The organism is Kitasatospora sp. LaBMicrA B282, assembly GCF_050325825.1.
In the GTDB taxonomy this organism is placed as follows: domain Bacteria; phylum Actinomycetota; class Actinomycetes; order Streptomycetales; family Streptomycetaceae; genus Kitasatospora.
Map to the genome: position 1 here is coordinate 56,032 of NZ_JBNQTI010000010.1, position 42,938 is coordinate 98,969.

The 42,938-nt window shown below is 72.2% G+C and carries 35 protein-coding genes and 1 tRNA gene (1 of these 36 running past the window's edge); 11 read left to right on the forward strand and 25 right to left on the reverse strand.

What is annotated here, in order from left to right:
• The 3 genes from ACQRUO_RS05365 to ACQRUO_RS05375 form a co-directional block, all read right to left on the reverse strand.
• Positions 1 to 619 carry the 5' portion of a glycosyltransferase family 2 protein gene (locus ACQRUO_RS05365; protein ID WP_428314585.1) on the reverse strand. Its footprint begins 227 nt before the window's first position, so the window shows 619 of its 846 coding nt (coding positions 1-619); its start codon is at positions 617 to 619; its stop codon lies beyond the left edge, outside the window.
• A gap of 67 nt (positions 620 to 686) precedes the next feature.
• On the reverse strand, positions 687 to 1,748 hold the full coding sequence (locus ACQRUO_RS05370) for an iron-containing alcohol dehydrogenase family protein (protein WP_428314548.1): 1,062 nt from the start codon (positions 1,746 to 1,748) through the stop codon (positions 687 to 689).
• Positions 1,736 to 2,491, reverse strand: coding sequence for a sugar phosphate nucleotidyltransferase (locus tag ACQRUO_RS05375; RefSeq protein ID WP_428314549.1), 756 nt, complete (start codon positions 2,489 to 2,491; stop codon positions 1,736 to 1,738). The genes ACQRUO_RS05370 and ACQRUO_RS05375 overlap by 13 nt, the downstream gene beginning before the upstream one ends.
• Before the next feature lie 704 nt (positions 2,492 to 3,195).
• Between ACQRUO_RS05375 and idi the strand changes: the two genes are divergently transcribed.
• Positions 3,196 to 3,789 carry an isopentenyl-diphosphate Delta-isomerase gene (gene idi / locus ACQRUO_RS05380; protein ID WP_428314550.1) on the forward strand — a complete coding sequence of 198 codons (594 nt, stop codon included), beginning with the start codon at positions 3,196 to 3,198 and terminating at the stop codon, positions 3,787 to 3,789.
• Here idi and ACQRUO_RS05385 read toward each other — a convergent pair.
• Positions 3,728 to 4,429 (reverse strand): ATP-binding protein, encoded by a 702-nt coding sequence (locus ACQRUO_RS05385; protein WP_428314551.1) that lies wholly within the window; start codon positions 4,427 to 4,429, stop codon positions 3,728 to 3,730. The genes idi and ACQRUO_RS05385 overlap by 62 nt on opposite strands.
• 429 nt (positions 4,430 to 4,858) lie before the next feature.
• On the opposite strand from ACQRUO_RS05385, the gene ACQRUO_RS05390 reads away from it, so the two are divergent.
• Positions 4,859 to 4,943: transfer RNA gene (locus ACQRUO_RS05390), tRNA-Leu, on the forward strand.
• A gap of 115 nt (positions 4,944 to 5,058) precedes the next feature.
• On the opposite strand, the gene ACQRUO_RS05395 is transcribed toward ACQRUO_RS05390, so the two are convergent.
• The gene (locus tag ACQRUO_RS05395; protein ID WP_428314552.1) at positions 5,059 to 5,190 is read right to left on the reverse strand and encodes a hypothetical protein; all 132 of its coding nucleotides are present in this window, start codon (positions 5,188 to 5,190) and stop codon (positions 5,059 to 5,061) included.
• A gap of 266 nt (positions 5,191 to 5,456) precedes the next feature.
• Between ACQRUO_RS05395 and ACQRUO_RS05400 the strand changes: the two genes are divergently transcribed.
• Positions 5,457 to 6,299, forward strand: coding sequence for a phosphatase PAP2 family protein (locus ACQRUO_RS05400; protein ID WP_428314553.1), 843 nt, complete (start codon positions 5,457 to 5,459; stop codon positions 6,297 to 6,299).
• Between the two features lie 87 nt (positions 6,300 to 6,386).
• Positions 6,387 to 7,565: an MFS transporter gene (locus tag ACQRUO_RS05405; protein WP_428314554.1), complete on the forward strand. Its 1,179-nt coding sequence runs from the start codon at positions 6,387 to 6,389 to the stop codon at positions 7,563 to 7,565.
• On the opposite strand, the gene ACQRUO_RS05410 is transcribed toward ACQRUO_RS05405, so the two are convergent.
• Genes ACQRUO_RS05410 through ACQRUO_RS05425 form a run of 4 tightly spaced genes read right to left on the reverse strand, consistent with a single transcriptional unit; the run spans position 7,538 to position 13,841 of the window.
• Complete coding sequence (locus ACQRUO_RS05410; RefSeq protein ID WP_428314555.1) at positions 7,538 to 8,026, reverse strand: hypothetical protein; 489 nt, start codon at positions 8,024 to 8,026, stop codon at positions 7,538 to 7,540. The genes ACQRUO_RS05405 and ACQRUO_RS05410 overlap by 28 nt on opposite strands.
• On the reverse strand, positions 8,013 to 8,522 hold the full coding sequence (locus ACQRUO_RS05415) for an Imm50 family immunity protein (protein WP_428314556.1): 510 nt from the start codon (positions 8,520 to 8,522) through the stop codon (positions 8,013 to 8,015). Before ACQRUO_RS05415 ends, ACQRUO_RS05410 begins: the two co-directional genes overlap by 14 nt.
• Positions 8,503 to 13,464 (reverse strand): putative T7SS-secreted protein, encoded by a 4,962-nt coding sequence (locus tag ACQRUO_RS05420; protein ID WP_428314557.1) that lies wholly within the window; start codon positions 13,462 to 13,464, stop codon positions 8,503 to 8,505. The genes ACQRUO_RS05415 and ACQRUO_RS05420 overlap by 20 nt, the downstream gene beginning before the upstream one ends.
• The gene (locus ACQRUO_RS05425; protein WP_428314558.1) at positions 13,464 to 13,841 is read right to left on the reverse strand and encodes an SseB family protein; all 378 of its coding nucleotides are present in this window, start codon (positions 13,839 to 13,841) and stop codon (positions 13,464 to 13,466) included. The genes ACQRUO_RS05420 and ACQRUO_RS05425 overlap by 1 nt, the downstream gene beginning before the upstream one ends.
• A gap of 144 nt (positions 13,842 to 13,985) precedes the next feature.
• On the opposite strand from ACQRUO_RS05425, the gene gcvH reads away from it, so the two are divergent.
• Complete coding sequence (gene gcvH / locus ACQRUO_RS05430; protein ID WP_428314559.1) at positions 13,986 to 14,366, forward strand: glycine cleavage system protein GcvH; 381 nt, start codon at positions 13,986 to 13,988, stop codon at positions 14,364 to 14,366.
• Here the strand turns inward: gcvH and ACQRUO_RS05435 are convergent.
• Positions 14,345 to 15,031: a class I SAM-dependent DNA methyltransferase gene (locus tag ACQRUO_RS05435; RefSeq protein WP_428314560.1), complete on the reverse strand. Its 687-nt coding sequence runs from the start codon at positions 15,029 to 15,031 to the stop codon at positions 14,345 to 14,347. The two genes, gcvH and ACQRUO_RS05435, sit on opposite strands and share 22 nt — an antisense overlap.
• 103 nt (positions 15,032 to 15,134) lie before the next feature.
• Here ACQRUO_RS05435 and ACQRUO_RS05440 point away from each other — a divergent pair, with 103 nt between their 5' ends.
• The 4 genes from ACQRUO_RS05440 to ACQRUO_RS05455 all read left to right on the forward strand — a co-directional run bounded on the left by ACQRUO_RS05440 (position 15,135) and on the right by ACQRUO_RS05455 (position 18,147).
• Complete coding sequence (locus tag ACQRUO_RS05440; RefSeq protein WP_428314561.1) at positions 15,135 to 15,905, forward strand: hypothetical protein; 771 nt, start codon at positions 15,135 to 15,137, stop codon at positions 15,903 to 15,905.
• Between the two features lie 686 nt (positions 15,906 to 16,591).
• Positions 16,592 to 16,879, forward strand: coding sequence for a hypothetical protein (locus ACQRUO_RS05445; protein ID WP_428314562.1), 288 nt, complete (start codon positions 16,592 to 16,594; stop codon positions 16,877 to 16,879).
• A gap of 273 nt (positions 16,880 to 17,152) precedes the next feature.
• Entirely contained in the window at positions 17,153 to 17,989 is an 837-nt protein-coding gene (locus ACQRUO_RS05450; RefSeq protein ID WP_428314563.1) for a hypothetical protein, read from the forward strand.
• Positions 17,938 to 18,147: an ArsR/SmtB family transcription factor gene (locus tag ACQRUO_RS05455; protein WP_428314586.1), complete on the forward strand. Its 210-nt coding sequence runs from the start codon at positions 17,938 to 17,940 to the stop codon at positions 18,145 to 18,147. Before ACQRUO_RS05450 ends, ACQRUO_RS05455 begins: the two co-directional genes overlap by 52 nt.
• Before the next feature lie 359 nt (positions 18,148 to 18,506).
• On the opposite strand, the gene ACQRUO_RS05460 is transcribed toward ACQRUO_RS05455, so the two are convergent.
• From ACQRUO_RS05460 to wrbA, 9 genes are all read right to left on the reverse strand, one after another.
• Positions 18,507 to 18,875 (reverse strand): hypothetical protein, encoded by a 369-nt coding sequence (locus ACQRUO_RS05460; protein ID WP_428314564.1) that lies wholly within the window; start codon positions 18,873 to 18,875, stop codon positions 18,507 to 18,509.
• 356 nt (positions 18,876 to 19,231) lie between these two features.
• On the reverse strand, positions 19,232 to 20,206 hold the full coding sequence (locus tag ACQRUO_RS05465; RefSeq protein ID WP_428314565.1) for a 2-dehydropantoate 2-reductase: 975 nt from the start codon (positions 20,204 to 20,206) through the stop codon (positions 19,232 to 19,234).
• A complete protein-coding gene (locus ACQRUO_RS05470; RefSeq protein ID WP_428314566.1) occupies positions 20,206 to 21,420 on the reverse strand; it encodes a cytochrome P450 family protein in 1,215 nt (404 codons plus the stop codon). Before ACQRUO_RS05470 ends, ACQRUO_RS05465 begins: the two co-directional genes overlap by 1 nt.
• Positions 21,420 to 21,764: a MoaD/ThiS family protein gene (locus ACQRUO_RS05475; protein ID WP_428314567.1), complete on the reverse strand. Its 345-nt coding sequence runs from the start codon at positions 21,762 to 21,764 to the stop codon at positions 21,420 to 21,422. Before ACQRUO_RS05475 ends, ACQRUO_RS05470 begins: the two co-directional genes overlap by 1 nt.
• 128 nt (positions 21,765 to 21,892) lie before the next feature.
• Positions 21,893 to 22,582: a hypothetical protein gene (locus ACQRUO_RS05480; protein ID WP_428314568.1), complete on the reverse strand. Its 690-nt coding sequence runs from the start codon at positions 22,580 to 22,582 to the stop codon at positions 21,893 to 21,895.
• Positions 22,579 to 23,307, reverse strand: coding sequence for a DUF5825 family protein (locus ACQRUO_RS05485; RefSeq protein ID WP_428314569.1), 729 nt, complete (start codon positions 23,305 to 23,307; stop codon positions 22,579 to 22,581). Before ACQRUO_RS05485 ends, ACQRUO_RS05480 begins: the two co-directional genes overlap by 4 nt.
• Positions 23,304 to 25,172 carry a RiPP maturation radical SAM C-methyltransferase gene (locus ACQRUO_RS05490; RefSeq protein ID WP_428314570.1) on the reverse strand — a complete coding sequence of 623 codons (1,869 nt, stop codon included), beginning with the start codon at positions 25,170 to 25,172 and terminating at the stop codon, positions 23,304 to 23,306. Before ACQRUO_RS05490 ends, ACQRUO_RS05485 begins: the two co-directional genes overlap by 4 nt.
• A gap of 200 nt (positions 25,173 to 25,372) precedes the next feature.
• Positions 25,373 to 26,464, reverse strand: coding sequence for a tryptophan--tRNA ligase (gene trpS, locus ACQRUO_RS05495; RefSeq protein ID WP_428314571.1), 1,092 nt, complete (start codon positions 26,462 to 26,464; stop codon positions 25,373 to 25,375).
• Between the two features lie 204 nt (positions 26,465 to 26,668).
• On the reverse strand, positions 26,669 to 27,268 hold the full coding sequence (gene wrbA / locus ACQRUO_RS05500) for an NAD(P)H:quinone oxidoreductase (protein WP_428314572.1): 600 nt from the start codon (positions 27,266 to 27,268) through the stop codon (positions 26,669 to 26,671).
• 142 nt (positions 27,269 to 27,410) lie between these two features.
• Between wrbA and ACQRUO_RS05505 the strand changes: the two genes are divergently transcribed.
• Both ACQRUO_RS05505 and ACQRUO_RS05510 read left to right on the forward strand, forming a co-directional pair.
• Entirely contained in the window at positions 27,411 to 28,001 is a 591-nt protein-coding gene (locus ACQRUO_RS05505; protein WP_428314573.1) for a TetR/AcrR family transcriptional regulator, read from the forward strand.
• 209 nt (positions 28,002 to 28,210) lie between these two features.
• Entirely contained in the window at positions 28,211 to 29,476 is a 1,266-nt protein-coding gene (locus ACQRUO_RS05510; RefSeq protein ID WP_428314574.1) for an MFS transporter, read from the forward strand.
• Between the two features lie 76 nt (positions 29,477 to 29,552).
• Here ACQRUO_RS05510 and ACQRUO_RS05515 read toward each other — a convergent pair whose 3' ends face one another.
• The 6 genes from ACQRUO_RS05515 to ACQRUO_RS05540 form a co-directional block, all read right to left on the reverse strand.
• Positions 29,553 to 32,333, reverse strand: coding sequence for an AAA family ATPase (locus tag ACQRUO_RS05515; RefSeq protein ID WP_428314575.1), 2,781 nt, complete (start codon positions 32,331 to 32,333; stop codon positions 29,553 to 29,555).
• A 224-nt stretch (positions 32,334 to 32,557) separates the two neighbouring features.
• Positions 32,558 to 34,105, reverse strand: a complete 1,548-nt coding sequence (locus ACQRUO_RS05520) for an MFS transporter (RefSeq protein WP_428314576.1) — start codon at positions 34,103 to 34,105, stop codon at positions 32,558 to 32,560.
• A gap of 250 nt (positions 34,106 to 34,355) precedes the next feature.
• Entirely contained in the window at positions 34,356 to 35,093 is a 738-nt protein-coding gene (locus tag ACQRUO_RS05525; RefSeq protein WP_428314577.1) for an MSCRAMM family protein, read from the reverse strand.
• Between the two features lie 107 nt (positions 35,094 to 35,200).
• A complete protein-coding gene (locus tag ACQRUO_RS05530) occupies positions 35,201 to 35,866 on the reverse strand; it encodes a TetR/AcrR family transcriptional regulator (protein ID WP_428314578.1) in 666 nt (221 codons plus the stop codon).
• A gap of 206 nt (positions 35,867 to 36,072) precedes the next feature.
• Positions 36,073 to 41,016: a type I polyketide synthase gene (locus tag ACQRUO_RS05535; RefSeq protein ID WP_428314579.1), complete on the reverse strand. Its 4,944-nt coding sequence runs from the start codon at positions 41,014 to 41,016 to the stop codon at positions 36,073 to 36,075.
• 34 nt (positions 41,017 to 41,050) lie between these two features.
• A partial coding sequence (locus ACQRUO_RS05540; protein WP_428314580.1) for a type I polyketide synthase occupies positions 41,051 to 42,938 on the reverse strand: 1,888 nt, incomplete at its 5' end.

The following is a 42,938-nucleotide window of genomic DNA, read 5'->3' on the forward strand; positions in this document are numbered from 1 at the left end:
GCGCCACGTTGTGGAAGTAGGCGGCGTGCCGGGCCGGCGAGGTGGTGGGGTGGTGCAGCACGATGTCCGCCCGGTAGTCGATCGACCACCCGGCGTCCAGCGCCCGCCACGCGAGGTCGGTCTCCTCGTGGGCGTAGAAGAAGTCGGCGGGCAGCTGCCCGGCCTGCTCGAAGACCGTCGAGCGGACCGCGCTGGCGCCGCCGAGGAAGGTGGTGACCCGGGAGGAGCGCAGCGGGTCGGCGGCGCGCAGCCGCGGCACGTGGCGCCGCTGGGTGACGCCGGTCTGCGGGTCGGCGATCCGGAAGCTCACGATGCCCAGGCCCGGGTCGGCGGTGAAGGCCTCGCGGAGCAACCGGGCCGAGTCGGTCCGCGGCAGCGAGCCGTCGTCGTCCAGGAAGAGCACCGCGTCCACGTCGCGGCCGTCCGGCCCGAACAGCTCGATGCCGACGTTGCGGCCGCCCGGGATGCCCAGGTTCTCCGGCAGCTCCACGGCGCGCACGCCGGCGGGCAGCGGCGGCAGCGGGGCGCCGTTGCCGACCACGGCCAGTTCGACGGCCGGGCCCTGCTGCGCCAGCACCGAGTCGATCAGCGCGTTGAGTTCGGCCGGGCGGTTGCCCATGGTGATGATCACCGCGCCGAGCCGGAAGGCGGCGGCGGAGGAGTCCGGGCGCCCGGTGGCCGGGACCTCAGCTGTTGACGGCTTGGACATAGTCGGCGTACGCGTCCCTGATCGCGGAGGGGGAGAGATCGAGGTGTTCGAGGATGGTGAAACGACCCGGTCGGGTGTTCGGAGCGTAGTGCACCGCTTCGGTGAACTCCGCCTCGGTGAACCCGATCTGATCGGCGGTCACCGGCAGGCCGTGGGCCCGCAGGCGATCGGTGATCAGGCCGGTCAGCTCCAGCTCCCCCCGTAGGAAGCTCGCGAAGGCGGCCCCGAGGCCGACTTGCTCGCCGTGCTGGGCGGACCGTTTGGGATGCAGCACGTCCAAGGCGTGCGAGATCTCGTGGCAGGCCCCCGAGGAAGGCCGGGTGCTGCCGGCGATGCTCATCGCGATGCCGGACAGTACCAGTGCTTCGGTGAGCGTCGACAACAGGTCCGGGTCTTCCAGGAGGCCCGGGTGCCGCAGCAGGTTCTCGCCCGCGGAACGGGCCATCGCCACCGCCAGTCCGTCCACCTTCTCGCCGGTGACGCGCTGGGAGAGCTCCCAGTCGGCACAGGCGGAGATGTTGGACAGGACGTCGCCGATCCCGGCCGCCACGAAGCGCTGCGGGGCCTGGCGGACCACGTCCAGGTCGACCACGACGCCGATCGGCGCGGGCACCCCGTAGGAGCCCCGCCCCGCGTCGTTGTCGAGGGTCGAGACGGGCGAGCAGATGCCGTCGTGCGCCAGGTTGGTGGCGACGGCGACGACCGGCAGCCCGACCCGCGCAGCGGCGTACTTGGCGGCGTCGATGATCTTACCGCCGCCCAGGGCCACCAGGACGTCGTAGTGCCCGGCCTTGACCGCGTCGGCCAGCCGCACCGCACCGTCCAGGGTGCCGTCGCCGGCCTCGAACCAGTCGGCGCCCGGCAGTGCCGGCGCCAGCCGCTCGCGCAGCCGGGCGCCGGAGCCGTTGCTGATCGCCACCGCCATCCGGCCCGCGGTGGACAGCCGCTGGTCGGCCAGGATGTCCGCGAGCGAGTCCAGGGCTCCCCGGCGGACCTCGACGAAGACCGGCGAGGGGATCAGCCGGGTCAGTACTGGCACGCGATCTCCCGCGCCTTCGCCAGGTCGTCGTGGTTGTCGACCTCGACCCAGGAGACCTCGCCGATCGGCTGCACGTCGATCCGGCAGCCGCGGTTGACCATCTCCTGGTAGCCGTCCTCGTAGTACAGCTGCGGGTCGCGCTCGAAGGTGGTGCGCAGCGCGTCGGCCAGGTCGGCGGCGGCGCTCGGGTTGATCACGGTCACGCCGATGTACTCGCCGGTCGCGTCGGCCGGGTCCATCAGCTTGGTGATCTTTTGCATGCCCTTGACCGGGTCGACGACGACCTTCATCTCCTCGTCGGCCAGCTGCTTCACGGCGTCCAGCGCGAGCAGGATGCCCGGGGCCCGCCCCTCGGCGATCAGCCGGTCGTTGCCGTCCAGCATGGTGCGCTGCACCGAGGCCGGGTGCACGGTGTCGCCGTTGGCCAGCAGCAGGCCCTCGGTGAACAGGTCACGGGCGCACCAGAGGGAGTAGGCGTTGTTCCACTCCTCGGCCTTGTCGTTCTCGACCAGGGTCAGCTTGACGCCGTACTTCTGCTCCAGGGCCTCCTGGCGCTCGTGGACCGCCTCCTTGCGGTAGCCGACCACGATCGCGGCCTCGCGCAGGCCGACCTCGGCGAAGTTGCCGAGCGTGAGGTCCAGCACGGTCTTCTCGCCGTCCACGGGCACCAGGGCCTTGGGCAGCGTGTCGGTGTACGGGCGCAGCCGGCGGCCGGCTCCGGCCGCCAGAACGAGGCCGATCATGCAGGGTCTCCCTGTGGTCGTCGTGCGGGTGCGCGGCTGCCCTGGGGTTCCCCCGTACCGATCCACGGTGGGGCACCCTTGGGCTGCGGTCCTGCCCCGCGGCCGCACAGGTGCCCTGCTGCCGCACAGTCCGCACCCGCATGCGCCCGCCCGCGGAACGACGCCCCGGTCCCGCCGCTCGGCGGTGCACCGTGTCGTAAGCGATGGTAGGCGACCGGCGCGACCAGCCCGAACGCCGACCCCGGGGGGCGGGGGCGGGTGGCGGGTGGCCGCCCGGTGGGTGTGGGGTCGTGGTGCCGGGGGTGTGACGCAGTCGTGGTGGCGGCGTGCGGCAGTCGTGCTGCGGAGGTGGCGCAGCCGTGGCGTGGTGGCGCGCAGTGGTGCGCAGTGGTGCAGCGGCGGTGTGGCGGTGGTGCCGGACTTGTCCGACTCGTGCCGAATCGGTGTTCGATATCTGATGCTGAAATGGACAGCCGTGCGACGCCGGGGCGCTCGTTCGTGTGTTCACGCCGGTGTTCCCGGGGCGGGTGCGTCGAATCCGTCCGGGCGCCGCGGCCATGCGGCAGACTGGGCAGCCGACGCCCCTTCGTACGCGCCTCGGCACCACGCGCGACGGGGGCGTGCTGCCGTCCGCTGGACCGGGGGGGCTCACCCGGGTGACGCACCCGGGTGGCGGCGCCGGTCCCCCTGCCGAGAGAGGCGCTATGTCCGAGAGTCGATCGACCAGCCTTGCCGCCGAGCCGGCCCCCGCCGCGTCCTCCGCCCAGATCATGCTCGAGCTGGTGGACGACGAGGGCGTCACCATCGGCACCGCCGAGAAGCACTGGGCCCACCAGCAGCCGGGCCACCTGCACCGGGCCTTCTCGGTCTTCCTCTTCGACCGCCAGGGCCGGATGCTGCTGCAGCGCCGGGCCCTCGGCAAGTACCACTCCCCCGGCGTCTGGTCCAACACCTGCTGCGGCCACCCCTACCCCGGCGAGCAGCCCTTCGTGGCCGCCGCCCGCCGCACCGCGGAGGAGCTCGGCGCCGCCCCCGCCCTGCTCTGCGCCGCCGGCACCGTCCGCTACGACCTGCCCGACGAGGCCTCCGGCCTGATCGAGCGGGAGTGGAACCACCTCTTCGTCGGCCTGGTCACCGACGAGCTGCGGCCCGACCCGGAGGAGGTCGAGGACACCCGCTTCGTGACCGCCCAGGAGCTGAAGGAGCTCCAGGAGGAGAAGCCGTTCTCGGTCTGGTTCACCACCGTGTTCGAGGCGGCGCTGCCGGGGATCCGGGAGATCGCCGGACCGGCCTGGTAGCCGGCGCGGCAGCGGCGGGTTCCGCCCGCTCCGCCGGCAGCGAGCGGGCGGGCGTCCGCGGGAGGGGGCCCGGCTGCGGGACCGGGCCCGGCTGCAGCAGGGGTCCGGGGTGCGGAAGGGGTCCCGGCTGCGGAAGGGGCAGGGGGAGGGCGGCCCAGATCACCTTCCCCCCGTCCCCGGTCTGCTCCACGTCGCAGGCGCCGCCCGCCGCCAGCGCGATGCTCTTCACCAGCATCAGCCCACGCCCGCCGGTCTGGTCGGCGTCACTCTGCACGGCCTTCGGACAGTAGGGGTGCCCGTCCTCCACCGCGACCCGCACCCACCCGCCGCCGATCACCAGCTCGGTGGTCACCCGCGGTGAGAGCACGGCGGCATGCGTGACCGCGTTGGTGACCAGCTCGGAGACGATCAGCAGCAGCCCGTCGGTCAGGTCCTCGTACCGCTCCCCCGCCAGCCCGCGCGCCCGCAACAGGTCGCGCACCGCGTGCCTGACCCGCGGCACCGACGACTCCCGCGCCCCCGCCACGATCCGCCACGCCCCGTCGGCCACCCGCCCCACCTCGACGGCGTCGGTCACCACCGCGGTCGCCCCGGCCGCCCCCGCTACGCCGGCCGCCGCCCTGGTCGCCGGCGTAGTCATGCTGGTCCGCTCCACGTCCTGCCACCCTTCGTCCGGGCCTCGGGAGGCGTCGCCGGCTCCGGCCGACCCCGGCCGCCCCCGGACCACCATCCGGGCAACCAGGCCGACCATCCGGGAACGGGGCGTTCCGTTCAGGGCTCCCCTTCATCACCGAGGCTAGGAGAGCCGCCCGACTCCCTGGGCGTGGTCAAGGAACTTGTCCCCGCCGGACCGTTTCCGACCGACCATGACCACTTCCCCTCCACTCCTGCCCACCTTCCCCAACCCCACCGACGCAGGACCGTTCATCCTCCCGCCCCACCACCGCCGCCCCCGCAGGACTGCCCAGGTCAGCGCAGCCGATCCGGTGCGGAGCCACTCCAAAAGCCTGATAGTGTTCTCTCTGTCGCCACGGGAACGGACGAACCGAAGCCCCGCGGCACACACCCAGTCCGGGTGGCGGAATGGCAGACGCGCTAGCTTGAGGTGCTAGTGCCCTTTATCGGGCGTGGGGGTTCAAGTCCCCCCTCGGACACACATTTGCAGATGATCTGATCATTTCGGATCAGGCGGGACCTGGGCCCACTTCGCCGTCGAGCGAGGTGGGCCTCACTCGTTTCCGGACCGTGCGCTACTCGTGTCCGGGCCGCTCATCGGGCGGTCTCCGCGGGCCGCCGTTCACCGCGCCGCAGCACCTCGACCACCCGGGCCGGCTCGACCATCGCCCGCCGGCCCTCCTCGAAGACCTGCGCGCAGCGAGCCGAGATGCGCAAGCGCGCCATCGACCCCGGGCACCACTGTCCCCGGGTCCGCTCCACCTGGATGGCTCGAGGGTCGCCTGACGCTCCGCCGAGAGCGGTCCGGGGTGTCACCTTCGGGTGGTACCAAGGGTTAAGATCCCACCGCGCGTGAGCACACGAACAAATGTGCAGCTGCCAGGGGGAGTGGGGGGAAGCATGGGGATCCGGTTCGGCACGCCCGGGACCTTGACGGTTCATCATCATGCAGAACCGCGGGCGACCTCGGAGCACACGCGCTCAAGGAGGGGATGACGCTGAAGAACGACTACGCCCAACCCGTAAGCGTGATTGACCCGGCACCCGTCGCAGAGGCCCCACCGGCGCCCGAACGGGTACCGGGGGCCGCTCCGCGGCGGCCGTGGTGGCGACGCGGGCGGTGGGAACTGCTGCTGCTGGTGTACGCGGCCTACGACGGGAGCCGACTGCTCGTCAGTGGCAACCAGCTTCAGGCGCAGCAGCACGGGCTGCGCCTGCTCGCCATCGAGCGGGCGGTGGGGCTGAGTCCGGAGCACTGGGTCAACCACGCCTTCGCGGCGCATCCCTGGCTGGGCATACCCGCCGACTTCGTCTACTCCACGCTGCACTACGCGGTCACGGCGGCGGTGCTGTTCTGGGTGTGGCGGTTCCGCCGCGAGCACTACGCCCACGCCCGCACCTGGCTGCTGCTGACGACGACCCTGGGGCTGGTGGGGTTCGTGGCCTACCCGACGGCGCCGCCGCGACTGCTCGACGGCTCCTCGGGGTTCGTCGACGTCCTGGCCCAGCACGCCTCGATCGGGTGGTGGAGCGGCGGGGGCGGCGTACCGAAGGGGCTCGCCACGCTGACCAACGACTACGCGGCGATGCCGAGCCTGCACGTGGGCTGGGCCCTGTGGTGCGGGCTGCTGGTCTTCCGTCACGCTCGCGGCCGCGCGCTCCGGGTGCTTGGGCTGCTCTACCCCGCCGCCATAGCCGTCGTGGTGATGGGGACGGCCAACCACTACCTGCTGGACTGCGTGGCCGGTGTTGCGGTGACCGTGCTCGGTCTGCTGGGCACCGGGTCGCTGATGCGGCTGGGCGCGCGGCTCGAGGCGAGGCGGGCGACCAGCTGATCATGCCCCGGCGGCCGCGTCGTCGGTAGAGTGCTGCCCGTGACGGATCCGGCGGACGGTCGGCCCCCGGGACGGGGTCCTGCGTGGTTGACCCGGAACGTGCGGGTGCTCTGCGGTGTCTCGTTCCTCCAGGACGCGGCCAGCGAACTGCTCTACCCGATCCTGCCGATCTTCCTGACCACCGTGCTGGGCGCGCCTCCCTCGGTGGTGGGCGCGACGGAGGGGCTGGCCGAGGGCGTCGCCTCGGTCACCAAGGTGGTGGCCGGGCGGCTGGCGGACCGGATCCGGCGCCGCCCGTTGATCGGACTGGGCTACGGCCTGGCGGCGTTCGGGAAGCTGCTGATCGCGCTCGCCGTGGTGTGGCCGATGGTGCTGGTCGCCCGGGTGGTGGACCGGATCGGCAAGGGGCTGCGGTCGGCGCCCCGGGACGCGCTGCTGATCGAGGGCGTCCCGCCGGGGCAGCGCGGGCGGGTCTTCGGCCTGCACCGCGCCGCCGACACCGCGGGCGCGGTGGTCGGCCCGCTGATCGGGCTGGCGCTCTACGAGGCGCTGGACCACCGCTTGCGCCCGCTGTTCTGGGTGGCCGTCATCCCGGCCTGCGCCTCGGTCGCGCTGGTGGCGGCGGTGCGGGACACCACCGCAGCCCGCACCCCGAGCCGGGCGCCGCGGGCGACCGGTGGACCGCGGTGGCAGGAGCTGCCGTCCGGGTTCTGGCGGGTGCTGGTGCTGTTGACGCTGTTCGGGCTGGTCAACTTCCCCGACGCGCTGCTGTTGCTGCGCGCGCACGACCTGGGGCTGGGCACGGCCGGGGTGGTGCTGGCGTACGCGGTCTACAACGTGACGTACGCCGGGTTGTCGTACCCGGCCGGCGCGCTGTCGGACCGGTTCTCCCGGCCGCTGGTCTTCGCCTGCGGGCTGGTCTTCTTCGCGGTCGGCTACCTGGGGCTGGGACTGATCCACAGCTCCTGGCTCGTCTTCGTGGTGCTGCCGCTGTACGGCGGGTTCGCCGCGTGCACGGACGGGGTCGGCCGCGGGTGGATCTCCACCCTGGTGCCGGACGCGGCGCAGGGCACTGCCCAGGGCCTCTACCAGGGGGCGACCGGCGCGGCGGTGCTGGTAGCCGGCCTCTGGGCAGGACTGGCCTGGGGCAGTGCCGGCCGGCTGCCGCTGCTGGTCTCGGGCGCGGTGGGGCTGCTGGTCGCCGTCGCGCTGGCCGCCGACGCCGTGCTGCGCCCGGGTCAGCCGAACTCGGGCGCGGCCCGGTAGGAGCGCAGGCCCTCGACCCGGCAGGAGTCGGCCAGGAAGTCGATGCGCCAGCCCTCGCCGGCCAGGGCGACCCGGAGGGTGCCGGGGTCGACCGGGTCGAACGGGGTGCGCGGGTCGAGCGGGTCGATGGTGCAGCTCCGCAGTCCCAGGTGGTCCCAGCCGGTGACGGCGAGGTCGCGGACGCCGGCGAAGACCAGGAAGAACTCGAGCGCGTTCCGGCCGTCCGCGAAGAGCGGGGAGGTGGCGGCGCCCGGGGGGTCGATGGCGTCGAAGCCCAGGGTGACCCCGCTGTCCGCCCGTTCGTCGACGAGGACGCCGGTGAAGTCGAGGGCGGGGAGGGCGGGCGCCCCGTGGAACAGCTCGGTCAGCTGGTGGGCGCCGCGGACGTGGTCGATCCAGGCGGAGCCGGCCTCGGAGCCGGGTTCGGATCCGGCGTCAGAGCCAGCGTCAGATCCGGCCATAGTAGTTCTTCTTCCAGGTCGGGGGCGGGGTGGTGTGGAGCCGGCGGTCGAGCGGGCTCAGGTAGTGGTGGACCGGCTGCTCCCCCGGCGCCGGGGCGGTCGCGGCGCTCCAGGCGCTCAGCCGGCCGATGGTGACCGAGCGGTGGGCGGCGAAGGCGAGGTCCAGCTCGGCGCCGCGCAGCCGGACCCGGATCCGGTCGGGTTCCGGTTCGGTGAACCGGAACCCGACCGGCGCGGGGAACCGGGCCGGGGTCAGCGACAGCTCCGCGACGGCGAGGAACTGCAGGTGGAACTCGACGTGGTCGCAGCCGGCCGCCGACCACTCGGCCGGCGGCTGCTCCGGCAGCCTGGTGGTGCTGAGCCGCAGCGTGACGGTCGGCCCCCGCCGGTCGAGGTGGACGGAGTGCAGCACCAGCGGATCGAGGTCCGCCGGCTGCTCGTACAGGCCGGAGAGCTTCTCGGGATTGCGGAGGAGGTCAGCCCAGGCTGGGGTCATAGTAGTAGTGCGCTTCTGCCGGAGGTGGGAGGACGCCGTTTCGCGGGTCGTCGAGGGGCCTGACGTGGACGTGGGGCGGTTGGTCGCCGATGCCGTTGGGATCGCCGAACGAATGCCCCGTGTAGTGGTCCTGGAAGACGATGATGTCACCGTCCTTGGTCTCGTAGTACTCCTGGTGGAAGTAGACCGGCTGGTGGTTCTCGTCCAGGATCTGCTTCCCGCCCCGGGTGGTGGAGGGGACCCAGTCCTCGTCGATCGGCACCGCGTCGTCGGCCACGCCGGCGTCCCGGAGCGCCTGTCGCTTCGCCGCGTCCCGGCACGGCGCGAGGCCGAGCGGGTCGCTGCCGACCAGCGGGTTGCCGACGTAGGAGTGGTGGTCCGGTGCGGGCCGCAGACCGATCGGGTCGGGCGAGACGTACCGGGCGGCCTCCGGGTCGAAGTAGCGGTTCAGGTTGTAGTGGAGCCGGCTCTCCGGGTCGTAGTACTGGCCCGGGAGGCGCAGCGGCGTGTAGGTGCTGCTGTGCTTCGGCCAGGTGGTCGCGCCCCAGATGTTGGCCCGGCTGCGCCAGGCGCTGCCGCCGTGCTCGTCGATCAGTTCGATCGGCGTGCCGATCAGGTCCGTGACGATGGCGAAGAAGCGCCGGTCGACCTCGGCCTGGGTCCCGTCGGACGGGCCGCCGCCGGAGGGGCCGGCAGCGGACTCGCCGCCGGACGGGCCGCCGGGTGTCGCGCCGGTGATCCGTTCGCTCTGGGCCACCGGTCGGCCCCGCTCGTGGTCCCAGGTGATGACGTGCGGGCCGGGCAGCCCGGGGGTCCACGAGGTCTGTTCGACCAGCGTCGCGCCGTCCCAGGTGAAGACGGTGCGCTCCACCGCGGTGCTGCCGTCCGCGCCGATCCGCTGCTTGGCCGTGCGGCGGCCGAGCGGGTCGTACTGGTAGCGCCAGACCTGGCCGTCCGGCGTGGTCACCGCGACCAGTCGGTCCTCGGCGTCCCAGCGGTAGCGCCAGGTGTCGGGCTTGCGGGACAGGTTGATCCGCTGGCGCAGCGTCACCCGGCCCTGGCCGTCGTACTCGTAGCGCAGGCTGCCGGCGCGCCGGACCAGCGTGCCCTGGTAGGCGCGCTCCCCCAGCGCGGCGCTGCCGGCGGAGCCGGCCGGCCAGGCAGCGGCGGTGGGCCGCCCGGTCAGGTCGTAGTCGTAGCTCTCGGTCCAGTGGTCGGCGTGCACGGCCACCACCCGGCCGAGCCGGTCCAGGTCGAACCGCCGGGTGCCCTGCTCCAGGTCGTCGACCTGGAGCAGTCGCCCGTCCGGCCGGTAGCGGTAGGAGCGCCGACGCAGCAGGGTGCCGGCGGCGGCCTCGGCGGCCAGGGGGCCGTCCGCCGCGAGGGCGCCGTCCGGGGTGAGGGGGCCGGTGGCGGCGAGGGCGCCGTCCGGGGTGAGGGGGCCGGTGGCGGCGAGGGCGCCGGTGGCGGTCGCCGTCAGGGTCTGGTCGACGGGTCGGTGCGCCGGGTCCCAGTTGGTGGCCAGCAGCAGGCTGTCCTGGATGAGGCGACCGGTCTCGCGCCCGGCCAGGTCGCGGTCGAAGGTCAGGACGGCGCCGGGGGCGGCGAGTTCGGCGGTATCGCCGCCCCGGTCGTAGGTCCACCGGCTGACCGCGCCCGAGGGGGTGCGGCGCTCGACCCGCCGGCCGGTGGCGTCGCGGGTGAAGGTGAGCGTCCGGCCGTCGCAGGTCTCCTCGACCAGCCGCCCGCAGCGGTCGTAGCGGCGCGTCAGCTCGGTGTCGGGGCCGACCGCGCGCACCAGGTGGCCCGACGCGTCGTGCTCGTAGGTGGTGACCGCGCCCTGGACCGACTTGCTGCTGACCGCGCCGAGCACGTCGTAGGCGTAGTCGATCCGCTCGCCGAGGCCGTTGCTGCGGGTGACCACCCGGCCGGCCGCGTCGCGCAGGTAGGTCAGGCGGCGCCCGTTGAAGTCGACCTCCGTCTCGAGCAGGCCACGCGGGTCGTAGTCGTAACGCCAGTGCAGGCCGGCCGGGTTGGTGACCCGGACCAGCCGGAGTTCGGTGTCGTACGCGAACCGGAAGCGGGCGCCGTCCGGCCCGGTGCGGGCGGTGAGCCGGTCGAAGTGGCCGTACTCGCAGCTGGTGACGGCGCCCACCGCGTCGGTGTGGCGGGTCATGTTGCCCTCGCCGTCGTAGACCCAGCTCTCGGTGGCGCCGGTGGGGTCGGTGCGGCGGGCCAGCCGCCCCTCCACCGTCCAGGACAGCTCGGTCACCCCTCCCACGGGGTCGGTGATGGCGACCGGCCGGCCGAACGCGTCGCGGCGGTAGCGGGTGCGGCCCCCGCGGGGGTCGACGACCTCGACGGGCAGCCCCGCCGGGTCGCAGCGGACGGTGGTGGTCCGGCCCAACGGGTCGGTGACGGCGGACAGGTGCCCGAACCGGTCGTAGGAGTAGCTGGTGACCGCGCCGGACGGGTCGACGGTGGCCGTGCGGTTGCCGGCCCGGTCGTACTCCTGGCGCCAGGTCCGGCCGGCGGGGTCGACGGTGGCCGTCGGCAGTCGGAGCAGGGGGTCGAAGGTGCTCGACGTCCGCCGGCCGTCCGGGCGGGTGGCGGCCACCAGGTTGCCGTCCGCGTCGTAGTCGAAGGTGGCCGTGCGGCCCGACGGGTCGGTGACCGAGAGCAGGCGGTTGTACGCGTCACGGGTGTGGCGCGTGACGCCGCCCAGCGGGTCGATCTCGGCGACGACCTGGGTCTTCGGGTTGACCAGGTAGCGGGTGGTGTGGCCCAGCGAGTCGGTCGCGCTGGTGGTGCGGAGGCCGGTCTCCGGGTCGGCTTCGCCGTAGCCGTAGCGGTAGCTCAGGTGGCCCTCGACGCCGCCCTGCGCGGTGCACCGGTGCAGTTCGTCGTACTGGTAGGCGTAGCGGGAGTCGTTGCGGTCGACCCAGGCGGTCATCCGGCCCAGGTCGTCGTACTCGAAGCGCTGCGGCAGGCCGGAGGAGTTGACGACCTCGGTGAGGTGGCCGTCCGTGTAGCCGTAGCGGACGAGTTCGAGCTCGGTCGGCCCGCCGTGGTCGGTCGCCGGGTCGGTCGACACGTCGGTGGACACGTCGGTCACCACGTCGGTCACCAGCGAGAGCGCGGTGATCCGGCCGTCGGCCGTGTCGACTTTCAGGTGGCGCCCCGCGCTGTGGCGGATGGCGAGGGGGACGCCGTCGAGGTCGTGGTCGAAGGCGATCCAGTGGTCGTTGCGGTCCCGGATCTCGAGCAGCGGCACGCGGCGCCCGTCGTCCGACGCGTTGCCGAACGTGCGCAGCAGGCCGGACTGCGGGTCGTGCACCGTGTAGCCACCGTCGCCGCGCCTGGTCAGCGGCCAGCGGGCGCCCGCGACCGGGAGCACGGACGCGTCGGGGGCGTCCGGGGCGTCGGGGGTGTCGGGGGTGTCCGACGCCGGATGCGGGTAGCTGAGGATGGCCCCGTCCGCCCGCACCAGCAGCACGCCCTCGGCGTCCACCACCAGGCGCTCGTCGAAGGTGCAGGACCAGGTCGGTCCCAGCCACAGCCCCGCCCGGTAGTCGGAGCGGTGCGTCCGGTCGAAGGTCAGCGGCAGCAGGCCCGGCAGGACGGTGTCGCGCTGGCGCAGGAACACGTGGCCGGTGGCGACGTCCACCGGGTCGCCGCAGTCGGTGACGTCCTTCGGTTCCTGACCTGCCTTGTCCGGGTTGTCCGCGGCGTCGCGGGCCGCGTTGTCGCCGGTGTCCTTCGCGGCGTTCTCGGCGGTGTCCTTCGCCGCGTTCGCCGCCACGTCCGCACCGGCCGTGGCGGCCTCCCCGCCTCCGTCGGTCGCCACGCCGAAGGCGACGTTGGTGATCAGCTTGCCGCCCGCCTCGAACGGGTCCGAGCCCCAACCCGAGCCGACGATGCTCTTGACCAGGTCGGTGGGGTGGACCTCGGCGTGCACCAGACCGGCCGCCACGCTGTTGAGGTGGTCGAGGTAGGTGGCCGGGTGGGTGATGTTGTAGATGTCCATCGGGTTCATGCTGCGCCCGAAGTCCACGATGTCCGCCGCGCCCTTGACCAGGCCGCCGTAGACGTGGGTCACCCCGGTCATGCCGCCCTCGGCCAGGTCGATCGAGTCCAGCTTCATCCGCTGGGTGAAGCTGGGCTCGGCCGGCGCGGTGTCGGTGGCGGCCTTGACCTTGGCGGCGGCACTGGTGGCCGCCTGGTCGCGGGCGGCACGGGCGCCGCGCAGCAGGTCCTGGGCGCGCGAGAGCTGCGTGGTGGTCGGGTCGTGGAAGTCACCCGGGTCGGTGGGCTTCGGACCGGGGTCCTGGTTCGCCTTCACCGCGGCGTTGTAGGTCTTGATCGCCTTGTTGTAGCTGTCGACGCTGGTGTTGTAGGTGTCCTGCGCCTGCTTGTAGGCCTTCTTCGCCGCGTTGTACGCGGCGATCGCCTGCTTCGCCTGGTCCTGCGCCCAGGCCACCGTCTCGGCGAAGGACTCCAGCTCCTGGGCGGCCGCCGAGCAGGAGTCCGCCGCGGTCAGCCACAGGCGCGGGTGCGGCTCGAACTTGGCCCGGAAGGCGTCGGCGGCCTGGCCCTGCCAGTGCGCGGAGTCCATCGCCTGCAGGCCGCCGCCGGTCTCCTCGAAGGCCTGGTGGAACTTGCGCAGGTCCCCGGCCGAGGTGATCAGGGCCTTGGTGTCGCCGTGCACCAGGTCCTTCGGGTCGTCGGACTCGCCCAGCTGCTTCTCGCCGACCTGGGCGCCGAGTTTGTCGGCGACGTGGTCACCGAAGTCGTCGACCGCCTTCGCCGCGCTGTGCAGGCCGACCAGGTCGAGCCCGTCGCCGGCCAGGTGCGAGGCCGAGTCGACGGCCTCGCCCAGGCCCTTCTTTCCGTCGTTGTAGAGGCCCTCGACGCCGTTGCCGATGTCGTCCAGCAGCCCCATCAGGCTGTCACCGCCGAGGCCGCCGCCACCGCCGACGCCGGGAGGAGGAAGGGCGCGGGGCCGGCGACGTCGAGCGCCAGTCCGACGGGGGCAGCCGGGGCCGCCAGTGCGGGGAGTGCGACGTCGAGGACGCGTGAACCGCGCACCCACAGGTACTCCACCTCGCCGCTGATGCCGCGGGCGGTGGCGAAGCGGGCGAGGGCGTCCTCACCAGTGAACGCGTACAGCCAGCGCACGCCCTCGGCGTCCCCGGCCACGGGCTCCCCGTCCTGCGTGGGCAGCAGCACCAGTGCCGCGCGCAGCTCCCGGACCAGCCCGGGCCCGTCCACCTGCCCCGCGTGCAACGCCGCCAGCCGCTCGCTCAACCTCCCGGACACCGGGCCCCCGTCCTACTCGACAGTCCGTTTGATACGAATGATCACCTTAATGGAATGCGGAGGGCACTTCCCCGAACGCCGCCTCTGACGCACGCCGATATGACACTGTGTCATCTACCGATCACGGATCAGAGGAGCCCTGCCATGGCGAACGTCCCTACCGATCGCAAGTACACAGAAGAGCACGAGTGGGTGCTCACCGAAGCCGACGGGACCGTGGCCATCGGCCTCACCGACCACGCCCAGAACACGCTGGGGGACATCGTCTTCTTCGAGCTGCCCAAGGTGGGCACGAAGGTCAAGGCCGGGGCGCCCGTCGGCATCGTCGAGTCGGTCAAGGCCGCCTCCGACATCTACACCCCGGTCGCCGGCGAGGTCGTCGCGATCAACGAGGACGTCGTCGACTCGCCCGAGGACGTGAACGGCGACCCGTACGGCCTCTGGCTGTTCAGGATCAAGCTGGCGACCGGCGCCTCCACTGCCGACCTGCTGGACGCCGCCGCCTACACGAAGCTGCTCGGGTGACCCGCCTGCGGTTCGCTCCCGCGAGGCGGGCGGCGCGCGAAGAGGAGCGCCCCCGGAACGCTCTCGTCGGGGTCGGTCAGCAAGTGGGCCTCGACCACGAACCCGGCATCGCGTAGCCAAGCCGCCACTTGCTCGGGTTGACGGCGGTGGACCTGGACCTTCATCGGGTGACCGCCGTAGCCCTGCGTCTTCAGCCGCGACTCGGCGCCGACGTGAAAGCCGAGCAGCAGCGGTCCACCGGGACGCAACACCCGCCGGAAGTGACCGAAGACCGTGGGGACCGCATCGTCGGGGATGTGGATCAGCGACCAGAACGCGAGCAGGCCGGCGACCGACTCGTCGGCAAGGTCGGGGTCCGTCATCGAGCCCACCTCGAACCGCAGGCCGGGACGGTCACGCCGGGCCACGTCGATCATCGCGGGTGAAAGGTCGATACCGAAGGCGTCGAGCCCCAACTCGCCCAGGTGGGCGGTGACGTGCCCCGGGCCACACCCCACGTCCGCCACCGGCCCACCACCGGAGGCGTGCACCAGGTCGGCGAACAACGCCAGAGCCGCTCGCAGGTACGGCGCCCCGGCCAGAGCGTCACGAATGTAGTCGGCATAGCTGACTGCGACGGTGTCGTATGAGGTCCGGGTATCTGCCAACCAGCCGTCCGCGTTCATGCCCGACACAGTAGCCCGGTGATCAAGTTCCGTGCACCGCTCCCTCGCCGGCCGCACTGCGGACCCGCCGGCCGGTGTCACCAGGTGACGGGATAATCCGGGCGTGACGAACGACGCCGTACTCGCTCCTGAGGCCTTGCCCAGTCCTGCCGAGGTTCTGAGCCGGACACGCTGGAGCGAGCTGTCACACGCAATGGGACCAGCAGCAGACGTGCCGCTCCACCTGACTGCGCTCCTGGACCCCGACCAGCACCGACGCAGCAGCGCGCTCGACTTCCTGAACCATGTGGTGCACCACCAGAACACGCTCTACGAGGCGACCGCGCCGACCGCCCTGTACGTGGCTGGGATCCTGTCCGACCCACGCACCGCACTGCCGATCGACCTGGCGCGCAACGATCTGCCAGGGGTGATGAGGGCTGCGCTCCTGGACTGGCTCGGCTCGGTGGCAGCCGAGGCCAACGATACGGCCGCAGAGGTCCTCCGGCGGCATGGCTTCGTACCCGAGGACTACCTGCCCTTCGTCGAGACGAACCGGCTGCTGCCGCTGCTGTTCAATCCAGTCGCCGCCTTTACGCGGGACCACGACCTGGCAGTTCGCGAGGCTGCCATAGCCGCGTGCATCCCCCTGGTGGACGACGCGCGGCTGCGGCAACACCGCAGGAAACTGATCCCGTTGCTCCGCGAGGTTCTCGGAGCAAGCGCCGAGTGGCAGTACCGCGAGCGGGCGATCGACGCACTGGAAGAGTGGAGCGAGAACACGACCGGCCTTGCCGGCCGCGATCCCTGGGACTTCACCGACGCCGTCCTACCCCGTTGTTCCGATGGCCCGGACTGCCCCAACGACAAACTGCAAGATCAGCTGCCGTTTTGACGCACCACTCGGCGCTCGAACGACAACTTCGCTCTCGGGCATGGCAATGGGCACGATGTCGATGGCCGAGGATCGGTTGGGGGTGGTGTTCCCCCGAGGTCCGAGGAGCCGGCCCCCCGGGGGGCTCCCAGTGCGGAGTTCATGATCTGAGCCGTGCCTGACCCCAGTTGGGTCGGATGCGGCTCCACCATGGCCGCGGACGTGCAGGCCCCCAATCGTCGAACCAGCGGAGCCAGCTGGGGGTGTCCTCGCCCCGTGGTAGCCGCGCCAACGCGCCCGCCACTTCCTTTCGCGGCTTCGGCAGGAGGACAGAGCTGGACTCAACGCTCCCGAAGAACCACTCGGCGAAGGTGGGCGGCCCGGCGAAGGTGAAGATCGGTCTGATGCGGTCATGGATGGACCGCTCGTCGTACCACACGGTCCCGCGGTAGGGGCCGCTCACGATCAGCAGGGTGGAGAACGTGCCGTCGCCGGAGAGGAAGACAGCTCCGGTGGTACGACCGCTTGCTGCGTCGACGGCTTCACACCGCGAGCGTCCGACGACGTACTTTGTCCCAGTCCACCCCGTGCATGGCGGCAGGATAGCCCTCACCGGTCACCGATGGGCTGGGTGCTGCCGCCCGGCCCGTGCTGACCGGCGTGGTCATGGCCTTGCTATGACGATGGCGGCCGACCATGCTGTGCCGATGCCAGGACAGCGGAAGAGAAAACGTCAGCGGCGCGGCGAGGTGCAGCGGACCACCGCTCGCTTCGCGCCTGACGCGGGCCACTGGGAAGTGCTGTTCGAGACCCAGGACGAGTCGGAGTGGCGCGACCACATCCACCGTCTCCGAGCGACGGACACGCAGATCGACTGGACGGCGATACGGATCGACACGTTCTGCGGGCGCTTGGTGCAGCCGACCACCTACCGGCTCAGCCTCTTCGTGCCGACCCCCGAGCCCGATCCGGTGCGGGACTCCAGCACCAACTGATCTCGTGGGGCCCGCAGAGGCGAGTTGGCCGGCGCAGCGGTGGCCAGGCCGATCCTGGTACCTGCGAGCATCGGCCCTGCCGTGACCGGCCCGGCGCGCCGGTTGCGATGGGCCATGCACCACTCCTCATCTGGCAGCTGATATGAATAGATGGAGCGTGTACGTAAGCTGATGTACCGTCAAGGCGGTCCGCAGCCGGCCCCGAGGGGCGGCCGTGCGGCCCCGGCGGCCCACTCGCTGGCCCCGGTGCATGCCACACCCCAGGAGGAGTCCGTGCTCGAATTCGGCTTCGGCATCGCCGACATGGCGAACGTCCGGTTCAGCGTCTCGCCGATGGACCAGATCCTCGGCGCTGCCGCGCGGTCGGAGCACTCCTGCATCGGAACCTCCATCAACCACGCCCGGTGGTGGCGCCAGGCGAAGCGTCACGTCCCCCGCCGGGCCGCCCCACTGTTCGACCTGGTCAACGCCAGTTTCAGGGGCATACCCGACTTCCTCGACATCGAGGGCTGCCATCGGCTCACCGACTCACTCGACGCCATCCTCGCGGTCCCGGAAACCCTCCTCCACGCAGACCTCGCCTCCTACGACCTCGAACCGAAACTTCCGCGTGTCGTAGCCGAGTTGCGCGATGCCGGGCCGCGACAGCTACGGCGGATCGCGGACGGCGCCTGGGCGCTGTTCAGGGCCTGTCTCGAACCGGACTGGCCCGACATCCAGCGCCTCCTGCAATCCGACATCGCCGACCACGCACGCACCGCCGCCGAGTCGGGAACCGGCTCCATGCTGGACCGACTCCACCCGAAGCTCGCCTGGCGCGAGGAAGGAGTCCTGCAGTACGCCACACCCGAGCTGGACGCCACCTGCGACCTGGGTGGCCGGGGACTCCAACTGCGCCCCAGCTTCTTCCTCCAGGACGGCATCGTCGCCATCCCCGACGAGCGGCGGCCGACCGCCCTGCTGTACCCGATCGGCACCCGCCGTACCGAGCAGAAGCCCACAGACCGGGACGGACTGGCCGACCTGATCGGCCCCGCCGAGCCCGGGCCCTGCGTGCGATCGGCCGGAACCCGTGCTCCACCTCCCAGCTCGCCCAACGTCTCGGCGTGACCTCCCCGTCCGCATCCGCCCACGCCACTGCACTGCGCACGGCCGGGGCCATCACCACCGAACGCGAAGGGCGACAGGTCCGCCACGCCCTCACGCGGCTCGGGTACGACCTGCTGCTGAACAACTCCGACCGGCAGGCCCAGCGCCCGGCCGTGTGACTCCTCGGCTCGTTCCGGACAGCACGATCGGTGGGCCCGACGAGGCAACTGCGCTTCATGGCGGGCGTTCGTCTGCGGGGGCGTCGGGAATCGGGGGCCGGCAGGTGCCCGTGCGGTAGGCATGGAAGGTGGGAGCGGATGGAATCCGGGGACGAGCAGCAGAGACGATCTCTCCTCAGAATCCAGAAGCGCCGAGATCCCGTCCATCAATCGATCGGACGGGATCTCGGCGACCACGGCGCTCAATATATAGCCGGCATAGCCGTCGCAGCCCGTGGTGGCGTTCCAGGCTCCCGCGATGCCCCCGATCGAGACGCCGTTCGACCGGAGCCGCTCAAGATCGGAACGACAACAGCCACTTACGGGGTCTGGATGGTGTAGCTGGCGAGGTTGCCGCTGCAGGTCCCACCGGGGCCGAACACCGCAGTAACGACATACCCCGACGGAATGGGCGAGTTCGAGCAGACACTCATCGGACTGTACGGCGTCTGGATCGTGTAGCTGGCCAGGTTACCGCTACAGACCCCACCAGGACCGAACACCGCAGTAACGACATACCCCGACGGAATAGGCGAGTTCGAGCAGATGCTCAATGAGGTGGCAGGCACTGCTCGCACCGCCGTGGCTGCGGACGCGGTCTGCGCCGCCCACGCCGTGCCGACGAGTGCGCCGATCATCAGGGCGAGTGCTGTGAAGAGCCTGGTGAGTTTGTCGCGGGAGGCCTTCATTCGGTGCTCCTGTCTGTCGCTCTGTGAGGTACGACCCCGTGGTGCCGTGCTCTCCTTCCGGCCGGCATGGGGCCGGAAGGAGAGCACGAGCCTGCCCATGGGCTGTCGGTTGTTGACCCGCACGGGTGAACAGACAGATGCTTTCAGCGCCGGCCTTGAGCCGACGAGCTATTAGGCACTGGGCCTCATGGTCTGCGCGCTGCACCGGGATCGGCGTGGCCACCGGTCGCGCCCTGGGTGAGCGCCGCGGGACGGCTGGCGCCGTCCGGGCGAGCCAGGTAGGCGGCGGTGGGGTGCACCGGGGCTCCTTCGTCAGTTGGTACGCGGTGACGAAGCGAGCCTGCTCGCCCGGCTGTTCAGCGGTGCTCGCCGGACAAGGACGAGCGCGCCGCCAGGAGTTCGTACAGCAGCCCCAGCACCGGTGCCGGCTCGCCCGCGCGGGCGGCCAGGCGGACGGCGGCGCCGGTCCAGGCGTCGAGCTCGGACGGCCGGCCGGCCAGGAGGTCGCGTTGCAGGGAGGTGGCCGCGTCCGGCGGCTGGCGGTCCATCAGGGCCGTGGCCGTCTCGACGGCGTCGGCCGGGAGGTCGATGCCGAGCGCACGGGCCGTCCGCTCGATCTCCCGCATCGCCGCCACCAGCAGCTGCCGCGTGCCGTCCCGCTCGCGGAGTTGCCCGATGGTCGCCCCGCCCGTGGCGGCGCCGAGGCTGCCGACCGGGACCACCAGCAGGAACTTCGCCCACAGCTCGGCCCAGATGTCCGCCGGCTCCGGCGCCGTGACCGACGCGGCGCGCAGCACCTCCCGCAACCGCGCGACCCGGTCCGAGGTGCTGCCGTCCCACTCGGCGAAGCCGAGGGCGGCGGGCGGGCCCAGTTGCCGGACCCGGCCCGGGGCGGTTCGGGTCGCGACGACCCGGGCCAGGCCGGGCAGCACCCGGTCGCGGCCGAAGCGGACCGCGACCTGCTCGGGGGCCTCGACGCCGTTCTGCACGGTGACCACCGCGGTGGTGGGGCCGAGCAGCGGGGGCAGCGCGTCGAGGGCCGCGGGCAGCTGCGGGGTCTTGACGCAGAGCAGCACCAGGTCGACCTCGCCGAGCTCCCGCGGGTCGTCCGAGGCCGACACCGCGGGCGCGGGCACGGACCAGTCGCCCGCGGCATCGCTGACCTGCAGCCCGGTGCTGCGGAGCGCGGCCAGCTGCTCGCCGCGGGCCAGGAACCGCACCGGGGTCCCGGCCGCGGCGAGCCGGCCGCCGAGCACGCCGCCCACTCCCCCCGCACCGACCACAGCGATGCGCGGGTCGGCGATGCGCGGGTCACGAAGGGTGGCGCTCATCAGGGCAGCCTCCGCCCGACCCGGACCGGGAGGGCCTCCAGGCCCCGGCTGAGGGAGCTGTCGGAGAGCCAGGCGATCTCCTCGGGCGCGACGGCGAGGGCCAGGTCCGGCAGGCGGCGCAGCAGGGTGGTGAAGGCGAGCTCGCCCTGGAGCCGGCCCAGCGGGGCGCCGACGCAGAAGTGCGGGCCGTGGCCGAAGGCGAGGTGGTGGTTGGGGTACCGGGTGACGTCGAAGCGCTCGGGGTCCTCGTACACCTCCGGGTCGTGCCCGGCGCCGGCCAGCGACAGGTGCACGAAGCTGCCCTCGGGGATCTCCACCTCGCCGAGCCGCAGGTCCTGTGCCGCGATCCGCAGCGAGGCCCAGGAGGCCGAGCCCTCGTAGCGCAGGATCTCCTCGACGGCCGAGGGCACCAGCTCGGGGGTGGCGCGCAGCTTGGCGAGCTGCTCGGGGTGGCAGAGCAGCAGGGCCGTCCCGTTCCCCAGCATGTTGGCCACCGTCTTGTGCCCGGCGATCAGCAGCAGCAGGATCGTCGAGTACAGCTCCCGGTCGTTGACGAAGACGCCCGAGTCCCGGCCGCGGACCAGGTCGCTCAGCAGGTCGTCCCGCAGGTTGGCGCGGCGCTCGGCGACCAGCCTGCCGAAGTAGGCGAGGAACTCGTCGGTGGCCGCCTTCAGTTCCGACTCCGGGTACTGGAAAGGGTCCTGGCTGAGGACGTAGCCCCACTGCTGGAACAGCGGCCGGTCGCAGACCGGGATCCCGAGGTACTCGCTGATCACGGTGAGCGGCAGCGGCAGCGCGAAGGCGTCCAGCAGGTCGACCTCGCCGGACTCCGGGAAGGCGTCGATCAGCTCGTCGATGATCTCCTGGATGCGCGGGCGCAGGCCGGCGATCCGGCCGGGGACGAAGGCCCGGCTGACCGGCTTGCGCAGCCGGGTGTGCTCGGGCGGGTCGGCGAAGCCCAGGTTGCGGACCATCAGGAGGCTGTCGGCGTGGGCCTTCTCCCGGTAGCGGGTGGGCAGGCTCTCGACCCGCTTGGAGAGCCGCGGGTCGCCGAGGGCCTCGGCGACGGCCTGGTGACCGAGGACCGCGTACGCCTCGGCGCCCGGCGGGTAGTCGATCCGGTGGACCGGGCACTTGGCCCGCAGCTCGGCGGTGGCCTCGTGCGGGGAGGCGCCGGGGGCGGTGAAGAACTCGGCGGGCAGGGTGTCGGTCATCACGACTCCCGGGTGGGGGCCGCTCCGCTGCCGCCGGCCACGGCCGGGACGATCCAGATCACGTCCCGGTCGGCCACCTTGGTCTCGAGGCCGTCGTCGCCGCGGATGTCGGTGTCGTTGCGGTAGACGTTGACGTAGCGCTTCATGGAGCCCTGCTGGTCCACGATCCGGTCCAGGACGCCGGGACAGTCCCGGTCGAGGACGTGGAGCACCTCGCGGATGCTGTCCCCCGCGGCCGGGATCTGCCGCCGGCCGCCGGTCAGGGTGTGGAAGGCGGCGGGCAGGTGGACGGTCACGGCGGGCGCGGTCAGGGTCGGGGCGGCGTTCGGCGTGGTTTCGGGCATGGCTGTCTCCCTCGGTGGGTGAGCGAGGTGGGTGAGCGAGGTGGGTGAGCGAGGTGGGTGAGGAGAGGCGAATGGGCAAGGGCGAACGAGCAAGGAGGCAGGGTGGGTCGAGGCAGGGCAGGAAGCCCTCACTCCGACGGCAGCGCCACCCGGTGCTCCGCGCAGATCTCCGCCGGGATCCGGATGTCGAGCCGCTCGCACCCCGCCGGGCCGGGCCGCCAGCCCGCCACCCGGTGCGCCAGGCCGGCGTCGTCCGTGTGCACGTACCAGATCACGTTCACCGGCCAGCACGACTGGCCGAAGAGGTACGCGTCCATCTGGGTCGGGTTCTCGCTGAGCCGCTGGAAGCGCTCGTGCGGCGGGCCGATCCGGTGCCAGTTCGGGTGCGAGTGGATGGACCCCAGCAGCTCGCGGCCGTTCGCGGCCTGCCGCTGGATCGCCCGCAGCACGCCGATCTCGTCGGACCAGAAGCCGCGGCCGGGGTTGCGGTAGACCTCGCCGAAGCGGGGCGCGATGGTGGTCTCGAACTCGGCGATGACGCCCTCGTCGCTGTCGCGCACGTTGGGCACGAACTCGACGTCGGCGATGGTGATCCCGGTGTCGTCGACCTGCCCGAACAGCAGGCCCGAGGCGCGTGGCAGGTGGTGCGGCACGCCGTCGGCGTCGCGGCTCTCCAGGCACCTGCGGTACTCCAACAGGGCCTGGTCGAGGAAGCGCAGCGCCGGCTCGGACTCGAAGCGGGCGGTCCGGGGCAGCCCGTCGAGCGGCCCGGGGGCGTCGACGGTGGCGGTGCGCCGGTCTTCCGTGGTGGTGGTCATGGGTTCCCCTCCTGCGGTTTGGTGCCGGCCGCAGCCAGGGTCCCGCCGAGGAGCGCCGCTCCCAGCGGCCAGGAGCGCAGGTGCACCGGCAGGGTCACACAGTAGTCCGCGATCCGCAGGAGCATGCCAAGATCAACCAACTCGGCCGCAGCGACCGCCTGGTCCGGGTCGGCGATCAACTCGGCCCAGGCGCAGCCCGGCAGGGCCCGGCGGAAGACCTGCTGCACGGCGGGGTCGTCCAGGACGAGCCGCCGCCGGGACTCCGGGCGGTTGTCGACGACCGACAGGAAGCCCGGCCCGCGGCGGAAGTGGAAGAGGCCGAACATGTCGGCGGAGCGCCAGGGCCCCTGGATCTGCTGGTCCGGCACCAGGATCCGTTCGGGGACGGGCAGGTGGTCGAGGCGCGGGACCAGGTCGAGCTGGTCCGCGCCCAGCCGCAGCGTCCAGGCGACCCGGACGCCCACCGCGGCGCACTCGCGGAGCAGCGCGACGGTCCGCACCAGCTCCTCCCCCGGCAGCGTGGCGAAGTCGACCGGGCGGGCCAGTCGCACCCCGGCCACCGGCACCGCGACCAGCAGCGCCGCCAGTTCGTCGGTGGTGGGCAGCTCGCGCGCGTCGGCGCCCAGGGTCAGGGTCTCGGTGGCGGGCCGGCCACCCGCCCGGGCCCGTCCCGGATCCGCGGCCCGGGTCCGCAGTTCGGCGATGTCCAGCAGGGTGCTCGTCATGCCGCCCACACCTCCTTGCCCTCGATCAGCTTGCGGCGGTACGGGTTCACTTCGAGTGCCACGCTCACGTAGCGCCCCTCGTCCTCGAAGGCGAGGCCGCGCTCGACGAAGTGGCGCAGCATCTCCTCCAACTCCCCGTCGGCGACCGGGTGGCCGCTGGCGACCAGCCGGCGGCGCACGCCCTCGCGGCCCGCGCCCTGGAACATGCCCAGGTAGACGTTGCTCTGCCGCTCGTCCAGCTCGATCACCTCCTGCGGCCAGCTGGCGCGGCGGTCCTCGATGACCACCCGCCCGCGCTCGTCGGTCCAGTAGGTCAGCGAGCCGCGGTCGTAGGCCTGCGCCCACGCGTCGACGCCCTGCTTCAGCTCGTCCTCGATAGGCCCGGCGATGCCCTGGTCGGCGGCGTCGAAGAGGTAGACGAAGTCGTGCAGCTGGTCCCGCGGCACCTGGTAGATGAAATCGTAGATTTCGGCCGGGCGGCGGAACATGAAACCGAGGGTGGGATCCTCGAAATACGGGCTGAACCGTTCCAGTGCTATTCGCCAGGCGCCGGTCGGCGGTTGCAGGTGTTCCAGGGTGGCGAATTTCCGGAGCAGCGCCCGGTAATCCTCCTCGGTCTCGCCCGGGAAACCGTAGAGGATGTTCCAGGTGACGTTGAGGCCGAGGTCCTCCGCGTCGCGCAGCAATCGGACGTTGTGGGCGGCGCTGACGCCCTTGTCCATGAGGTGCAGGACGTGGTCGCTCAGCCCCTCGATACCGGGCTGGACGTAGAGCACGTTCGCGTCGCGCAGCGTGCGCAATTGCTCCCGGCTGAGGTTGGACTTGATCTCGTAGTGGATCCGCAGGTCGAGGTCGAGGGCGGCCATTTCGGGGATGACCGTGCCCAGGTACTTCATGTCGAGGATGTTGTCGACCATCACCAGGTCGAGCACCTGGTAGCGCGCGGCGAGGTCGGCGACTTCCTTGACGATGCGCTCGGGCGCCTTGCTGCGGAAGTCGATGTTCGAGCCGTTCAGGCCGCAGAAGGTGCACTGGTGGCGCTCGCCCCACCAGCAGCCGCGGGAGGTCTCCATGACCAGCATCGGACAGACGTGGGAGAGCACCGAGGAGCCCTCGAGGGCCCGGAAGTAGCTGTCGTAGTCGGGCGCGGGCACCATGGCGAACGGCAGCGCGGCCTGGGCGGGCGCGTTCGCCACGGTCTGCCCGTCCGCGTCGCGCCAGCTCAGCCCGGGTACGTCGGCCAGGTCGGTGCCCTTGGCGAGGCGGTTCAGCAGCGCCGGCAGCGCGCGCTCGCCCTCGCCGCTGACCACGAAGTCGAGCTGCGGGAAGTTGCGGTGCAGCGCCGGCCCCTGCGGCCCGTCGCAGTTGCTGCCGCCGAGCACCGTGCGGATGCCCGGCACCAGCCGCTTCAGCTCCTTGGCCAGCGCCAGCGAGGGCACGTTCTGCATGAAGGTGGTGGTGAACCCGACGACGTCCGGCGGGTCGGCGGCGATCTCGGCGGCCAGGTCCCGGACGAACTCCCGCGCGTGCCGCTGCATCTCGACCGGGATCCGCGGGTCCATGCCGCGGTTGCGGAGGAACGCGGAGAACTCGTCGACCAGATATCCGTCGACGTCGTACAGGGCCGGGGTGAAAACCCAGTCGCCGACCCCGTGGAAAACCTGGTCGGCGACGTTCGCGTAATCCGCGGTGGTGATGGCACCGCCGCTCCGGGTGATCAGCCGCTCGGCCCACGGGATATTCGCGTACAGCTCCTCGACGGTCCAGCCGACGGCCTGTTTGCGGACCGAGGGCCCGAGAATTCCCAGCGCACTGGACGGAGTATTGAGCCCTTGCCACGGCATGGCGATCATCAGAAGTTTCATGGGATGCCTTCGCCTTCGGGAGGTCTTATTCGGCATCGTAGCCAGGAGGCGGCGACTTCTTCCAGGGGCGCTGTATTCGGTCGGCAGCGCGGTTCAGCCGGATGTGTCCCGCTTGGTGCGCATTCGGGGACCCCGGAACACCGGAAATTCGAGCACCGGTCGAGTGCGAACGCGGCCGGCGATCGAGTCGTATCCCGGTTTCAGAAGTCACTGTTCATCGCGGCGCGCACCTCGGCGAGCGTGGCGTCGGCCACCGCCCGGGCCCGTTCGTTGCCCTCGCGCAACACCTGGCGCAGGTACCCGCGGTCCGCGACGAACTCGGCCCGGCGGGCCCGGATCGGGGCCAGGTACTCGTTGACCGCGTCGGTCACCGTCTTCTTCAGCGCGGCCGCGCCGGCCGAGCCGATCTGCTCGGCCACCTCCTGCGGGCTGCGGCCCAGGCAGAGGGCGGCGAGCAGCACCAGCGAGGAGACCTCGGGCCGGGTGGCGGGGTCGTAGCCGATGTGCCGCTGGGCGTCGGTCCTGGCGCCCTTGATCAGGCGGGCGGTCTCGTCCGCGTCGGCGGCCAGCGCGATGGCGTTGCCCCGGCTCTTGCTCATCTTGGTGCCGTCCGTGCCGAGCAGCAGCGGCGCACTGGAGAGCAGCGCCTCGGGCTGCGGGAAGACGGCGGCGCCGTGGCCGTAGCGGTCGTTGAAGCGGCGCGCGATGCTCCGGGTCACTTCGAGGTGCGGCAGCTGGTCCTGACCGACGGGCACCAGGTTGGCCTTGCAGAACAGGATGTCGGCGGCCTGGTGGACGGGGTAGGTGAACATCAGCCCGCTGACGGCGGACTGCCGCGAGTGGGCGATCTCGTCCTTGACCGTGGGGTTGCGGTTGAGCTCCGCGACCGAGACCAGGCTGAGGAAGGGCAGCATCAGCTGGTTCAACGCGGGCACGGCGCTGTGCGTGAAGACCGTGCTGCGGGCCGGGTCCACGCCGACGGCGAGGTAGTCCAGCGCCAGTTCCTCGACGTACTCGGTGAGGTTGTCCGCCACGTCGCGGTCGGTCAGGACCTGGTAGTCCGCGATCACCACGAACAGCTCGACCCCGAGGTCCTGCAGGCGCACCCGGTTGTGCAGCGTGCCGAAGTAGTGCCCCAGGTGCAGCCGGCCGGTGGGGCGGTCCCCCGTCAACACCCGGAACCGGCCCGGATCCTGACGCACCAGCTGCTCCAGCACCGCGCTGCGCGCCTGCGCGGCGGACGTCCCGAGCGCGTCGGCGCCGGGATCGGCGGGCTGGGGGGTGGCGTTCATGGGTCTCCTGGTCGGGTCGGCCTCGCGGGTCAGCATGGCACGCGGGCGGAACACCACCAAGGCGACTCGAGCGGATCAGGAGCGGTTCGGAAGCGGATGTGCAGCGGCCCCGGAAACAGGTCCTGGACGGGGCCTGGAACGGGGCCTGAGGCAGGGCCGGAAACGGGTCCGGGCGGCCCGGCGCACCGGGCCGCCCGGGAGGTGCTACTTGCCGGCCAGCAGGCGGGCCGCGATGGTGGCCAAGCGCTCGCCCTGGTAGCGGGCGGCGGCGAGGGTGGCCTCGGAGACCGCCTCGCCACCGGCGTGCGAGGTGCCGTACGGGTTGCCGCCGGCCGGGTAGACGACCGGGTCGGTGTAGCCGGGGGCGACGATGATCGAGCCCCAGTGGTGGAAGGTGTTGTACAGGGCCAGCGTGGTGGCCTCGTTGCCGCCGTGGGCGTTGTAGGCGCTGGTGAAGCCGGTGGCCGGCTTGTCGATCATGACGCCCTCGCGCCACAGGCCACCGGTGGTGTCGATGAACTGCTTCAGCTGGGCGGATATGTTGCCGAAGCGGGTCGGCGAGCCGAGGGCGTAGGCGTCGGCCCAGGACAGGTCGTCGAGGGTGGCGACCTCGACGTCCGCGGTGGCCTCCACGTGCGCGCGCCACGCCGGGTTGGCGTCGATCGCGGCGTCGGGCGCGAGCTCCGGGACGCGGCGCAGCCGCACCTCGGCGCCGGCCTTCTCCGCCCCTTCGACGACGGCCTTGGCGAGCTGGTGGACGTTGCCGGTGGACGAGTAGTAGATGACCGCGACCTTGGCACTCATGACGGAGTCCCCTTCTCCCGAGAAGTCTTCAAGGCCGAAATGGATAGCTATCCGCTTCGGCGACTCCAGTAAAGCGGATGGGAATCCGGCTCGCAAGGGGTGGCGAGGGTCAAAGTGGATAGGTATCCGGTAGCCTCGGATCATGCCCCGACCCGAACTCCCCGTCACGGGCCAGGCGCCGCCCGAGCGCGCGGACGCCGCCCGCAACCGCCGCCGGATCCTCGACGCGGCCGCCCGCCTGCTCGCCGAACAGGGGCCGGAGGCCGTCACCATGAACGCCGTCGCGCACGCCGCCGACATGGGCGTCGGCACGGTGTACCGGCGCTTCGGGGACGTGAACAGGCTCCTGCTCGCCCTGCTGGACGACGGCGAGCGGCGCTTCCAGCAGGCCTTCCTCTCCGGACCCCCGCCGCTGGGCCCGGACGCGCCGCCCGCCGAGCGGCTGCGCGCCTTCCTGCACGCCCTGGCCGACCGGGTCCTCGACCAGCTCGCGATCCTGGCCACGGCCGAGGCGGCCGCGCCGTGCGCCCGGTACAGCAGCGGCGTGTACCTCACCCTGCACACCCACGTGGCCGTGCTGCTGCGGCAGGCCCGGCCGGACGCGGACGCCACCGTGCTGGCCCATCTGCTGCTCGCCCCCTTCGTGCCGAGTCTGCTCGGACACCTGACGGCCGACCGCGGCCTGACGGTGGCTCAGCTCAAGGCCGGCATCGACGACCTGCTCGCACTCTAGCCCGAACGCCCGACCCACCGCCCGAACGGTCCATCGAGCACCGAACGCCCGCCGCCCGACCTCCCGTTCCCCGCCGACCGGCGGATCCGGAAGCCGCAAGCACCGTTTGCCGACCAACCGGTTGACGGCCGGGGCGAACAGCCCTGACCCTCGATCACATGACGTGCACACGGTGAACCGGCTCGCCGGTTCTCTGGAGGAAGCGAACGGTGATCACGGGTCGGACCGGTGTGCTGCACGATCGGAACTTCCTGCTGCTGTGGGGCGGGAACGGCATCTCCCGGATGGGGACCTTCGGCGCCCGGCTCTGCTACCCGGTCCTGGCCCTGGAGGTCTCCGGCTCCCCGATCGTCGCCGGCTGGGTGAGCTTCGCCGCCTCGGTGCCCAACCTGGTCTGCTACGCCCACGCGGGGATCGTCGCCGACTACGCCGACCGGCGCCGGACCATGCTCCGCTGCCAACTGCTGGCCGTGCTCGCCTCGGTGACGCTGGTCGGCTGGCTGCTGCTCGGCGGCGGGCACACGCCCCTGGTGCTGGCTGCGGTCGCCCTCGTGGAGGGCGTGGTGTTCGCCTACTTCGCCCCGGCCGAGGTGGCGGCCGTCCGGGACCTGGTGCCCAGGGAGCAGTACGCGCAGGCGTTCTCCTACTACGAGGCCGAGCAGCCCGCGGCCATCCTGGTCGGCCGGGTGCTCGGCGCGGCGCTGCTCGGCTGGGCCCGCTGGGCACCCTTCCTGGCGAACCTGCTCTCCTCGGTGCTCTCGCTCGGCTCGATCTCCGCCCTCCAGGGGGACTTCGCCCCGGTCGTCCGCTTCGGCCCGCAGCAGCAGTCGTTCTGGGGCCGGACCCGCGAAGGGCTCTCCTGGGTCCGCAGGTCGCGCTTCGTGGCCCTGGCGACGGTCGCCACGGCGGTGGCCAACGTGCTGTTCCAGGTCACCATCCTGCTGCTGATCGTCCAGTCCCGGCAGGAGGGCCGGCCCACCTGGCTGCTGGGGATCATCCTGTCCAGCGCGGGCGCCGGCGGCATCCTGGGCGCCGCGCTGGCGCCCCGCATCACCAGGGCCTTCGGGCCGAACCGGGCCTTCGTCATCGGGCTCTGGCTGTGGGCGCTCGCACTCACGCCGATGGCCCTGACCGGCAACCCGGTGGTACTGACCGTGTCCTGGTGCGGGGTCGGCGGGGTCGGCACGGTGGTCGCGGTGGTCAACACGCTCAGCCGGATCGAGGCGGTGCCGCCCGAGGCGCTGGGCCGGGTGGTGGGCCTGCTCTCGGTGATCGGCGACGGCGCGGTCCCGCTCGGCGCGGCCGTCGGCGGCTACGTCATCGCGACCTGGGGCGTGGCGGACACCGCCAGGCTGCTGCCGGTCACCGTGGCCGTCCTCGCCGTCGGCGCGGCGGCGCTGGTCCGCCGGCTCCCCGCGGCCCCCGAGGCCGGGCGGACGACGCCTGCGGCGCTGCCGGCCCGGACCGCGGACTGAGCGGCGCGGCGGCGCGGGCCCGCTCCCCCGGCTCTGCGGCGCCGGAGGAGCGGCGGCGCCGGAGGAGCGGCAGCGGTCAACAGCTGGCCGCGAGCACGCCGCCCTGGTACAGCGACTGCAGGCTGCTGCGGTGCTTGATGCCGAGCTTGCGGTAGATCCGGGTCAGGTGCTGCTCCACTGTGCTGACCGTGATGAACAGCTTGTCCGCCACCTCGCTGTTGGTGTGGCCGCGGCTGACCAGCCGGGCGACCCGCTGCTCGGCCTTGCTCAGGTCCTCGATGCCCACGCTCTCCCCCTGCGGGGTCAGGGCGGGCGACTGCGGGTCGCCCACCGGTGCCAGCTCGCGCAGCAGACTGTCGGCCCGGCTCTCCCGGGCCAGGTCGGCGGCCTGGCCCAGCAGGCGGTCGGCCGTCTCCGGGTCGTCGAGCTCGTCGTGGGTGTGCCCGAGCACGCCGAGGATCCGGGCCCGCTCGACCGGGTCCGGCTCGCCGTCCAGGCTCGCCAGCGCCGCGGCGAGCAGCGGTGGCCGCTCGACGGGGTCGCTGGCCAGGGCCAGCACCCGCAGGCTCAGCGCCCGGCTGCGGGCCTGACCGGCGGTCAGCATGGCCAGCTGCTCGGCGGCCAGCTCCCGGGCCTCGCCGGTCCGGCCGATCCCGATCAGGGCCTGGGCGACGTCGGTGCGCCAGGGCACCAGGGCCGGCAGGTCCATCCCCCAGCTGCGCATGCTCTGGGCGCAGGAGCCGAACTCGAGCAGCGCGGCGCGCGGGCGCTGCCGCGCCAGGTAGTAGTGGCCGCGGGCGTGCTGGTAGTAGAGCACGGCCGGGTTCTCCAGCAGTGGGCCGCGCGGCGGCCGGTTGAGCAGCTCGCGGGCGGCCGCCAGGTCGCCGCGGAGGGTCAGCGCGCGCAGCAGGGTGGCGACCGCGTACTCGTTGTCAGCGTTCCACTCCAGGGCCGCGAGGGCGTGCCGCTCGGCCGCCGCCAGGTCGCCGCACCGGATCGCGGCCTTGGCCGTGATCGAGGAGAGGACCCCGATCCAGCTCGGCACCCGGCGCGCCCGGGCCTCCGCCAGCAGCGCCTCGCCCCAGGGCACGGCGGCCCGGTGGCGGTCCGTGTAGATCATCGCGGTCAGCGCCATGGCCAGCGGCTCCACGCTCGTGTCGCTCAACCGCAGGGCCTGCAGGTGCTCCAGGGCCGCATCGATGTCGGACTGCGAGGGCGTGCCGCGCAGCACGCCGTCGAGCAGTGCGGCGGCCTGCAGGCGCGGGTCGGTGGCCCGTCCGACCGACAGCCGCGGTCCGCCGGCCGAGTCCAGCACCTCGGCGAACTTCGCGGCCAGCGGCGGGAAGGTGCAGCCCAGCCAGAGCCGGAAGGGCTCCCAGGCGCCCGAGTCGGCACCCGCCCCCCGCCGGATCTTGCTGCCGGCGTGCCGCAGCGCCTCCTCGGCCTGCTCCAACGCGCCGTTCTGCAGCAGGTACTTGACCAGCTGGATGAACTGGTTGGGCTGGAGCTCGCCGTCGTGCAGCGCGTCGGTGAGGGCCGTGCAGTGCCGGACCGCGGCGATCGGGTTCGCCTGGCCGTCGATCTGGGCGAGCATCAGGGTCACGGACGCCTGCCGGTCGGTCCCGGCGGTGTCCCGGTGGGCGAGCCGGGTGCACTCCGCCGCGAGGTCGTACTGGTCCTCCTGCAGGGCCTGTTCGGCGGCCTCCAGCAGCAGCGGCACCGCCCAGGGGTCGCTCGCGTCGTCCGCCGCGAGCAGGTGCCGGGCCACCTCGGCGGCCTGGGCCCCCTCGACGAAGAGCAGCCGGGCCGCCCGCCGGTGCAGCTCGGCCCGCCGGGCCGGGTCGAGGCTGTCGAGCACCGCGGCCCGGGTCCCGGGGTGCCGGAAGCCCTCCGGGCCGAGCAGGCCCACCCGGTGCAGCAGGTGCTCGCAGCGTTGCAGCACGTCGTGCTCCAGCGAGAGCAGCCGACCGACCAGCTGGGTGGCCCGGGAGAGGTCGAGCACGGCCAGGCCGTGGGCCACCTCGGCGGTGACCGGGTCACAGCGTCGGACGCAGCGCCCGACGGCCTGCCGGTAGTAATGCGCGACGGTCGGCCGGTCGATTTCCGCGGCGATATCCGTGCCGGTTTCCTGGTCCTCGATCAGCGCATTCACCAGCAGCGGGTTCCCGCCGCTGAGCAGTTCGTATGCCGGCAGCAGCCGGGGCACCTCGGCACCGGGCATCGCATCCGCCATCAGCTGGGCGACACCGCGTCGGGAAAGGGGTTCCAACCGGATGTTCCGGCTGTTCGCCTGGCCGAGGATCTCCATTTGCAGCAAAGGGAGCGTGGGTGTCGCCTCGGCCAGCACATTCATCACCAGCAGGACCCGCTGATTCCTGATCCTTCGGGCGAGATACCGCAGGAAATGCAGGGACAGCCGGTCGGCGTGCTGCAGGTCGTCGACCGCCAGCACCAGTGGTCTGTTGCCCACCGCGTGCAGCATCGCGGCGATGAGCCTGGCCAGCACCCGGGCGTGCTCGGGATGGATCCGCTCCGGGTCGTTCGCCGGGACGTCGGCCAGTCGGACTCCGTCCCGTAAGGCTTCGTGTACGTCGGGTGACCGGTCCAGCGCCAACGATGCATTGTGTAGGAACTGGTCGGCGACCCCGAACGGAATGTCGCACTCCGATTGCGCGGCGACCGCCGAAAGAACGCCGGCCCCGGCCGCTGCGGCCCGCTCCGCGAACGCATTGAGCAGCTCGGTCTTGCCACTTCCGGCGGCGCCGCTGATCAGCGCCACGCCGCCTCTGCCGCCGGAACAGGCCACCAGCATTTCGTCAAGGATTGTGAGCTCTCGTCCCCGTTCCACCAAAACCATGACCACCCCCGCAGTCGGCAAGTACCGATGTCGAGGATAGCAATGGTATGTAACAAAACAAGGGATATCAGTGGATCGACCAACGATTGACTCGTGCAGGTTTGTCGACCCGGCGTGCTTCCAAGGCGACGAACCTCCACACGCCTTCACCGACAAATCTCCACATGCCTGCACGGCTCCAGGGGCCGACCCCGGCCCCTGGAGCCGCGCAGCCGGCGGACCGGTCAGCCCGCCACCACGGCGGCCGCCGGCTCGCCGTCCCGCTTCGCCGCCGCGGACTTCGGCAGCGCCGGGAGGAAGACCAGCGCACAGAGCAGACCCACTCCCGCGAAGCCCGCCGAGACCACCAGCGACAGGTCCAAGCCGTGCACGAAGGAGCTCTCCACTGTACTCAACACTGCGGGCGAACCGGTCCGTTGGGCCACCGCGAGCCCGCCGAAGACGCCCGAGCGAGCCGCCGCGAGCTCCGGAGCCGACAGGTTCGGCAGCGCCAGGTGGGACTGGTAGGCCGTCATCAGCACACTACCGAGGACCGCGGCACCCAGCGGCGCCCCGACCTTGTTGACCGCCTGCAGCACCGCCGCCCCGACGCCGCTGCGCTCCTCCGGCACCTGCGAGAGCACCACCGAGGTCGCGGTGGCCATGGCCAGGCCCATGCCGAAGCCGGAGAGCGCCATCCAGGTGCCGGAGAGCCCGGATCCCGAGCTCACGCTGGTGGTGGCGCCGAGCAGCAACCCGCCGGCCATCACCACGAACCCTACGGCGATCACCGGCTTGGGGCCGAACAGCCTGGCGAACTTGTCCGCCGGAACTGCACCGAACACCAAGCCGCCGATGAGCGGCAGCAGACGAAGTCCCGAGCCCATCGCATCGGTCCCCTGGATCGCCTGGAAGTACTGCGGCATCACGAAGATGACGCCGATGTTGGCCAGTGCGACGAAGCCGATCACGATCACGCCCCAGGTGTAGGAGCGCGCCTGGAAGAGCGAGGGGTCCACCATCGGCCGCCGACCGCGGGCGGCGAGCCAGGCCTCGAAGCGGAAGAACAGGATCAGCAGCGCGATCCCACCGCCCATCAGCAGCCAGGCCGTCGAGTCGCTCCAGCCGTGCTCGCCGACCTGGATCAGACCGAAGGTCAGCCCGATCAGCCCCAGGGTGGAGAGCAGGGCACCGACCACGTCGAACGGCGGGCGCTCCTCGGCCCGCGTCTCGGGCACCAGCGCCAGCACCACCGCGGCACCCAGCAGGGCCACCGGCACGTTGATCAGGAAGACCCAGCCCCACCAGGCGTGCGTCAGCAGCCAGCCGCCCAGCAGCGGACCCAGCGGCAGCGCCAGGAAGTTCGCCGCGGACCAGATGCCGACCGCCTTCGGCCGCTCCTCCTCGGTGAACAGCACGGTCAGGCCGGAGAGCGCCATCACGATGATGCCGGCGCCGGCGACCCCGAGCACGCAGCGGGCCGCGATGAACTCCCAGGGCGAGTGCGCGTAGGCGCAGACGCCCGAGGAGGCGGCGAACAGCACCAGCGCGGAGGTCAGCATGCGCCGGCGCCCGTAGCGGTCCCCGAGCAGGCCGATCGGGAGCATCGAGGCGGCCAGGAAGAGCAGGTAGGACGAGGAGAACCACTGCAGGTCGGTCTCGGTCGCGTTCAGGGCGTGCGAGAGCTGGGGCAGCGCGACGCTGAGGATCGTGCCGTCGAGACCGACGGCCAGCATCGACAGACTCAGCGCTCCCAGTGCCCACCACTTCCGGCGCCCGGTGGCGTTGTTCATGGCGACTCCACTTCAATCAGATGTGCACCGTCTTTTGAAGGTTACCCATCTTTTGAGAGTCCCGCTACCAGAATTTGCAGCGGGCGTGTCGCGCCGGTTGCGGGCATGCCGAAGCAGCCCGCCCGCACCCCGGACGGGGCACGGACGGGCTACGGGTGGGACGGGACGCGGGTCGGACGGGTCGTAGGTCTTGCGGGTCGTAGGTCTTGCGGGTCGTAGGTCTTGCGGAACGCAGGCCGGACGGGTCGCGCTAGCCGCGCGGCACGGTCACCTCGACATCGGGGTGGTCCCGGTCGAGCAGCACCTGGAGGTCCGCGCTCGCGGCGGCGTCGATCACCAGCGTGTACCGGCCCACCGGGACCGAGGCGAAGTTGAACCGCCCTTCGCCGTCGGTGGTTTCGCACAGCTCGCTGCCCGAGCGGTCGGCCAGCTTCACCGACAGGCGTTCGACCGGCCGCCCCGCGCGGTCGCGGACCACGCCGCCGAAGCGCAGCGGCCGCCGGGAGAGTTCGACGTTCAGCCACACCGGCTCCCGCCCGGTCACCTCCACCGGGCGGACCGTCAGGTCGTGCTGGTGATGGACCGTCACCAGCCGGTAGCCGCCCGGCCGCAGGCCGACCAGCTCGTAGCGTCCGGCGGCGTCGCTGCGGGCCGAGCCCAGCACCACGCCCGCCTCGTCCATCGCCACCAGCAGCACCTCGGGCACCGGCATCCGCAGGCAGTCGTCGGTGACGGTGCCGCAGACCATGGCGGCCCGCGGCAGTCGCAGGGTCGCCTCGACCGACTGCCCGGGCGACGCGACCACCACCTCGGCCGCCTGCGGCAGGTGCCCGTGCGCCCCGGCGAGCAGCACGTACTCGCCGCAGTCGGGGACCGACAGCTCGCAGGAGCCGTCCTGGCGCGCCCGACCCTCGTCCAGCCGGCGACCGCTGCGGTCCACCACGGTGAGCCGGGCACCGGCGATGGCAGCGCCGCCGGTGTCCAGCACCCTCCCCCGAACGCCACCGCCGGCATGCCGACGCCTTCCCATGGTTGCCCCTCTCCGCCGTCATGACGGGCCCCCCGGCGCCGTGGCGCCGACTCCGTCGAGCCGTCCTACCCGCGACCCTCGCCCGGGCCGTCCGCCAACAGGCGGTTGAACTGGTCGGTGTCCAGGACGGCCAGCACCCGGTCGAGTTCGGCCGCGATGTCCTGCGCGGGGTCATGGGCCCAGCGCAGCATCGCGTCCAGGATGATGCCGAAGATCGTCCCGCTGACCGCCCGGACCGCCACGTCGTCGGCCGGGCGACCGGTGCGCTCCGCCACCAGCTCGGTGATGGTCGCGCTGGCCTGGGTGACGTTCCCCAGACTGGCCGCCCAGAGTTCGGGCACGGTGATCATCAGCACGTCCCGGTCCCGCTGCGCCCCGAGCTCGACCGCCGACAGCCCCTCCAGCGTGCTCCCGATGGCCAGCCGCAACGCGGTGACCAGCGGCAGGTGGGCGGGCTGGGCCCGCCAGGCGTGTATGAAGAACGCCTCCTGCTCGTCGGAGACGACCAGCTCCTCCTTGGTCGGGAAGTAGCGGAACACCGTGCTGGTCGAGACCTCCGCCGCCTCGGCGATCTGCTCCATGGTGGTGGCGTCGTAGCCCTGGTCGCGGAAGAGCCGCAGGGCGTGCTGCTGGATCGCGGCTCGCGTCCTGGCCTTCTTGCGCTCCCGCAGGCCGGCGGGGCGCTCGCCCTGCTGGGGTGCCGATCTGCCGTCCACGGTGGCGGGGGTCATGCGCGGCCTCTCCTGGTCTCAGCTGGTGCCAACTGATAGTAGACTACCAAAAGAGGCCGGCATAGCACGATGCGTCACCCGAATCCCGCCGGAGCCCGGCTCGACCGGCACCCCGCCGGACGCCGGGTTGAGCCGGCTTCCTGCCGGAGGCCGTGTTGAGCCGGCATCCTGCCGGAGGCGGGCTCAACACGGCACCCCGCCCGGGCTCACTCGGCGCCGAACTCCTGGTCGAGCAGATCGAAGATCTCCTCGTCGCTGACCCCGTCCAGATCGGCCTGCGGATCCGTCGGAGCGGCCGGCGCCGCGCCGCGGGTGGCCTGCTGCCAGCCCCACAGCAGGGTTTCGAGCCGGCCGGTGATCTCGTCGCGCAGGCTCTCGTCGGCCGGCACCGAGGCCAGCGCCCGTTCCAGCTGTTCCAGGTCGGCCAGCGCCCCGGCCGGTTGCCCGTCCGGGTCGCCCTGCAGCCGCTCGAGCAGGTGATCGGCCAGCTCCGCGACGGTCGGGTGGTCGTAGATCAGCGTGGCCGGCAGCTCCAACCCGGTCGCGGTGGCCAGCCGGCTCTTCAGCTCGATGCCGGTCAGCGACTCGAAGCCGAGCTTGGTGAACGACAGGTGCGCGTCGAGCTCGGTGCCGGCCGGGTGCCCGAGCACCGCCGCCGCCTGCGTGCCCAGCTCGGCCAGCAGCACCGAACGGCGCTGGGCCGGCGGCAGTTGCCCGAGCCGCTCGGCCAGCGGAGCGGCGCCGGCCGCGAGCCCGGCCACCGCCGGGGCCTGCTCACCTTCGACCGGGCCCAGGTCGTCCAGCAGCGGGCGCGGGCGGGCCGCGGTGAACACCTCGGTGAAACGCGGCCACTCCAGGTCGGCGACGGCCACGGAGGTCTCGTCATGCCGCACCGCGGCCGCCAGCGCCGCGATCGCCCGCTCCGGCGCCATGGTGCGCATGCCGGTGCGGTTCAGGTAGGCCACGTACTCGGCGTCCTGCGCCATCCCGCCGCCGGCCCAGGCGCCCCAGGCCACCGCGGTGGCCGGCCGGCCCTGCGCCCGGCGGTGCTCGGCCAGCGCGTCCAGGTAGGCGTTGGCCGCGGCGTACCCGGCCTGCCCGGCACTCCCCCACACGCCGGCGCTGGACGAGAAGAGCACGAAGACCTCGGGCGGCGCGTCCCGGAGCAGTTCGTGCAGGTGCCGGGCCCCGTCCGCCTTGGCCGCCAGCAGCGCGGCGACCTCGGCGGGGGCCAGCTCGGTCAGCGGCGTCGCCGCGCGGGCCACACCGGCGGCGTGGAAGACCGCGGTCAGCGGCCGATCGGCCGGCACCGCGGCCAGCACCGCCGCCAGCGCGTCACGGTCGGCGGCGTCGCACGCGGTGATGGTGACCGCGCCGGCCCCGAGCTCCAGCAGCTCGGCGCGCAGCTCCTCGGCGCCCGGGCTGTCGGCACCCCGCCGGCTCAGCAGCAGCAGGTGCGGAGCACCGCGGCGGGCCAGCCAGCGGGCCACGTGGCCGCCCAGCGCACCGGTGCCGCCGGTGATCAGCGCGGTGCCCCGCGGCGTCCAGTCGGCGGCGGGCGCGCCGCCGGCCAGCGGCGCGCGGACCAGCCGACGGCCGAACAGGCCCGCCGCGCGGACGGCCACCTGGTCCTCGGTACCGCCGGCCAGGGCGGCCCGCAACCAGGCACCCGCGGCCGCGTCGACGGTGGCGGGCAGGTCGATCAACCCGCCCCAGCCGTCCGGGTCCTCCAGGCCGGCGACCCGGCCCAGGCCCCAGACCTGTGCCTGGTGCGGCGCGGTCGGCGCCTCGCCCGGCAGCACCGCGACCGCTCCGCTGGTGACCAGCCAGAGCGGCCCGCCGATCCGCGCCTCGGCGCACGCCTGCACCAGCGCCAGGCCGGCCGCGGTACCGTCCGGGAGGGCCGACTGCCCCGGGTCGGCCAGCGCCAGCAGGGACAGTACGCCAGCGACCGGCGCACCCTCGCCGGCCGCGCGCAGCAGCTCGACCAGCGAGCCCCGGTCGAGCTCGGCCGCGGCCGGTTCCAGCACCCGGACCTCGGCGCCGCCCTCGCGCAGCGCCCGCAGGCACCCGGCGACCGGCTCCGTGGCGGCGGCACCGGCCGGCACCAGGACCACCCAGCGCCCGGTCGGCGCCGACTCCGCGCCTTCCGCCAGCGGCTTCCAGACCACCCGGTAGCGCCAGGCGTCCGCCGCCCGGGCACCGTGCGCCTGCTGCCGCCAGGCGGCGATGCCCGGCAGCACCGTGTCCAGGGAGGAGCGCTGCTGCTCGGAGCCGAGGCCCACCAGGGCGGCCAGCTCCGACGCGTCACCGTCCTCGACCGCGGCCCAGAACCGGCGCTCGGCCGGGTCGGTGGCGGCGGGTCGGGCGCGGTCGAGCCAGTAGCGGGTGTGGTCGAAGGCGTAGGTGGGCAGCTCCGGCAGCACCGCACTGGCGGTGGTCGTGGCCGGGAGGGTCTGGGTCCAGTCGAGGTCGGCGCCGGTGGCCCACAGGTGGCCCAGACCGGTCAGCAGGGCGCGCTCCTCACCACGATCGGCGCGAACCAGGGGGATCAGGGCGATGGTGTCCTGGTCCTGGGGCAGGCACTCGGCGGCCATCGCGGTCAACACCGCCCGCGGGCCGATCTCCGCCAACGCCCGCACCGGGAAACGCTCCACCGCCTCCAGCACCGCGTCCGCGAACAACACCGGACGCCGCACCTGCTGCACCCAGTACTCCGCACTGGCCCACTCCTGACCGCTCACGGGCTTGCCCGTCACGGTGGAGACCACCGGGACCTGCGGCGCGGCGAAGGTGAGCTTCTCCACGACCCGGCGGAAGTCGTCCAGCATCGGCTCCATCAACGCCGAATGGAACGCATGCGAGACCCGCAACCGCCGCGTGCGCACCCCCGCCTCGTCCCAGTGCGCGGCCAGCTCATCCAGCACCTCCAGCGGGCCGGAGACCACCGTGGAGCGCGGCCCGTTGACCGCCGCCACCTGCACCCGACCACCGGCCCGGACGGCCAGCACCCCCTCCACGTCCTCCGCCGTAGCCCGCACCGAGAGCATGCCGCCACCGGCCGGCAGGGCCTGCATCAACTGACCCCGCGCCACCACCAGAGCCGCCGCATCCTTCAGTGACAGCACCCCGGACACGTGCGCGGCCACCACCTCGCCCACCGAATGCCCCACCAACACCTCAGGCCGCACCCCACACGAGGCCACCAGGCGGTACAGCGCCACCTCGAACGCGAACAACCCCGCCTGCGTGAACACCGTCCGATCCAACAACCCCTCTGGGTCGTCGGTTGCGAACATCACCTCCCGCAACGAACACCCCAACAACGGATCCACCACCCCACACACCTCGTCCAACGCCCCCGCAAACACCCCAGAGACGGCGGACAACTCCCGCCCCATCCCCGCCCACTGCGCCCCCTGCCCCGAGAACAACAACCCCACGCCGGTGTCGCCCAGGACCTTACCCGTGACCGCGCCGCCGGCCGGCTGGCCGTCCGCGGCGAACGCCCGCAGCCCGGCGACGAGTTCGGTCCGGTCCGCGCCCGTCACCACCAGGCGGTGACCCAGCGCCGCCCGCGCTGCCAAGGACCGCCCGACCGCACCCAACTCCATCGACCCGGCCGCCGCCGACTCCACGAAATCGGCCAACCGCGCAGCCTGCGAGCGCAGACCACCCGCACTACCACCCGAGACCACCCACGGCACCACCGCACCACCCACCGCCGGCCCGGTCGAGGTGGCCGGCTCCGTGACCTCATCGGCCTCCGGCGCCTCCTCCACGATCACATGCGCATTGGTCCCACTCGCCCCGAACGAGGACACCCCAGCCCGACGCACCCGCTCACCCCGCGGCCACGCCACCGCCTCCGTCAACAACGACACCGCACCCGCCGACCAGTCCACGAACGGCGACGGCGACTGCGCATGCAAGGTCCGCGGCAGCTCCTCCTCCTGAAGAGCCATCAGCATCTTGATCACACCACCCACACCCGCAGCCGCCACCGAATGCCCGATGTTCGACTTCAGCGAGCCCAGCAGCAGCGGGCGACCGTCCGGCCGGTCCTGGCCGTAGGCGGCGATCAGCGCCTGCGCCTCGATCGGGTCCCCCAGTTTGGTCCCCGTCCCATGCGCCTCCACCGCATCCACCTCACCGGCCGACACCCCGGCATTCGCCAGCGCCGCCCGAATCACCCGCTGCTGCGAAGGCCCGTTCGGCGCCGTCAACCCACTGCTCGCACCGTCCTGGTTCACCGCACTCCCACGCACCACACCCAGGATGCGGTGGCCCAGCCGTCGCGCCTCCGACAACCGCTCCAACGCCAGCACCCCCACCCCCTCCGCCCACGCCGTCCCATCCGCATCCGCCGCAAACGGCCGGCACCGACCCTCCGGCGACAACGCCCGCTGCCGCGAGAACTCCGTGAACCCACCCGGACTCGCCAACACCGTCACACCACCCGCCAACGCCAAACCACACTCCCCCTGCCGCAACGCCTGCACCGCCAGATGCAACGCCACCAACGACGACGAACACGCCGTATCCACCGTCACCGCCGGACCCTCGAACCCGAACGAATACGACACCCGCCCCGACAACACACTCGACGTGTTCCCGGTGAACGCATGGCCTTCGACACTGCCCGGCACGTGGTCCAGGTCCGGCACGTACGCCGAGTTGGAGGCGCCGACGAAGACACCGGTGCGGCTGCCCTTCAGCGCCAACGGGTCCAAACCGGCCCGCTCCAGCACCTCCCAGGACACCTCCAGCAGCAACCGCTGCTGCGGGTCCATCGCCAACGCCTCCCGCGGCGAGATCCCGAAGAACTCCGCATCGAAACCCGCCACGTCCGTCAGGAACCCACCCCGCCGGGTATACGACTTCCCCGACTTCTCCGGATCCGGGTCATACAGATCCGCCGGCCAACCACGATCGGTCGGAAAGTCCGAGGTCGCATCGACCCCGCCCGCCACCAACTCCCACAACTCCTCCGGCGAACCCACCCCACCCGGGAACCGACACGCCATCCCCACCACCGCGATCGGCTCCCGCGCCGCCTCGGTCAGCCGGTGGTTCTCCCGCTGCAGACGCTCGCGCTCCTTCACCGACGCACGCAGCGCCCGGACGATGTCCTCAGTCGAGGCAGCCATGATGAAACCTACCCTTCCGCTGTTCCGAGTCGATTCAGGATTCGTCGCCGAGCGCGAACTGGACGAGGTCGTCGAGGGCCATCTCGTCGATGGACTCGACGTCCGCGGGGGTCCCCGCAGCCGCGTCCGGTCCGGCCAACCCCAGCAGGCTGAGCAGCGGTTGCATCAGGCCGGCATCCCGCAGCCGGTCCAGCGGGACCGCGGCCAGCGCCCGGCGCAGCTCGGCCTCCGTGCTCTCCCCCGGCACCGTCTCGGGCACCACCAACTCCTCGTTGTTGAGGTTGAGTTGGTGGAGGAGGTGGTGGGTGAGGTGGGTGGGGGTGGGGTGGTCGAAGATGGTGGTGGCGGGGAGGCGGATGCCGGTGGTGGTGTGGAGGTGGTTGCGGAGTTCGACGGCGGTGAGGGAGTCGAGGCCTTGGTCGAGGAAGCCGCGGGTGGGGTCGATGGTGGTGGGGTTGTCGAGGGTGAGGATGGTGGCCATGTGTTGGCGGATGAGGGTGAGGAGGTGGTGGTGGCGTTCGGTGGGGGTGAGGGGGGTGAGTTGTTGGGTGAGGGTGGGGCCGTGGTGGGTGGTGGTGGCGGTGGGTCGGTGGTGGGTGGTGAGGCGGGTGTAGATGGGGTGTGGGGGGAGGTGGTGGTGGTTGAGGGTGGTGGTGAGGTGGTGGGGGTGGTGGGTGTGGTTGGTGGTGTCGAAGGTGGTGAGGGCTTGGGTGGTGGTGAGGGGTTGGATGGCGGAGCGGTTCATGCGGGCTTTGTCTTGGTCGGTGAGGTGTTCGGTCATGCCGCTGGACTGGGCCCATAGGCCCCAGGCGAGGCTGGTTGCGGGTTGGTGGTGGGTGTGGCGGTGGTGGGCGAGGGCGTCGAGGTAGGTGTTGGCGGCGGCGTAGTTGGCTTGGCCGGGGCTGCCGAGGGTGGCGGCGATGGAGGAGTAGAGGATGAAGGCGGCGAGGTTGGGGTGGTGGGTGGTGGTGTGGTGGTGGAGGTGGGTGGCGGTGTCGATTTTGGGGGTGAGGGTTTGGTGGAGTTGGGTGGGTGTGAGGGTGGTGAGGGTGGCGTCGTTGAGGGTGCCGGCGGTGTGGATGATGGCGGTGAGGGGGTGGTGGGGGTTGATGGTGGTGAGGGCTTGTTCGAGTTGGGTGGGGTTGGCGGTGTCGCAGGTGAGGATGGTGGTGGTGGCGCCGTGGGTGGTCAGTTGGTGTTGGAGTTGTTGGGCGCCGGGGGCGTTGAGGCCTTGGCGGGAGAGGAGGAGGAGGTGTTTGGTGTTGTGGTTTTGGACGAGGTGGTGGGCGAGGAGGGTGGCGAGGGTGCCGGTGCCGCCGGTGATGAGGACGGTGCCGTTGGGGTTGATGGGGGTGGGGATGTGGATGATGTTTTTGCCGGTGTGGCGGCCTTGGCTCATGTGGCGTAGGGCGGTGCGTAGGTCGGCGAGGTGCCAGGTGGTGGTGGGCAGGTGGTGCAGGGCGCCGGTGTGGAAGAGTTCCAGGAGTTGGTGGAGCATGTGGCCGGTGTGGTGGGGGCCGGCTTCTTTGAGGTCGAAGGCTTGGTAGTGGGTGTGGGGGTGGGTGGTGGCGGTCTGCTCAGGGTCGCGGATGTCGGTTTTGCCCATTTCGATGTAGCGGCCGCCGGGGGCCAAGAGGGCGAGTGAGGTGTCGACGGGTTCGCCGGCGAGGGAGGCGAGGATGATGTCCATGCCGTGGCCGTGGGTGGTGGTGCGGAAGTGGTCGGCGAACTCCAGGGTGCGGGAGTTGGCGATGTGGTCCTGGTCGAGGCCCATGGCTCGTAGGGTGGGCCATTTGGTGGGGCTGGCGGTGGCGTAGACCTCGGCGCCCCAGTGGCGGGCGAGTTGGACGGCGGCCATGCCGACACCGCCGGCGGCGGAGTGGATCAGGACCCGGTCGCCGGGCTTGATCCCGGCCAGGTCG

Bases quoted from the DNA above. Each gene is read 5' to 3' on its own strand.
- ACQRUO_RS05535 (WP_428314579.1), bottom strand. From the start codon at position 41,016: ATGGCTGCCTCGACTGAGGACATCGTCCGGGCGCTGCGTGCGTCGGTG.
- ACQRUO_RS05515 (WP_428314575.1), bottom strand. From the start codon at position 32,333: ATGGTTTTGGTGGAACGGGGACGAGAGCTCACAATCCTTGACGAAATG.
- ACQRUO_RS05530 (WP_428314578.1), bottom strand. From the start codon at position 35,866: ATGACCCCCGCCACCGTGGACGGCAGATCGGCACCCCAGCAGGGCGAG.
- ACQRUO_RS05420 (WP_428314557.1), bottom strand. From the start codon at position 13,464: ATGGGGCTGCTGGACGACATCGGCAACGGCGTCGAGGGCCTCTACAAC.
- ACQRUO_RS05520 (WP_428314576.1), bottom strand. From the start codon at position 34,105: ATGAACAACGCCACCGGGCGCCGGAAGTGGTGGGCACTGGGAGCGCTG.
- wrbA (WP_428314572.1), bottom strand. From the start codon at position 27,268: ATGAGTGCCAAGGTCGCGGTCATCTACTACTCGTCCACCGGCAACGTC.
- ACQRUO_RS05485 (WP_428314569.1), bottom strand. From the start codon at position 23,307: ATGACGAGCACCCTGCTGGACATCGCCGAACTGCGGACCCGGGCCGCG.
- ACQRUO_RS05470 (WP_428314566.1), bottom strand. From the start codon at position 21,420: ATGACCGACACCCTGCCCGCCGAGTTCTTCACCGCCCCCGGCGCCTCC.
- ACQRUO_RS05385 (WP_428314551.1), bottom strand. From the start codon at position 4,429: ATGACTACGCCGGCGACCAGGGCGGCGGCCGGCGTAGCGGGGGCGGCC.
- ACQRUO_RS05490 (WP_428314570.1), bottom strand. From the start codon at position 25,172: ATGAAACTTCTGATGATCGCCATGCCGTGGCAAGGGCTCAATACTCCG.
- ACQRUO_RS05400 (WP_428314553.1), top strand. From the start codon at position 5,457: ATGACGCTGAAGAACGACTACGCCCAACCCGTAAGCGTGATTGACCCG.
- idi (WP_428314550.1), top strand. From the start codon at position 3,196: ATGTCCGAGAGTCGATCGACCAGCCTTGCCGCCGAGCCGGCCCCCGCC.
- gcvH (WP_428314559.1), top strand. From the start codon at position 13,986: ATGGCGAACGTCCCTACCGATCGCAAGTACACAGAAGAGCACGAGTGG.
- ACQRUO_RS05460 (WP_428314564.1), bottom strand. From the start codon at position 18,875: ATGAAGGCCTCCCGCGACAAACTCACCAGGCTCTTCACAGCACTCGCC.
- ACQRUO_RS05415 (WP_428314556.1), bottom strand. From the start codon at position 8,522: ATGACCCCAGCCTGGGCTGACCTCCTCCGCAATCCCGAGAAGCTCTCC.
- ACQRUO_RS05395 (WP_428314552.1), bottom strand. From the start codon at position 5,190: ATGGCGCGCTTGCGCATCTCGGCTCGCTGCGCGCAGGTCTTCGAGGAG.
- ACQRUO_RS05375 (WP_428314549.1), bottom strand. From the start codon at position 2,491: ATGATCGGCCTCGTTCTGGCGGCCGGAGCCGGCCGCCGGCTGCGCCCG.
- ACQRUO_RS05475 (WP_428314567.1), bottom strand. From the start codon at position 21,764: ATGCCCGAAACCACGCCGAACGCCGCCCCGACCCTGACCGCGCCCGCC.
- ACQRUO_RS05480 (WP_428314568.1), bottom strand. From the start codon at position 22,582: ATGACCACCACCACGGAAGACCGGCGCACCGCCACCGTCGACGCCCCC.
- ACQRUO_RS05435 (WP_428314560.1), bottom strand. From the start codon at position 15,031: ATGAACGCGGACGGCTGGTTGGCAGATACCCGGACCTCATACGACACC.
- ACQRUO_RS05505 (WP_428314573.1), top strand. From the start codon at position 27,411: ATGCCCCGACCCGAACTCCCCGTCACGGGCCAGGCGCCGCCCGAGCGC.
- trpS (WP_428314571.1), bottom strand. From the start codon at position 26,464: ATGAACGCCACCCCCCAGCCCGCCGATCCCGGCGCCGACGCGCTCGGG.
- ACQRUO_RS05465 (WP_428314565.1), bottom strand. From the start codon at position 20,206: ATGAGCGCCACCCTTCGTGACCCGCGCATCGCCGACCCGCGCATCGCT.
- ACQRUO_RS05445 (WP_428314562.1), top strand. From the start codon at position 16,592: ATGCCAGGACAGCGGAAGAGAAAACGTCAGCGGCGCGGCGAGGTGCAG.
- ACQRUO_RS05410 (WP_428314555.1), bottom strand. From the start codon at position 8,026: ATGGCCGGATCTGACGCTGGCTCTGACGCCGGATCCGAACCCGGCTCC.